The following is a 45,586-nucleotide window of genomic DNA, read 5'->3' as shown; positions in this document are numbered from 1 at the left end:
CTGCGGCCCTCGAGCAGGCAGGGCTCCCGCCGTTATACCAGACACCCATTGTCGCCATGCGCATTGACGAGCTGAGGCGACGAACCGCGCGGGGCGGTAAACGGGAGCCTGCGCGCGATGTCCCGGAGTGGGCCCTGCGCCGCGAGTACCGAGCCACCTATCGAGGAACGCTTTTTCCCACCGAACGTGTTATCGATGGCAGATGGATCGACCGCTGGGATCGGCAGTCTCATCCGCCGGGCGCCGCAGTGCCCATATCGATCGAGCGCAGCATCGCTGACACGCTGGGGCTTCGCCTAGGCGACCAGGTGGTCTGGGATTTACAAGGCGAGCGGATGGTCAGCTTCATCGCGAGCGTCCGCGAGGTCGACTGGCGCAGCATGAAGCCGAATTTTTACATCGTTTTTCCCGAGGGCGCGATCGATCGCTCGCCAAAGACGTGGGCCCTATTCGCGCGCACTACGGATCCTTACGGCGCCGCAAAAGCACAGAAGCTCGCCGCTGAACGGTTTCCGAATGTTTCGGTTATTGATTTGGCGCTCGTGTTGTCCTCGGTGAACGAGGTGCTGGCCGGCTTGGCGGACGCAGTCCGCGGGATCGCATGGTTTGTGGTGGGAGCGGGGTTCCTTGTCATGGCCGGGGCGGTTCGAGCATCCCGTGAACAACGCGCTCGTGAATACGCCCTTTTGCGGGCGCTGGGAGCGCCACTCCGTCACCTGGCTACTTCTTGGGGAATCGAGTACGCCAGCGTCGGCCTATTCGGGGGGCTTGTGGGAACGGGAGTCGGGGCTCTGGGAGGCGCAGCGGCCGCGCAATTTTTGCTCAAGGTCGATCCCGCAGCCGATCCGCTGCCGCTCGTCGCGTTGCCCTTTACTCTCGCAGCCGCGACGGCGCTAGTGGGCTTGCTCGCCGGGCGCGGGAATGGCGCCTCTCCCTTGGAGTGTCTCCGCCGGTCCGACGTCTAAATTGGCATACTCATTCACAAAATGAGATGGCTTCATGTGGATCTTTCAGAAGATTAATTGAGCTGTCGCATTTGCCCTCGCAGTCTTCTTAGTCGGATCCTTGCCATGGCCGGCGCAAACTCCGTTGGTCGAATGGACCTTCAATGAATCAGCGGGCGAAGCCATCGGCAGCAGTCACGGCGCGTTATATTTGCAACTGCTCAACGGCGCCGGTGCGTGGCGCGTCGTGATGGTCCGTTTGCGGGACCGCCTGCGCCATAACCCTATCGCCCTCGATTTCGCGGCCCGCCTCTGCACGGTGCCCGCCTGTCCCGCCGGCGGGCAGAATCGATCGATTTGTCACTGAACGTCTTATTCGCCGAGAAGTGTGTGGGCACAATGGGGATTCACACGCGATCCTCAAAAAAAATTAATCGATTCTGACGAGATGAGATTGCGCGCAAAGGATTAGCTCTCGATACTATTCTCATGAAAACGTGGCGCGAAACCCAGGCGGTTTTCGCCAACGCATCCCGACTTTTGTCCAGCGGCGAAGCCGTCGCCCTCGCAACGCTCGTGCGCATCGAGGGCCACTGCTGCCGGCGGGTTGGCTCGCGCCTTCTGATCCATCGGGACGGATCCATTTCCGGTCCACGAACCGGCGGATGTCTGGAGGCCGACCTTCGCGAACGTGCAGTCCGGATGCTGCAGTCCGGCGCGCCACCGGAACTGATCGAGTACGAAACCGGACCGCAGGACAAACTGTGGGGGTTGGGCATGGAACCCAACGGCCGAGTCGATGTGTTCCTCCAACGGCTCGAGCCGCCGCTGGATCCGGTTTTTGAGGAAATCAATCAACGCTTCACGGGAATTGAATCGTTTGCCATCCGCACGGTGCTGGACGGACTCGATGCGGGACAAATCTTCGTCGGTCCTCCGTTCACGGACGAGCGCTCCGGGATCGTGCTGGACGACGGCGACCGCATCTTCGTGCACCACGTGGATTCGCCGCCGCACCTCGTGGTTGTGGGAGCCGGTGAAGACGCGATTCCCTTAGTGAGGATTGGGGCAGACGTCGGGTTCCGCGTCACGGTGGTTGACCACCGGGATGAAACGCTGTCACCCGCGAATTTTCCGGCCGCGCGGGCGTTGGTGCACGCCCGGCCGGACGCGCCCCTGCCGGACGATATTCCTCGGAATGTGCAGACCTATGCCATCCTGATGTACCACGACGCCGCGATGAACGAGGCCTGGTGTCAGGCGTTCGCGCGGACGGCGACGCCCTACATCGGCGTGGTCCGCCGGGGCTCGAAGCGGGCCCCTTGGATCGATCGATTGCCCAAGGACATTCGGGTGCGTGTCCGCGAGCCCGCCGGGCTGCCGATCGGTGCGGAGGGACCGGAACAGGTAGCCATCAGCATCCTGGTGGAATTTCTCGCGCTGGAGTCGGGACAGTTGTCGGCGCTCCTGCGGGATCCGGCCGCCGCGATCTGAGCTGAGCCTTTCGCGGCGGAGTCGAGTTGCTGTTGTCAGGATTTGGGAGAGGTGCAGATTTGTTTGTAAGCTCATGCGAAGGGCTGCGAATCGCTAATGAAATATCGGAGGTGCTACATGATGAGGCGTACATTCCCACCGTTTGATCTGGCCCGTCTTCTCAAAACTGTCTTCGCACCGGAACCGGGCGAACGTGTAGCCATTTTGATCGATCTCGAAGATCCGCAAGATATGACCGCGTATCGTTTCTTGGAGAATCCAGCGTACTCCATTCAGCGGCATGCCTACGAAATTTTCCACAAGGGAATCCAGTCCGGAATCCTCGGCCTACAAGGCGGTGAAATGTATGCGTACCGGATCACCGGCGGCAGCAATTTGGATCTTCCCGACACGGCCTTCACCGCCGCAGGGACGGAAGTTAGCCTGGAAGCGGATGTTTATCCGCACTACGACATCATTTTGGCGATTACCACTTATTCCGCGACAGCTCCATTGACTGCTTTTGCCAAGCGGTACGGATTTCGCGGCGCCACGATGCACGGGATGAACGACATTATCATCCGCACTGGTCTCGCCGTGGATTATGAAGAGGTCAGCCGCGAAGCCGAGGCGCTGCGCGCGGGAATGACGCGTTCAGACTGGGCAGAGCTCGATTTTACAATATTCGGATCCACCTACACCCTCCGGCTCGATCTGGATCGCCAGGAAGCGCAAAAAAGTCACGGACTCTGCCGCGGCCGGCATCCCGATGTCGCAAACCTGCCCGCCGGCGAGGTCTACTGGGTGCCGACTGGCGGCGAGGGACATTTCCCGCTCAAATATGAAGAAGACGGGACCATTGCCCTGATGACCGTGTCCGGCGGTCGCATCATCAAGGCGGAATTATTGAAGGGAAATCCTGAAACTGTGGCTCGCCACAACGAAAAGCTCGCGGTTGATCCAGTGACGGGTGAAATCGGAGAACTCGGGCTTGGCACGCAGGAACTGCCATGGTCGGGCCGCGATATCCAGGATGAAAAGGTCCTCGGTACTTTCCATATTGCCACCGGCCGTAGTGATCACCTAGGCGGCCATCTCACCCCCGATAAGTTCAACGACGCCAAACACGCTACTCACGACGACATCCTGTTTGCGCCCCATAAGACGCCGGAGGTTGTCGGCTGCGAGATCCGTCTTCACCGGAACGGAGAAACCATCATGGTGGCGAAGGATTACCAGCCGAGCGCGTACACGCGGAGCCTTCTCGAGAGCGTCCGGACGCGCGCGTGACCTCGTACTACGAATCGGAGCGCGCGCTCGCTCAGTATCTCTGGCTGCATTACGGCGAGGATTCGCCCCTTTTGCCGGCTTTTCTTGAGAAATGCCGCTGGGCGCTTGGGTTTCCGAAAACCTGCGCTTCCTGGCTTGCGGAAGACGTTGTCCGATCGCCACGCCGAGCTCTCGATGTCGGCTGTGCCGTAGGCCGAGCCGCTTTCGAGCTTTCGAGGTCATGCGATGAGGTATTGGGCATCGATATCTCGGTCTCCTTCATCAGAACGGCGAATCGACTCCGAGAGGGAAACACCCTCCGATACGAGCTTCCGATCGAAGGGGACCTGTCGGCCGAACTCGAAGCCCGCATGCCCAATGAGGCGCGTCCCGAGTGCGTCCGCTTTGTCGTGGGCGACGCGATGGCGCTAGACGGCTTGGGTGAGTTCGATCTGGTACTCGCGGCCAACCTGCTATGTCGGTTGCCCGAACCGAAACGGTTTCTTGCCCGACTTTCATCCATCGTCAGGCCCGGCGGTCGGCTGTTGTTGACCACGCCCGCCAGTTGGCTGGAACAATACACACCCCGCGAGAACTGGATCGGAGGCTTCCTCGGTGCGCACGGCCCGGTCCAGACCTTTGAGGGGGTCTGCTCCGCTCTTCATGCCGATTTCGAGCTGGTCAAGCGGGGAGATCTACCCCTCCTCATCCCCGAACACGCGCGAAAATATGAATTGATTTTCGCCGAAGCGACCCTTTGGTCTCGACGCGCTTGATTCAAGGTAGCTTGGCGGTTATTGAACGGCGCCCGACTGGCCGGCAAGCAGATGGTCGGCGAGGAGAAACCCGCTCAAAAACGCATTTTCCACTCGGGCGTTCAGGCACCAATCCCCAGCAGCCCCCAATCCCAGATCCTCATCCCACAGGAAACCGATATCCAACGGATTTTCCGGAGCCGCGTAACGCCATCGGTGGGCAAGCGCGATGGATGGCGCTACCGGCTTGGTGCCGAGCGCCTCGTAAAACGCGTCGAGTAGCGCGGCGATCACGCGCTCGGGTTTTTCCTCCAAGTGACTACGTGACCAGCCCGGCGAGGCGTGCAAGACCCACGCTTCATGGGCGGCGCGCCCGGGTTTGCTACCGCCGTTGGCAATCCAAACCAGCGGGCTGTTTTGCACGAATGCGGCCTCGAACGGGGCGTCCATTTCGAAGTCAAACATCGCCATGACGGCCCAGCAGGGCTGCATCCGAACAGATGCAGCCTTCGCCTGGAGACGCGGCGAAGGCGCCAACAGCTCGGCGGCCTGCGCCGACGGCGCAGTAACGATGACCCAGTCGAATGAATCGGGGATCGGCCCGTCGTCTGACTCCAACTGCCAGCCTGCATCTCCTTCTCGAATTGACCGAACCCGTGTGGCCAAGTGGACGGGAATATCGGAGAGCATCCCTTTGATCATGGCATTCATGCCGGGAACGCCCACAAAGCGGACGGTCTCATCCCGAGCCATCGTGATGCTGCCCCGGTCGCAATGCGCGAGCCGATGCCGCCACGGGCTTACCCAGCCCGCGTCCTGCCAAGCTTCGACATAGCTTCGGAATCGATCATCCCGCACAGTAAAGAACTGGCATCCGTGGTCGAAGGCGCAGTCGCCCTCTCGTCGGGTGGACATTCGCCCGCCCACGCCGCGTCCTTTGTCGAAAACCCTGACCTCGTGGCCCCGGTCGGCAAGCCGACGCGCGACGATAGCGCCGGCGATTCCGGCGCCAATGACGGCAACCGAGTTCCGGATGTCGATCAACGAGGTCTCTGAAGGATGGCTCTGCATGGGCTGGCCCAACCGGCCCGCCCACCTTACTGTCCGGCGCGGGATTTTCCAAGCCTCACTGCGGATCGGCTAGAAGAACTCCCCGAAATCCGTCAAAACGCAATCGGGGCAAAAACCGTCCGTGGATTCAAGCTTGCGCGGCCGTTTAGAAACGTTAGCTCAATCAATACATCAACTTCCACAACCCGCGCGCCCGCGCGCTCAATCAGGCGGGCCGCCGCGGCAGCAGTTCCGCCCGTCGCAAGGACATCATCCACCAGTAGCACCTCCTCACCGGCGTCGAATGCGTCCTCATGAACTTCCACGGAATCCGATCCGTATTCGAGCGCGTAGGTCTCGGTGAGGGTCCGATAGGGAAGCTTGCCTTTCTTGCGAATCGGCACGATCCCAGCGCCGAGTTCATGGGCAATGGCAGCCCCCAAGAGGAACCCACGGGATTCAATCGCGGCAATCCGACGAATTTTTCGGCCGCGGTGACGATCGACGAATAATCCCACGGCCGCGTGGAACAATACAGGATCTCTCAGGACGGGCGTGATGTCCTTGAACCGGATTCCGGGCTTGGGGAAATCGGGAATTTCCCGTATCGCAGACCTGATGGCATCGAGGCTCATACTCCGGATTTTTCCGGAACCTTGATTCCGTCCTTCTCGTCAATCATACGTCGCAGCTTCACCACGGCTGCATTCTGGATCTGCCGGACGCGCTCGCGGGTGATTCGGAACCGCTTGCCCACGGTTTCGAGTGTTTCCACCCGCGCGCCCCGAAGTCCAAACCTGTATTTAAGAATATCGCGTTCCCGTCGGTCGAGTCGATTGATCAACTCGTCAATCTCATCCTTGAGCTGGCGCTCGTTGATCTCGTCGACCGGGCTGCGAACCCGCTCATCCCCAATAAGTTCGCCGAACTCCGCACTGTCCTGGTCATTGCCCACGGGGGCATCCAGCGACGCCGGCTTCAACGAAACGGTTTGCCAATGACGAACCACCGACGGTTCCACCCGAAGCTCGGCGGCCAGCTCCTCCTCGGTCGGTTCCCTTCCCAGTTTCTCGCGCAACTGGTGCTCCACCCTGCGCATCCGGGCAATCTTGTCCACCAAGTGCGCGGGGAGCCGGATGGTCTTGCTCTGGTTGGCAAGGGCGCGTCTGATGGCCTGCTTGATCCACCACGCCGCATACGTGCTGAGCTTGCCGCCCTTCTTCGGATCAAACCGTTCAACCGCCTTCATCAGCCCGATATTGCCCTCGGAAATCAGGTCGAGTAGGGGCAGACCATACCGCGCGTAATCCTGGGCAATTTTGACAACAAGCCGGAGGTTGGCGCGGATCATGAGCTGTTTGGCTTCCTCGTCGCCCTTCTTGATCCGCGCCGCCAGTTCCACTTCCTGCTCGGGCGTCAACAGCGGGGTTTGCCCGATCTCCCGCAAGTACACCTTTATGGAACGGTCAGAATCCATCATCATCGTTCCGCCTTCCGGCTATTAGACGGCTACCGGACGATTTTGTTCATTCCGGGGGCCAATGAGGGATTCGCCGCCGGCTGCGGTTCCTTACTCACCCGCAGGCGGAGATTATTGTACGAGATCGCCCCTTTTTTCAGCCTCTTCCCAGTCAACATACACGGCGACCCTTGCCGATCGGCGGGTCTTTCCGTCTGGCGCGACAACGACGGCCACGAGATGCTGGGGGCCCGGGCCGGGTTGGGTCCAGACAGCCTGATATGGGGCTGATGTGGCTGCAGCAACCGGAACGCCGTTGGCAAAAAACAGGACTCTCCGAACTGACGCTCCTGAGGGTTCGATTTCCGCTTTCAGCGGCAGCGGAGCGCCGGCTGACCAGGCGGTGCCGTGGGTCGGCTCCACCAGGCGAACGACGGGCCGTTCCGATGCCGGGCCTGGCAATGGCGTGAGTAAAAACGCGCGCTCCCGGTCGCGCAGGATGCCGTAGCCTACAATCTCGCCCCGGTCGTTGATTCCCCGCGCCTCGACGAGATGCCAAGGCTCCGCGCTGTCGAGCCATTCATTCAGGTCATACATTGTGCCCTCGCGCCAGACGAATGCGCGATCGTCGTCCTCCGGGCTGCTTGAAAACGTCCCCACGATCTCGCCCCGGTTGTTGATGTCGAAGGCGATACTGTAGGTATTTTCAAGCGTGTCGATCAGTCGCACGGACGGTTCTGGTCCGGGGTCAAATCGCGCCGCACGAAGTCCTTCCTCAAATTCCACGTAGCCCACGGCAACCCCTTGCGCATTGATGGCCAGCGCAGCCCCGCCCTGTGCCGTGTCCATGGGCCTGCTGCGCGCCTCTTTTCCGTTGATCAGATCGACCAGAAACGGTGCGCTGCGGATTCCCGACTCCACAGGGAGTGACTGTCGCCCGATGATCCAACCCACATCATTCACGCCATACGCCGCGCTCTCGGTCGCTGTCCTAAGAGGCGCTAACTCGGCAACGCCGTCGATGGTCCACACAAGGGCGCGCGGGCCGTTCCGCGTTTCCGCGCAGCCAACCGCGATTCCGAAGTTGTTCAGGCCATTGATCATGCCGTCCCACATGTTCGGAGGCAGGGGCAGGGATTCCATTCCGGTATCTTCCCTCCACCGGACCGGTCGGATCTCTCCGTCGGGCGCTTCCGATTCGCCGGCTACTTCACCGCGGTCATTGACGGCGTAGGCCCGGCTGAACCCGCCTCCCAGGGTTCCAAGATCCCGCATTCCCCGTTCAGCGCTCCACAGGAAGGCGCGGATCTGGCCGTCGGCTGTTTCCGCCTCGCCCACGACTTCGCCCCGTTCACTCACCGCATGGGCACGGCTCGAAGAGCCGCCGAGCGCTCCGAGATCCCGCACGGCATACAGGACACCGGATGTGGCAGCCAGCGCAAAAGCGGCGTGCGCACATAACCATCCCGCAAAGAATACCGGGCCCGGCTTCATCAGAAGGAGTAACCGAACGACACGCTAAAAACTGTGTCCTGTTTATCTTTGCCCTCTGCGGGATTGTTGTCGTAGTCGGCCTCGAGGCGGACGTGAAGGCTAAGCTGGACGTCCAGGTCTGAACGCAGCTCGACATGCGCCCGCAGGAGATAATCGTTCGGATCCGCATCCAACTCCGGGACGTATTCCACGCCCTGCACCATGCGCGAGACCTTTGTGATGCGCGCTTCGTAGGCTTCAGCGATGCGAATGGCGGGCCGGCTGCTTTCTACCCCCTCTTTGCGCTCAACGACGCCCGCAGGACCGACCTCCAACCTGAACTCCTGCTGGTCGTCCCGAATCGCATACCACCCCAGCGAAAGGCTTCCGATGATCCGATAGTCGAGCTCCGCGATGGCATCATATGTCGCATCGAGGCGGTACGCCATGTAGGCTCGGTCGGTCAGACCCCGGCGGTGGGCTGCCTCCGCCGCGACGCGTTCCCGATTTTGGACCCCGTCGGCACGGCCGATTTCGGCTTTTAGGTTCAGCTCGGTGTCCCACCCCTCGCCGCGGCCTCGCCCGCCGAACTGTGCCCTGGCGAGCGACGAATCGCGGTTGCCCTCGGTGACGTTGACGCCCGCCTGAACCTGCCGTTTCCAACCTTCGCCTCCTCGGCCTTTGGGCGGGCGAGCTTTCCCGTCGGCTCCTTCTGCCGCGGCCCACACGAGGGTCGCCGCCGCGAGCACGCGAAATCCGGTCATCCTCCATTCCCTTCCAGGGCGCGCGCGACGTCGCGAATCCGCCCCATCTGCAGAATGCGGCGGGCCTTTTCTGCCGCCTGCGCCGCGTCCAGCGAGCGGACGATCTGCTGCACGCGGGGAATCTGGCGCGCCTCCACGCTGAGGACGCGGATGCCTATTCCCACCAAAAAAGGGATCATTTTGGGGTCCGCCGCCATTTCGCCGCAGAAGGAAACCGGCCGGCCATGCCGATGAGCCGCCTGCGCCACCCGGTGCAGCGCCCGCAGCACGGCCGGATGATGTGCGACATAGAGATCGGAGATCGCTTCGTTTGTGCGGTCGACCGCCAGCATGTATTGCACGAGGTCGTTTCCGCCAATCGAGAGAAAATCCGCCTCGGCGGCAAGCTCTTCAACAATCTCCACGGCGGAAGGCAACTCGATCATCGCGCCGAGCTTCGGCGCCCGGTTGTACGGGATGCCCTCTTGTTCGAGGCTTTGCATGCAGGCGTGCACGATGTCCCGCGCCTCGGTGAAGTCTTCCACCGAAGCCACGAGCGGAAACATGATGTGCAACTTCGTTTGATGACCCGCGCGGAGCAGCGCTCGAAGTTGCTGCTCGAAGATGTGCCGGTGCCGGAGCGAGAAGCGAATCGCGCGGAGACCGAGGAAGGGATTGCTTTCGTTGACGATGGGAAAGTAGGACAACATCTTGTCCCCGCCAATGTCGAGGGTCCGGAAGATCACGGGGCGGTCGCCCATGCCGTCGATCAATTTTCTGTAGACGCGGTATTGCTCCTCCTCGGAAGGGAAATCGTTGCGGACAATAAACGGAAATTCGCTGCGATAAAGCCCGACGCCCTCCGCCTTGAGCCTTAGCGCGGCAGGAACCTCGCTCAACATGTTGATGTTGCACAGCACATGAACCCGTTGTCCGTCGCGGGTGTAAGTTTCGTCCGCAACGTTTTGGAGGTGTGTCTCCATGACCTGCCGGGTCCGCCGGAGTTCCTCAAAGTTCCGCAGGACATCGGGCGTCGGGTTGATGTAGAGATTGCCCTGTTCCCCATCGATGGCGATCACCGTGTCCTCGTCGACATGAAGCAGCGACCGGTCTTCGACAATCACCATCGGCAACTGTAGTGACCGCGCCAGAATGGCGACATGCGACGTCAGCCCGCCTGCGACCAGGGCCAGGCCTTCCACGCGCTGGGCGGACAATTTGAGAATGTCGGAAGGCATCAGTTCCGATGCCACGATCACACGTCCCGCATAATCCGACTGCGACTCCTCCCCGGAGCGCAGGTTGTTCAGCAGCCTGCGTCCGATGTCCCTGACGTCCTGAACCTTTTCCCGGAGACGCGGATTGTTGCTGTTTCCAAAGAGGTGCACATATTCCTGGACGACGCGCGCGACGGCGTCCGCCACCGGCACCCCTTGGCGAATCAGAGATTCCATCGCGCCGGAAAATTTATCGTCCTTCAAAATCAGCAGGTGTGCGCTGAAAATCATCGAGGCAACGTCAGTCAGTTTTTCCTCCACACTGAGCTGAAGCTGTTCGATCTGGTCTTCGGTCTTGGCGAGCGCGCGCCGAAAATCGTCGAGCGTCCACGAAGGCATGCCGGCTTCGGGCTTCACAACAAAGTGGTCCTCGCTCATTCCGATCGGCAAAGCCCGCCCCACGGCGATCCCTGCCGAGGCTGGAACTCCGCGTATGAATTTCATGCCAAGCTCGGACGGTAGCGCCGTCTGCCTCGTCTCTGCTTGCCCGGCCGCCTGTCTCTCCTGCATTTGATGCAGGGTAATCAGCAGCTTGGCATTCTCGATTGTGGCGGCCAGTTGAGCGGCGATTGCCTGCAGGGCCTTGGTATCATTTTCGTCGAAATAGTTTTCCACCGGATCCTGAAGAACCAGGACCCCGACACGTTCCAGTCCTCGGAGGATCGGAACAGCGAGAAATGCTTGGTATTGCTCCTCGCGAATTCCGGGAATGAACTTGAAATTCGGATTGCGTGACCCTCGCCCTTCACGAATGGGCCGGAGTTCCTTGAGGGCCAGTCCGGTCAACCCCTCTCCCAGCTTTAATCGAACCTTGCCGATGGATTCGGGATTAAGACCTTGGGTCGCGGTCAGAACGAGTTCTCTCGACTGGTCGTCATAAAGGTAAATTGAGCACACGGCGGCGCGCATGTGATAGGCCACCACGCTGACAACCGTTTGAAGAAAGTCGCTCAGGCCCGAACTCTTCTGGAACAAGCCGGCGAGTTCGGCGATGTTGCAAATGAGCTCGACGTTGTCCTTCCGCATCGTGAAATTCCACGCTCCGCATGTAACGCGAACGGAGCCCGCTGTCGAACCAATAGTGAGGCGCTCGGCGACCGGAGGTCACCCGAAGATTCCAGCAGCAGTGAAGTTCTCTGTCCAGGGGCGGGCGGAGCGCTTCACAATCGGGCCGGGTCGATAAGCGCGCGAAGCGTCGCATCGCCGCGCCCAGACCACTCCACCTCGGCAACAGCACCTTTTTTGAATTTCATCCGCAGCTTGCCCCTGCTGGTGAGCGCGGCGATGGCTTTTGAGAAATCGGGCTCATGGCCCACAAGCGCAATCCACTCAAGATCTTTGTATTCTTTGAGAATCTGTCTGATGTCATCCGGGGTTGCACCCGGATTGAGCTCATCTCGAACAACGATGTCCTTCACGCCGACGCCCCGCGCATAGTCATTTGCAGTTTCCCACGCACGGACGGCCTTGGAGGACAAAATGCACTCTGGTTTAGGATAGTTTCTGGCGAGATAGGCCACCACTTTGCCAAATCGTTTTCGACCGGCTGGCGTTAGGGGGCGTTCAAGGTCGTCACCCGCGAATTCCGTCGCATCAACAGCTTCCGCGTGGCGTATGAACAAGATCCGCATAGGGATGGCTCCTTGACGCGCCGACCGCGTTCGACTTATTTATTTCAACGCCCTTAATACTACACCGATTGCCCGATGGTGTAATGGTAGCACAGCAGACTCTGGATCTGTTTGTCTAGGTTCAAATCCTAGTCGGGCAACCAACTGATTATTCTCCCGCTTATCGAGTTGCGGTCGTCGTCGGGCGCATGGGCATCAGCACGTACAGGAACGGTTTGTCCGTCTTGATCACGCATGGGCTGTACGAACCGCTCAATTCAAGAAAGACCTCATCCGAAGACAGGTTCCTCAAGGGGTCCATGAGCCATTCTGCATTCAAAAGGATCGATATGCTCGGGCCCGAGTGCTTGACCGCTATCTTTTCCCGATACTCGCCAGCCTCGTTTTCCGGCGTGCTGATTTCCAGGCAATTGTCCGAAAGGGAAAGCGACACCGAACCTTCATGCCCCGAAAGCAGGATCGAGGCACGGCGCAAGGCGCCGAGGAGCTCATCCCTCGCGACACTGACGCGCACATCGCTTCCGGCAGGTATCGCCTGACGAAAATTCGGAAACTTCTCCATCAGCATTTGCGAGATCAACTTGAAATCAGGCCCTTCAAAGACAAGATTCGTGTCTGAAATTAGAATCCGCAGATCCCCCTCCTCCCCAAGCAACGCCAGCAGCTCCCGCACCGCATCGTTGGGAATCGTCCACTCCCCTTCCTGCTGACGATCAACGTGAAACTCTTCTTCCCACAGCGCGAGCCGCCGCCCGTCGGTGGCCACCCCAAAAATTTTCCCCGATCGAAATCCCAGCAACACCCCCTGTAAATTTTTCCGATTCTCGTCCACCGAGGCCGCATAGTGAACCGAATCCAGGATCGTCTTGAAGAGCGACTGGCTCACCACGAACTTTTGGACCCCGGTCACCTTGGCAGGAGCCGGGAATTCGGATTGTTTGATCCCGAACAATTTGACGATCGACGCTCCGGCGCGAATGACCGTGATGTCCAGGTCGCCCTTATCTTCCGTGTCGAGTTCAATTTCGGACGACGGCAACTCCTTGAGGATGTTGAACAGGCGGCGGGCCGGAATTGTGGTGGCCCCCGAACGAGCGACGCTCGCGGGCAATGTTGTCTGAACTGTTGACTGAATATCGCTCGTCGTCAGGGAAAGACTTTCGCCCTCGGCCTTCAGAAGTACATTCTGGAGGATGGGCAGTGTCGCGCGCGCAGGCACGACGGGAAAAACCTTTTCCATCGCGGTGATAAAGCTCTGTTTGTTGACGGTCAGTTTCATATGGGGATCACGCTTGTCGACAGCTCTGAATAGTAGATATGCGAAGTATCCTTCATTTATACCATCGTATTATGCCTGATGACAACTCCTCGAGAGCGGGCATTCAGGCCGCAAAAGCTGATCGATCGGCTTCTCGAGGGGTGTGAATAAATCGAGGGATAACTGGGCGAGATGGTCGCTGGCTGTTGACAATGCGTCCACCCCTCGGTTTGTCCACAGCTATAAACGTCGTTGTTCACAACTGGCGGCGTCCGTCCGTTCGTCGTTCGAGGCGCTGTTGGAGGACCATCATGTTCTGCCGGAATTCCGGGTCCTCCTTCAGCCGATGCTGAACCAGGCGACATGCGTGAAGCACAGTCGCATGGTTTTTCCCAAATGCGCTTCCGATGACTGGCAGCGAATGGGAGGTGAGTTGGCGGCAAAAGTACATCGCGACCTGACGGGGAAACGCGATCGACTGCGGTCGGCGATTGCTCGTCATATCCGACAGCCGCAGGTCGAAATATTCCGCGACAATCTTTTGGATTTCTTCAATGGTCAGGGTTTCCTGTTTTTCCTGGTCAAATGTGTCGCGCAATAGATGTTCAACCGTCTCAATCGTCAGCGGGCGGCCGGTCAGTGAGGCGTAGGATGCCGCGCGAATCAGCGCCCCTTCGAGACGGCGGATGTTGGAACGAATTTTCTCGGCAATAAAGTTGATGATCTCCTCCGGCAATTTGACGTTGAGCTCTTCCTGTTTGTTGCGAAGGATTGCGATGCGCGTCTCGATATCGGGCGGTTCCAGTTCGGTCACAAGCCCCCATTCGAACCGAGACACCAGCCGGTGTTCGAGGCTCGGAATTTCGCTCGCGGGACGGTCGCAGGTGAGCACGATCTGTTTGTGGCTGTCGAAGAGGGCGTTAAACGTGTGGAAAAACTCTTCCTGCATCCGCTCTTTTCCGCCGAGGAACTGGATATCGTCGATCAGCAACACGTCAACGTTTCGATATTTCTTGCGAAATTGAACCAGCGCCTTCCGCTGCAGGGCATCGATGTACTCGTTCGTGAACGCCTCGCAGGTGACGTAGGCGACGACGCTGCGGCCCGTGCGCAGGACCGAATGGCCGATCGCTTGCATGAGGTGGGTTTTGCCGAGGCCGACGCCGCCGTAGAGGAACAACGGATTGTAGGCCCTGCCGGGCGATTGGGCCACCGCCAGAGAGGCCGCATGCGGAAAACTGTTCGAGGGCCCGACGACAAAAGTTTCAAACGTATATTTTGGGTTCAGCGCCGCAGGCGCGACGGCGCCTGATGAAGACCGCCCCCGGTGCACTGTCGTCCCCTCGGCCGATTGTGGTTTATCAGATTGGGGAGCGGATGGCGCTTTGGAGACTCGAAATACAATGTTTAAACGGCTGCCATACGCCAGCGCCACTGCGTCCTGGATGAGAGGAAGATAGTTTTCCTCCAGCCAGCACTGGTAGAAATCGTTCTGAACACCGAGGTGGAGCGTATCCCCCTCGATCGACAGCGCCTCGATTACGCCGATCCAGCGGTCAAAAACATCTTTCGACAAAGTGCTTCGGAGCTCTTTGCAGGCATTCGACCAGACCGTCTCGACAGATACGTCCATCGCAAATCCTTTCCGCCCTCTGCCGCCCGCGTAGACGAGCGGCGCGAAAGGCCTCTGTAAATAGTCCTAGGTATTGACCGATCTCCTCGCATGGCCAACCATCGGGCGAATGGGTTATCCACAGGTTATTAACAGCCTTGGATGGCCCCGTCCGTCACCCGCGACGGCGGAAACCTAAAAACCGGTCTAGAGAGCTACAAGGTGAAAAAAACGATTTTTGAAAAATAAGAGGCCACGCGCAACTTCTGGTGGATAATTCTCAAACAACCCCAACATATGGTGGGAGGCATTCGAGAACCATTAGTGCCGCGTTTGCAAGGGGTTCCGGAATTTAGGCCGCGAAAACTCTAGAAAATTGGCGAGGGCGGCAGGAGCGCATATGCTCGGCAAAAAGAGGAGTTCTCCGCGTGAAAAAGTCATCAACAGCCCGCATGATCGTGGCCGGATCAAACGACGCTGCGGATCTCAAATACGCCTGCGGATTTTCGCCCGTCGATCCCGTCGTGTTTCTCGACGCCGGCGCGGGCAACCGACATCTCGTTGTGCCACTGCTCGAATTCGCGCGAGCCTGTGCGGAAGCGCCGTCCACAAAGGTTTGGACGCCGATTTCGCTCGGTCTTCCTGTAGACAAGCGGCGATCTCGGGTTTATTGGGCGTTGGAAGCCAGTCGTCGTGCCGGAGTTCAAAGCGTTCGTGTCGGGCCTCAGTTTCCCGTGGATGTCGCGTTTGCGCTCAAGGATGCCGGTATTGACATCGAGGTTGTCAGTGGGCCGCTCTATCCCGAACGCGAGACCAAGTCGCCGCACGAAATCGAGCAGATTGCAAAAGTGCAACGCGCAGCGGTGACCGCCATGCGCGCAGCCATTGCAGCGATTCGCCGGGCAGAAATCGGCCGGAAAAATGTGCTCGTTCTCGACGGCCGCCCACTGACCTCCGAACGCCTCAAGCGGATCATAGCAACCACTCTCCTTGACCACGACTGCAGTGCGCGAGATCCCATAGTGGCATGCGGTCCGCACGCAGCGGACCCTCACCATCGCGGAGAAGGCCCCTTGCGGGCCGGCCAGACCATCGTGCTCGACATCTTCCCGCAACATCAACGCTCGGGCTACTGGGGCGACATCACGCGGACTGTCGTGAAAGGCAAGGCGCCTCCAAAGGTGCGCGCCATGTATCGCGCCGTGAGGGAGGCCCAGGCGTGGGCGGTCCGATCGCTGAAACCCGGCGTCCGTGCTGATCGGATCCATGCGGAAATCCTGCGCCGCTTCGAAGCGGCTGGTTTTCCGCTGAAAGCGGACAGCAATCCCCCCACCGGCTTCATTCACGGCACAGGTCACGGCGTGGGACTCGAGATTCACGAGCCGCCTTCCATTTCGACGGTAAAAACGCATCTTCGCAGCGGCCATGTCGTTACCGTCGAACCCGGACTCTACGATCCGGAACTGGGCGGAGTGCGAATCGAGGACACAGTGGTCATTCAGTCGGATGGCGCCAAAATTCTGGCTTCCTATCCGTACCCATTCGAATTGCCATGACCCTTGTCCTGCTCCGCATAGGATTCTTGGTTGTTGTCGTCTGGCTGGGCCTGCGCTGGTTCGAATGGCGCAACCTCTATGCACCCTCCCGCGTGATCGATTCGACGCCCCAAGATGTCGGACTGGATTTCGAGGACGTCGAATTTGTGGCCGAGGACGGGGTCCGGCTTCACGGCTGGTGGATTCCGCACCCCGCCGCGCGCGGGACCATCCTCTACTGCCATGGCAACGGGCTGAACATCGCCAATCGCGTGGGCATCTGCCGGGATCTGCATGCCCTCGGGGTCAACCTGTTCATTTTCGACTATCGGGGCTACGGCCAAAGCAAAGGCTTCCCGTCGGAAAAGGGAACCTACCGCGACGCCCGGGCCGCGTACGAGGTGGTCCGCGCCCGATATGACGATGCCGAAAATCCCCCGGTCATTGTTTATGGCGTATCGCTCGGCGCGGCCATCGCGGCTCAACTGGCGATGGACAAGCCTGTCCGCGGCGCCATTTTGGAAGCGGGATTCACCAGCGTGGTCGATGTCGGCGAGCGCCTGTTCCCGTGGCTGCCCGTCCGATGGGTGGCGGTCAATCGGTATGATGCCGCCGAGCGAGTCGCCAGGCTCACCGTCCCCAAACTCTTTGCCAGTTCCCGGGATGACCAGCTCATCCCGTTTGACCTGGGCTATGCGCTGTTTACAGCAGCGGCGGAACCCAAACAGTTTTACGAACTACGCGGCAGCCATGATGAGGGCGGCTGGAACCAGACCCCCGGCTATTGGCCCGTCCTGAGCGCATTCATCGACAGTGTCCTTGGCCCTCAAAAATAGAGATCACCAGAGGGCCTTGCCACTCGCCGCCTCGCCAAGGAGACGGAAACCTGATAGAAAAGGTCCGTCATGAAAGGCATTATCCTCGCCGGGGGCGCCGGCACTCGCCTCTACCCAATCACGCGCGCGGTCAGCAAGCAGCTCCTGCCAGTCTACGACAAGCCGATGATCTACTACCCGCTCTCGGTGCTCATGCTGGCGGGCATCCGCGAGATTCTCATCATCTCCACACCCACCGATCTTCCGCGGTTCCGCGACCTCTTCGGCTCCGGCGAACAATTGGGTCTTCGACTCGCCTACGCGGAACAGCCGCGACCGGAAGGCCTTGCGCAGGCCTTTATCATCGGCCGGAATTTCATCGGTCGGGACCCCGTCTGCCTGATTCTCGGGGACAATATTTTCTTCGGCCACGACCTCTCCCGATCTCTCCGCGAGGCGGGCCGGCTGCACGATGGCGCGCTGATCTTCGGCTACCGCGTCAAGGACCCCGAGCGCTATGGCGTCGTTGCGTTCGACGCCCAGGGACGTGTGACCGATATCGAGGAAAAGCCGGCGAGACCCAAGTCCCGCTATGCCGTCCCCGGCCTCTACTTTTATGACAACAGCGTCCTCGACATCGCCGCCGCCCTCAAGCCCTCGGCGCGCGGCGAACTGGAAATCACGGACGTCAACCGGGAATATCTCCAGCGCGGCAAGCTTCGCGTCGAGCTGCTCGGCCGGGGGATCGCCTGGCTCGACACCGGCACGCACGAATCGCTGTTGCAGGCCGGAAACTTTGTGCAGACCATCGAAGAGCGGCAGGGGCTGAAAATCGCCTGCATCGAAGAAATCGCCTATCGCCAACGCTGGATTACATCGGATCAACTGCGGGCGCTGGCAGAACCCCTTGCGAAAAACGAATACGGCCGGTATCTCCTGAGCCTGCTGGAGGAATAGGCGGAGAAATTTCCATGCCTTGGAAAATCGGCCCAAAAAATTTCCATTCGATGGAAAAAACCATCGCGGGCGTTTCCATGCCATGGAAATTTCCATCCTATGGAAATCGCCGCGCTCCGTGATGCGCCGTGAAGGTGACTCCCCTCGAAATTCCCGATGTGCTCCTGGTGGAGCCGGTCGTGTTTGGCGATGCCCGCGGCTTTTTTATGGAGACCTTTCACGCGGCCCGCTACCGCGCCGCGGGCATCGACCGCGACTTCGTGCAGGACAATTTTTCGTTTTCACGGCGGGGAATCGTTCGCGGGCTGCATTATCAGTTGCACAAACCCCAGGCGAAACTGGTGTATGTCACGGACGGCGAGGTCCTGGACGTCGCGGTCGACATCCGCAGGGGGTCGCCCACATTTGGCCGGTGGTGCGCCCGCGTGCTCTCCAGCGGGAACCGGTGCCAGATGTTCATCCCGGAGGGCTTCGCACACGGATTTTGCGTGTTGAGCGAGTGCGCGTCGTTCCAATATAAATGCAGTGCATTCTATGATCCGGCGGACGAGCGGGGCATTGCTTGGAACGATCCCGACATCGGAATTACCTGGCCGGTGGAGGACCCGGTGCTTTCCGAACGCGACCGGCGGTTGCCCCGCCTGCGGGACGTGGACCCGTCGGATTTGCCGATTTATCGATCTCCTGCCGGATAGGCTTTGTTGCTGGCCGAGCGAAGGCCCCCTGGTGCGCAGACCGATGTCTGCGCAGAAGCGGATCCCCGCTTCCGGCCGCGCCGACCAGCGATTTCGTCAACAGAAGCGCCGGTGTCGGGAGGGGCAGTGAACAAGCGCACGCTTCTCATGTTGGCAGGGCTTGCAGCTTTCGCCATGGCGATGGGCGGAGGCTGCCTGTTGTTTGAACCACGACGAGCCATTCGCCCTGCCCATCCCAGCAAATATTCCGACTATATCGTCATTACCACCGGTTACTGCCCCTGCAGCGAATGTTGCGGATGGAAGCGCAACTGGATCGGGATGCCGGTTTACGCATCCGGGCCGAACAAGGGCAAACGAAAGATTATTGGCCAGACGGCGAGCGGTTCCAGGGCGCGACCGGGTACGATCGCAGCCGATACGTCTGTCTTCCCCTTCGGCACCATCATATACGTGCCCGGATATGGATATGGCCGGGTCGAGGACCGCGGCGGCGACATACGCGGCTACCACATCGACCTGTTCTACCGCACGCACACGGAGGCGCAGGCGCATGGCCGGAAGCGGATGAAAGTGCGCGTGTGGTTTCCCGAGGTCTCGGCGGGCAATTAGCTCTTGTCCGACGCAGCCCGCCCCTAGAAGTCGTGCGGAAATGAAAAGGCCCGAGCGAGTGCCCGGGCCTTTTCGGATTTCAAACCTCGCTTGCCGGATTACCGGATGAAGAGCATCTCCTGGTAGGTCGGCAGCGGCCAGAGATCGTCCGCGATGATCACCTCAAGCTGATCAGCGATCTTGCGGACCTCCAGCATAGCCGGGAGGACGTGGTCGCGATAGTGACGCGCGTGATCGAGCGTCGTGCCCTCCGCCTTGTGCGCGATGGCCTTCTCAAGATTTGCGATGGCCTTCTCCAATTTGGACACGAGGTCGCACACTGTCTTGAGCGACGAGGTGTCCACATCCGACACGCCCGCGCTCTTGAGCGCGGCCGCCGTCGATGCCAGTTCGCCCTGGTAACGATAGGCGGCCGGCAGGATCATCGACTTGGCGATGTCGTGGCAGAGGAGCGCCTCGGTGTTGATTTCCTTGCAATACCGCTCGAGGTAAATCTCGTTGCGGGCTTCGAACTCGCGCTTCGTGAGAACGTTGTATTTCTCAAAGAGTTCGATGTACTCCTTGTTACCCGAGACGGCGGCGAGCGCATCGACCGTATTGCGAAGGTTGGGCAGGCCGCGTTTCTCGGCCTCGGCATGCCACTCGGGCGAGTAGTTATCGCCGTTGAAGATCACAGCCTTGTGATTCCTGGCGATCTCCATCAGGACGTCCTGCACCGCCTCCATCAGGGACGAGCCGCCTTTCATCTTGTTTTCGATCTGCGTCGCGATGTAGTCGAGCGACTCGGCGACGATCGTGTTGAGGATGACAAGCGGGCCCGCGATCGACTGGCTGGAACCGACCGCTCGAAACTCAAACTTATTGCCCGTGAAGGCGAACGGGCTGGTCCGGTTCCGGTCGCCGGCATCCTTCGGCAGCGGTGGCAGCGTGTCGACGCCGATTTCGAGGACGCCGCCCTTTTTGGATCCCTTGGGCAGGCCCTTCTCAAGCTGCTCGAAGATGTCCGTCAGCATATCGCCGAGGAAGATCGAGATGATGGCCGGCGGCGCCTCGTTCGCGCCCAGCCGATGGTCGTTTCCGGCATGGGCGACCGCGACACGGAGCAGCGGGCTGAACTTGTGAACCGCGCGGATCACCGCGGCGCAAAAGACGAGGAACTGCGCGTTCTGGTGCGGGCTGTCGCCCGGATCCAGCAGGTTCATCTTCTCCGTCCCGAGCGACCAGTTGAGGTGCTTGCCTGATCCGTTGATGCCGGCAAACGGCTTCTCGTGCAGCAGGCAGGCAAGGCCGTACTTCGCCGCGGTCGTGCGGAGGGTCAGCATGATGAGCTGCTGGTGATCGGCCGCGACGTTGGCGTTTTCATACACTGGGGCGATTTCATACTGACTCGGAGCGACCTCGTTGTGACGGGTCTTGACAGGGACGCCCAGCTTGTAGAGTTGCCGCTCGACGTCGAGCATGCATGCGAGCACGCGCTCGGGAATCGCGCCGAAATACTGGTCCTCGAATTCTTGGCCCTTGGCCGGCTTTGCGCCGAAGAGGGTCCGGCCGCAGATGGTGAGGTCCGGCCGCGAGAAGAAGAAGTTCCGATCGATCAGGAAGTATTCCTGCTCAGGCCCCGCCGTCGCGAACACATAACCGGGGTCAGTGTGCCCGAACAATTTCAGAATGCGCTGGGCCTGTTTGTTTAGCGCCTGCATCGAACGCAGCAACGGCGTCTTCTTGTCCAGCGCCTCCCCTGTCCAGGAGCAATAAGCCGTGGGTATGCACAGCGTTGTGCCGTTCGGGTTTTCCAGAATGTACGCAGGACTGGTGACATCCCAAGCGGTGTAGCCGCGCGCCTCGAATGTGGCGCGAATACCACCGGAGGGGAACGATGAGGCGTCCGGTTCGCCTTGAATGAGCTGCTTGCCCGAAAACTCGGCAATGGCGCCGCCCATCCCGTCCGGCGCGAGGAAGCTGTCATGCTTCTCCGCGGTCTGGCCGGTCAGGGGATAGAAGACGTGCGCATAGTGGGTGGCACCCTTTTCAATCGCCCACTCCTTCATAGCCTGAGCGACGACGTCCGCAACGCTGGCGTCCAGCTTGGCCCCCTGTTTGATGGTTTTCTGAAGGGCGCGGTAAACGGCCTTCGGCAGGCGCTTGCGCATTTCGGCGTCGTTGAAGACGTTCGAGCCGAAAATTTCCTCGGCAGGCGTTTCCATGAAATTCAGGGGCTTCTCGAGCGGCTTGTAGGTCGTCACCGCAGCGATGGCCGCCTGACGGGCGTTCGTGTATTTCATACGATCATGCTCCTCATTGGTTGGCCTTACAATTTCTTTACAAAACAAAGGCGCGCTCACGTGAAGCAGGCTTTGTGCCATAGGCCGCCCCGCCGGCAACCGGTTTGCGCAACCTTCGTTTTTCCATAAACTCGCGAAAGAATCGACATCGCGCAAAGCGTTGTCAATTTGAAAATCGATCGAAACAAAAATGTAGTATAATTCAAAATTTTGTTTCAAAATTGTCGTTTAATAGCAGGTAACGCTCCGCCTCCGAAGGCTTTCGAGCTCGCCGGGTTCACTACGGAAGCGCGGCGCGCCGCTCCGCCGTGGCGCGCGACTCTCTGCGCTTGCCCGACGGGCAGGATGGGGAGACATTTCCCTTTGAGAACCGTGAGCTTTTACTGCCCCCATTTCGATGAGGCGGCGAACCTGTGCCGCAGGGCGATGTGTACCTGCGTGCCTGGCCGGCCAGGCTGCACGCTGCGCGGCAAGGTGACCTTTTTGATTTCGCCCGAAGAGCGCCTTGCCGCCGCCGAACGGAGTGACGGTGGAGCGTCGGCCCATGCGAAAGAATCTCCCACGAGAAAGCCCCGCCCGACTGCAGGCCGCCGGATCTGATCGGCTTGGCCATGGGCAGAGAGCATGGGATGCCGTGTTGTGGTGGGTTTCGTTGGTGCTTTTGGCGGGTTTTGCTGCGGCGCTGGCGTGGGTTGAAATCTTCAGTCCGGATATTGGATTTCACCTGAATACAGGTCGATGGATTATCGAGCACGTACGGGCGCCGGATCGCAAATTGTTCCTCTCACCGTCGACGCGCCATATTTCAACAGCTATTGGCTTTATCAGATCACCGTGTGGACGATTTACCGCGTTTGGGGGACGGCGGGACTTGTCGCCTCTCATTATCTTGCAGCGATCGTGGCGTATGCGCTTGTGGCGAGCCAGGCCGTCAAACGCGCTGGCGGAATCTCGCCGTGGCTGGCGCCCCTGCTGCTGATAGGGCTATTCGGCAATTATTGGGAGGTTCGTCCGCATGTCGTTTCATGGCTTTTCCTGGCGCTGTTGTTGGGGTTGCTGGATCGGCGTGATACCCGCTGGATCTGGATCTCGCCGGTTTTGATGCTGGTGTGGGCGAATGCGCACTCGCTGTTCATTCTGGGCTGGGTCGCGATCGCTGCGCACGCGGTCGAGGTTTTTCGGCTTGGCAAAGCTGGAGCGCATCGACGGTTCTGGTTCGCCGCGGCGCTATCGCTCGCGGCGCCGCTGGCGAATCCATACGGGTGGCAGGGCATCTGTGTCCCATTTCAGCAGTGGCAGAATTTGCAGACGGGAAGCGCGTTCAAATCGGCCGAGTTCGGGATCCATGAGCATCTGTCGCCGTTTTCGCTCTTCCGGTATTTCGCGGCGACCGGAGAATTCCGACTCGTTCAGCCGGTTCTCGCGATGCACCTGTTCACAGCCCTGGCCGCGCTGACGCTGTTGATATCCATTCGACGCGTATGCCTCCGGGAGTGGCTTCTCGTCGGCCTGTTCGGCTATGTGTACAGCTTGGCGGAGAAAAACTTCGGATATTTCCTCATCGCCGCATTTCCAATCGTGGCCGGCCATCTCGACGGGCTGGCTTCGCGGCAGACAGCCGGCAGATCGGCCCAACTCATTCGTGCACTCCCGGCGGCCACGGCGGCCCTCGCGGCAGCCGGGACTTGGTGGGTGTTATCCGGCAACTATTTTGAATATTTGAAATCACCTATGCGAACCGGGCATCGATTCAATCCGGATTTCCTCCCGGTGGGCGCGGCGGCCTTCATCAACGCCGCCGGTTTGCCCTCGGGCGCGCGGATCCTGAACAATCTCGATGCAGGCGGCTATTTGGCGTTCGCGACCCGACGGGATGTTTTTATTGACGGCTCGCTCGAATCGATCCCCGGAATGTTCTATCGCGAATACGCGCGTTCGAAGGACCTGCGAGAGTTGCCCTCATTCCTCGCCCGATGGCGGCCCGACGCAGTGGTCATACCGTATTCGGACATCCCCCCAAATGGCTCGCGTACTTCGATCGGGATCCGAAATGGCGCCTCGCCTATTTCGATGCTCGCGACGCCGTCTATTTAAGGATGGGATTTGCAGACCATGTTCCGGCTTTGGGGGCCTTCCAGCCCGGGAAGGATCATCCGGACTGGTCGGATTCTGAGGCGGGTCAAATCATTGTGGCGCATGGCACGTCACGGGGCCCGATTCTGCATCGGCTGTTCGAAAGGCGGGTCTATCCGATCCGAAACATTCGACTTTCGGCGTTCTGCCTCGCCACGCGCCGATATTCTGCGGCGGCCGGATTTGCCCTTGAAGGGCTGCGACTCGCCTCGTCGCCCAATCCGGACCTGCTACTCAATGCGGGGCACGCATTTTATGCGCTGAAAAAATGGGAACTGGCCCGCCTCTGTTACAGCCGTTTGGAGGAACTGGGCGTTTTACGACGCCACCCGCGGGATCCGGCCTTTCAGCTTGCCCGCGAAAGGCTTCGCCGGCTCGAGGCCCTCTCTCCGTAAGCGGGACGCAATTTGCGGGGGTGGAATCGGGTGCAGCCGAGAATGCGGCTTTGCCAGCCGCCTGATGTCCAAACGAAGCAGATTTCGGAGCGGCGACCGGATAGGCGGCCCCAGCTAGCGCATCGACAGCTCCCGAAAGGCGTAGGGCAATTCCTCAATCAGGTCCCCCGGCGTTAGGCTGACCTGGCACTTCCTCCAAGCGCCCAAATCTCCTGCGTGTCCGTGCACATAGACGGCCACTCGCGCTGCGTCGTAGGGGTCAAACCCTTGTGCGAGGAGCCCTCCCAATAGGCCGCTCAACACGTCTCCGGATCCGCCTTTCGCCATGCCTGGATTTCCGGTCATGTTCACTTGGATCGGACGGTCCTGCCGGGCAACCAGCGTGCCAGCCCCCTTGAGCACAACGACGGCGCCCGTTTCCTCCGCGAGTCTCCGTGCCGCGCCGATGCGGTCCGCTTGGACGGCGTCAGGTGAGGTTTTCAGCAGCGCGGCGGCCTCGCCGGGGTGCGGCGTGACCACCAAGCCGTTCGCGGCGGCTCGCAGGGCGCGAGGTTCGCCCGCCATAACGGCAAGCGCATCCGCATCGAGGAGCAGCGGCCCTGGCGCCTCGTGCAGAAGCGTCTCCACAATTTTGCGGGATGCGAGCGAGCGCGTAAGACCCGGTCCGACGACGAAGGCGCGGGACTTTCCAAAGTAGGATCGGATCACCTCCAACGCCGACTCGGCGAGCCCGCCCTCGGCCGTTTCCATTGCGCCGGCCACCATGGCTTCGGGCACGGCCGACGCAACCGTCGCGCGAAGCGATTGGGGAACAATGGTTGTCACTAGACCCACGCCCGACCGGACGGCCGCCCTGGCTGCCAACGTCACAGCGCCGGTGTATGGGCCGCCACCTCCGATGATGACGACATGGCCGTAGTCTCCTTTGTGCGTGTTCCGCCGGCGTCGGGGATACAAATCGAACAAATCCGTCAGGTAGATCATTTCAAGCTCGTCGGCCTCGGCCTCTGCCACGAGCTCCTTGGGCAATCCAATGTCGACCACTTCGATCGAGCCGACAAAATCAATCGCCGCCGGCGCAACAAGTCCGCGCTTCGGCAGTCCCATCGTCGCTGTAACATCCGCCGTGACTGTATCGCCCTGCGGCTCGCCGGTGTCCGCGTTGAGTCCGGAGGGGATATCGATGGAAACAATCAGCGATTCATCCGCCCGTGCGCGAATGTACTGAATGGCTCCGGCAACAGGTCCGCGCGCAGGACCGTTCATGCCGATGCCGAGGACACCGTCGACGATTAGATCGGCCGTCAAGGGATCGTCGATGGCATATTGCCAATCCTCTAGCGTTGTCAGTTCCTCGACCCGGATTTTGGCGGACTTGCATTTGCTCAAAAAATACGCGGCGTCACCTGTCACCTGGGCGGCCGCGCCGGCGAGCCAGACCTCGACATCGAAGCCCATGTCCTTGAGGTAACGCGCCGCGGCGAAGCCGTCGCCGCCATTGTTGCCCCGTCCCGAGATGACATGCACCAGGCGGCCGGTGAGGCCGGCCGAATCGGCGAGTCGGCGGACGTGGAACGCCACGCCATAACCCGCGTTGTCCATCAGCTCGGTGCCCTTGATTTTGTATTCCTCGATCGCCCGTCGATCGAGTTCCCGCATGACCGCGGAAGAAACGATTTTCATCAATGACGCAGCCTACCAAACCCGCTGAATATGATCGACGCAGAATTCGAGCGGCGCCGGCCGTCAGCGCGCGCGGTCGGCAAGCGGCCGAACGGGAACCGTCGCGGCCTCCTCGTACAGTTTTGCGGGGTGCCCTCGAAGATCCCAAACGATTCCGAGCCACGACAGAACTTTGAGAATGTAATAGGTGATATCGATCTCCCACCAATAGAGTCCCTGACGCGCCGCGACGGGATACCGGTGATGATTGTTATGCCACCCTTCGCCAAACGTGATGAGCGCGAGGATGAAACTGTTGCGACTGTGGTCGCTCGTGTTGAAGCGCCGTTTGCCGACCATGTGCGTCAGTGAATTGATGCAGAATGTCGCGTGATAGACGAAGACCGAACTTAGAAAGAATCCCCAGAAAACGAACTGCCACCCCGTGGTGCCCCATGCCGGGCGAGCTGCGGCAAGCCATTCGCCGATGGCGAACAACGAGCCGGCCAGGACCATCGGCGGAATCGAATGGAAGCGATCAAGGAATCTCAATTCGGGATATTTCGCGAAGTCAGGGATGCGATCCAACTCCGTCTTCGCGTATTTCTTGCACATGATCCAGCCCATGTGGGCGCGAAACACGCCCTTCGTGATCGGGGAATGAATATCATTCTCCGTGTCCGCGTGTTGGTGGTGATAGCGGTGATGGGCGGCCCACCACAGGGGACCCAGTTGCGCCGCCGTGCCGCCGAGAAACGCGAGGATGAACTGGAAAACCCGGCTCGTTTTGAACGAATTATGGGAGAAATACCGGTGATAGCCTGCCGTAAGTGCAAAGACGCGAATCGCATAGGTTGCCGCGCAGGCGGCGACTGCCGCCCAACTGAACGGCACAAAGAATACGCCGAGGGCCATCACGTGCATGAAGAGGAGCGGAGTACTCTGAATCAGCGTGATGTTGTCCTCATCGCCGAAAAGATACAGATGTATGGCGCGACGCAGCCGGCTCGCTATCGATTCTGCAGGCGGTTGGGACATGAACGCGTTTCAACCAAGGGATTGAAGAAAAGCAAGCACTTCTTCCGGATGGGTCTCAGCTTTTTTCACGGCGGGCCAGTGTTTGATGACTTTGCCATCCGGACCGATCACGACCGTCGACCGGATCGTTCCGGTCACAGGCTTCCCGTACATCATTTTTTCACCATAGGCGCCATAGGCCTTCATGGTCTCCGCTTCCGGGTCCGACAGCAGGACGAACGGCAACTTGTACTTTGACGCGAATTTCTCGTGTGAAGAGAGGCTGTCCTTGCTCACGCCCAGAACGACAGCGCGCTTTGAAATCTCCTTGAAATGATCCCGAAAACCGCACGCCTCCTTCGTGCAGCCGGGCGTGTCATCTTTCGGATAAAAATACAGGACGACCGTTTTGCCACTGTAATCCTTCAGGGAATGGGTTTTTCCGTCGGTTCCCTTTAGCGCAAAATCCGGAGCCTTTTTTCCTTCAAGGGACATAATTGCAATCTCCTTCGATGGAATATCGCGTTCTTCGGAATTTCCTTACCGCGCTCGGACGCGAAACGGCCCTCGTATTTTCCACCAGGGCACCGCGGAGCCTTTCTGGGACAGCGTGATCCGCCCGCGGTCCTGCAGGCGGAACAGCAGCGGCCGCAACACGGTGAGCGGTTCCTCCATGCTTGGAAGCACACGCCTCGCGAGCAGGCCGGGACACAGGGTGGATCCGCGGGGCAGACTGCGGAGATATTTTAGAATTTCGTGCTCCAGCCGTGCAGATTCCCGCCGCACGAATTCCGCATCGGCGCGCCGGCCCGCGCATCGGCGGCTGCACACGTCGGACGTCGAGCCGCGGGGCAATGGCAGCGCGCAGACGCTGCATCGGGGGATCGTTTGAAGGTCCGTCACACCCGTTCATTCGGGTGCGATGCGCGGGAATTACGCGCGGGCTCCGACGGCGATTCCGGACCCGATACGCCGTGGGTCAGCCCATCGTTCGGCCCGCGGTCCCTTTGGCTTTCGGCGCGGTCTCACGGGCGGTTTTCGGACGCAGCGCGCGCACCGCGGCGCCGGCGCGCCACATCTCCGAATTGGCCATTTCAGCAAGTTCCTTCGCGAGCAGCTCCTTATAGTTGGGCTTGCTGCAGGCGCGCAGGACGCGGGCGGATTCCTTGCCGGATTTGACCGATTTGTACAGCGCCCGGAATACGGGCAGTGTTGCCCTCTTGAATTTGGGTTTCCAGTCCAATGCGCCGCGCTGCGCCGTGGTCGAGCAATTCGCGTACATCCAGTCCATGCCCTTCTCGTCCACGAGGCGGATGAGGCTCTGCGTTAGCTCCTCGACCGTTTCATTAAACGCCTCACTGGGCGAATGGCCGTTGGCACGGAGCACCTCGTACTGGGCCTCCATGATGCCGGCTAGCGCGCCCATCAGCACACCGCGCTCGCCTGTGAGATCGCTGACCACTTCCTTTTCAAACGTGGTGGGGAACAGGTAGCCGGATCCGATGCCGATCCCTAGGGCGAGGGTTCGCTCCAGCGCCCGGCCTGTCGCGTCCTGATAAATGGCGTAGCTCGAGTTAATCCCCGCGCCGGCGAGGAAGTTGCGCCGAACGTTAAGCCCAGAACCTTTGGGGGCCACCATGATCACATCGATATCCTTGGGCGGAATGACCTTAGTCTGGTGCTTGAAGACGATCGAGAACCCGTGCGAGAAGCCGAGCGCCTTCCCGGGCGTCAGAAATTTCCGGATGGTCGGCCAGAGCGCGCGCTGCCCGGCGTCGGAGACGAGGTAGAGGATCATCGTCCCCTGGTCAGCGGCTTCCTCGATGGTGAAGAGGTCCTTCCCGGGCTTCCAGCCGTCCTCCTTGGCGCGTGTCCAGTCGCGGCAGCCGACGATGACGTTGAATCCGTTATCCTTGAGATTTAGCGCCTGCGCCGGGCCTTGAACGCCGTAACCGATGACAGCGATAACTTCGTCCTTGAGAGCCTTGCGAGCCTTTGCGAGTGGGAATTCGCTGCGGGTCACCACCTCCTCGATCACGCCGCCAAAGTCAATCTTTGCCATGAGGATTCCTCCGAATAAATGTGCGACGATACCTGAACAAGCGCGAACGGATCAAGCGGACAAGACGGCGCGGGCTTCCTCACAATCGCGAGCAATCTGGGTCTTGAGGACGTCAACGGATTCAAACTGCCATTCGTCCCGCAATTTTTTGACAAATTCCACATCGATGTCCCGGCCGTAGAGGTCGAGGGAGACATCGAGCAGGTGCACCTCGACTAGATCCGGAGGGCCTTTGCGCGGATCCGGGCGGGCGGCCAGAAATGCCGCGGACGGATACACCCGGCCATCGACCCTCGTTCGGCACGCGTAGACGCCGGGCGGCGGGCGGACCTCGTTGTGGGGATCCACATTCGCCGTGGGATAGCCGAGTTGGCGCCCGATTTTCGCGCCATGGATGACGGTTCCGAACATGCTGAACGGGCGGCCGAGCATCGCCTCCGCGGCAGCGAGATCGCCCTCCCGGACGGCTTGCCGAATACGTGTGCTGGAAATCGGCGCTCCGTTCCACTGGACGCGGGGAACCGCAACCACGTCGAATCCAAATCGGGCTCCGAGCTTGCGCAACAGCGCGACATCGCCGCTCGCGCGCCGACCGAACGTCCAGTTTTCGCCGACGACGAAGGCGTGGAGGCGCGGCGTTTGCTCGCGCACTGCGAAGATGAAGGATTCCGGCTCCAGCGAGGCCATCGCCTCGTTGAAGGGGATGAGCACTACGCCACGGATGCCCGTTTCCGCAAGCAGGCGTAGTCGGTGAGGCGTGGAGGTGATCAGCGGGGGAGCGCTTTCGGGCCGCAGCACCTTGAGCGGGTGCGGGTCGAAGGAGAGTGCCCACGCTTCGCCATGGCAGCTCGCGGCCAGGTCGATCGCCGCGCGGAACACCGCCTGGTGACCGCGGTGAACGCCGTCGAATGCGCCGGCGGCGAAGACCACGGGGCGATCCACGGTACCCGTGTCGCGGATGCTGGAGACGACGCGGATCATGGAGCCGCACGCAGGGAAATCGATGAAAGCGGACGGATCAGCGGGGCAAGCTGCTCCGGCGACAGGTCCACAAGTGACTCAAAGGGAACGGCCTCGGCCACGTCCAGCGGGCCCGAACGCGTGCGGCGGAGGGTGTTGAGGCAGGCGCCGCATCCGAGCGCTTCACCCACATCATGGCAAAGCGTTCGAACGTAGGTTCCCTTTGAGCAGCGCACTCGAAAACGCGCTAGCGGCGGATGGAATTCCAGCAGCGCGAACTCGTAAATATGGAGCACGCGGGGCTCCCGCTCAACGGATTCGCCGTGACGGGCCAACTTGTAGAGCGCGACTCCCTCTTTTTTGACGGCGGACACCATCGGCGGAACTTGCTCAATGTCGCCGGTCCATTTCCGGAACTCCTCGGCGAGCCGTTCGCGCGTGATGGAGGAGGGATCCCGCCGGCGGACCACTGCACCGTCGGCATCGTGCGTGTCGGTGGTGACGCCGAGCAGCATGGAGCCCTCATATTCCTTGTCCGCCGCCATGACGACCTGCGAAACCTTGGTGGCGCGGCCGATTAGAAGGACGAGCAGTCCGGTTGCGCCGGGATCTAGCGTGCCGCCGTGGCCCACCTTTCGAAAATGAAACAGGCGCCGGACGGCATCGACGATGTCGTGCGAGGTCGGTCCAGCCGGCTTGTCCACGAGGAGCAGGCCGTCCGGATCGGCGCCTCGCCCGGAGCGGCTCTGGAGGCGCGCGCTCATGCGCCGGCCGCATCGCCGGACTTCGGCGGTGGCGCGGACCATTCAGGGTGCTCGGCTTCCATTTCTGCGATGAGCGAAAGGACGTGGTCCCCCTGCGCGATGGAGTGGTCAAGCTCGAAGACGAGATGCGGCGTGTACTTCATTTTGATGTGTCGGTTGATGAGCCCCTGCAGCTCGACGCGGTGCCGTCGGATCAGCGCGAGCGATCTCTGCTGTTCATCCGGCGTTCCGCGGACGGAAACCAGCACGCGCGCCTGACGCAGGTCGGCCGTGGTCAATACGCGGGTGACCGTCACGCGCGCCGGATCGAAGTCCGGCTCGTTCACGAGGCGAAAGAGGTATTCCGCCACTTCCTGGCGAAGCAGTTGGTTGATACGCGTCATCCGCTGCGGGCGCATGGCTTCGCTCCTTATGTGGCGCGCGAACGCGCGCGCTCAGAGTTGTTGGGCGATTTTTTCGACTTCGTAAATTTCGATCACGTCGCCGGGCTCAAAGTCCCCGAAGCCGTCCAGCCGAATGCCGCACTCCTGACCCTCCCGGACTTCGGTCGCATCATTTTGAAAGCGGCGCAGGGAGGCCACGCTTCCCTCGTAGAGCACATCTCCCTTGCGTTTGACGCGAGCGCGGCCGCGAGCCGTGACGCGCCCGTCGGTGACCAGGCACCCGGCGACCTTGCCTTTCTTCCCCAGGTCGAAGATCTGCTTGACCTGCGCGTGACCGAAAATCGTCTCCCGCACGATCGGCTCCAGGAGGCCTTTCATCAGCTCTTTGACGTTATCGAGAAGCTCGTAAATGATGCTGAAGAGGCGAATCTCCACCCCCTCGCGCTTGGCTGCGGCGCCGACATCAGGCTCTTTGCTGACATGAAAGCCGAGAATGACCGCCTTGGACGCACTGGCCAGCATGACGTCATTGACCGTGATGCTGCCGACGCCGGAGAGGATGATCTGCTGCTGGACCTTCTCGCTCTTGATGTTGTTTATCGCGTATTCAAGGGCCTCCAGAGAACCCTGCGTGTCCGCCTTCAACACGATGGAGAGGGTCTTCTTGCCGCTTTCCGCGCCCGCCTGGAGGATGTCCTCCAGCGTAAGCCGGCGCGGCTTTTGTTCGGCCATCTCCGATGCCCGCAGCGCGGCCTGCCGCGCCTCGGCCTCCTCGCGGGCCGCCTTCTCGTCGGGCATTTTCACAAATTCTGAGCCCGGTTCAGGCACCCCCGTCAGGCCAAGGCATTTCACGGCGTCCGACGGGCCGGCCGACTTCACCCGCTCGCCCCGGTCGTTGATCAGCGCGCGCACGCGGCCCCAGTACGGCCCGCAGAGGATCGCGTCGCCGACGCGAAGCGTGCCGTCGCGGAGCAGCAGCGTTGCGGTCGGGCCCATCCCGGTTTCCATGCGGGATTCGACGACGTATCCGCGTGCCGGCAACTTGGGGTTGGCCTTCAGCTCGAGGATTTCGGCCTGCGCGATGATGTTCTCGAGAAAATTCTGGATGCCGTCGCCCGTCAGCGCGCTGACGGGGCAGCAGATCACATCGCCGCCCCAGTCTTCCGGCGTGAGGCCGAGCTGCTGCAACTGCTGTTTCACGCGGTCTGCGTTGAAGCCTCGGAGGTCCTTCTTGTTAATGGCCACCATGATGGCGACCTTGGCCGCCTTCGCATGCTGGATCGCTTCGCGGGTCTGGGGCATCACGCCGTCGACGCCGTCGATGACAATCACCGCGATGTCCGTCAGGTTTGCGCCGCGGGCCCGCATGGCCGTGAAGGCCTCGTGGCCCGGCGTGTCCAGGAACGTGATCTTGTGCTTGTCTTTGTCGTTGAGGGTCACCGTGTAAGCGCCGATGTGCTGGGTGATGCCGCCGTCCTCGCCCGCGGCGACGCGCGTGTTTCGGATCTTGTCGAGCAGCGAGGTCTTCCCGTGGTCGACATGACCCATGAACACGACCACCGGGGGTCGCGTAATGATGTTTTCCGGGGCGTCGATTTTCTCGACGACGGGTTTCGGCTTGGGTTTTGGCGGTGCCGGCGGCGGCTTCGCCTCCTGCTTTTTCTCCAGCTCGACCGTCCAGCCCCACTTCTGGGAAATCTGCTGGGCAATCTTCAGTTCGATCTTTTGGTTGATGGAGGCGAAGATGTTGAGGCTCATCAGCTCGCGAATGAGCTGATTCGGCCTAAGCCCCATGTGCTCCGCCAGGTCGCGAACGATGATCGGCGCGCCCGGTTTCACAAAGATCTGCTTCGACTCCGGGACCGCAACCATCGCCGCATCCGGAGGGATTGCCGACATCGGCTGCCCCTGAGTCGGGGCCGTTGGGGCCGGCGCGTCTGCGCTTGGGGCGGCGGTCTGCGTCGCGGCCGACGGAGCGGTTGACGGAGCGGTTGACGGAGCGGTTGACGCGTTCGGCTTGCCGGCGGCGGCAGCAGGCGCCTGCGTCGGAGCGGGCGCGGCGGCGGGCGGCGGGGCGAAGGCCTTGCGAAGCGCCTCCTCCTGTTCCTTGGTGAGCATGCTCATGTGGTTGCGCACCTCGCCAAGGTTGAGGGCCTGGATCTTGTCCAGGATGTCCTTCGTCGGCCGATCGAGCTGTTTGGCTAACTCAAAAACTCTCATGGCACCTCAGGCGGCGCTGACGCCCGACCCGCGCCCGACGACAGCGATGCGATGGCGGCGTGGACCGCTTTCGCGTCCTCTTCCGTGAAGCCTTCAACGGCCAGCAGATCCTCGAGTTCCGCGGACTGCAATCCTTCCAGCGTGGCAAAACCGGCATGGACGAGTTTTTCGGCCCGCTCGCGGCCGATTCCTTCGATCGCCGCAAGCGCCGAAATGGCGTTGGCCACCTTTTCCTCGAAGCCGATGGCCGACTCGTCGCGCTGGATGTCGATCTTCCAGCCGGTCAGCTTCGAGGTGAGCCGCGCATTTTGGCCCTTCTTGCCGATCGCCAGCGACAACTGGTCCGGCGCGACAACAACGTGGACCGTCCGCGTGGCCTCGTCGACCGTCACCTTGGTCAGTTTTGCGGGTGACAGGGCGTTGGTAACAAAGACCTTGATGTCCTCGTTCCAGCGGACGATATCGATCTTTTCACCGGAAAGCTCCCGCACGATGTTTTTTACGCGGATGCCCCGCATGCCGACGCACGCGCCAACGGGATCGATTTTTTCATCCTTGGAGGCCACGGCGATTTTCGTCCGATACCCCGGCTCGCGCGCGATGGAGCGCATTTCCACCGTCTTGTCGTTGATTTCGGAAACCTCAAGTTCGAACAACCGTTTCACGAAGTCTGGGTGACTTCGCGAGAGGATGATACGGGTTCCCGACGCGTCGGTGGTGACATCGAGAACCAGGGCGCGGATTTTGTCGCCAATCTGATATTCCTCCGTGGGCACGCGCTCCTTGGCCGGCAGCAACCCTTCGGCAAATCCGTCGAGTCCCAGGATCACGTCGCTCCGGTCGAACCTCCGAACGGTTCCGCTGACGATGTCGCCAATGCGCCCCTTGTATTCCTGGTACACCCGGTCCCGCTCCGCCTGGCGGATGCGGTTGAGGATCGCCTGCTTGGCCGTCTGGGCTGCGATGCGGCCAAAATTCCGCGGCGTCACCTCGATTTCGAGGGTTTCGCCGACCTGGACATCCGGTTTGATTCGCTGGGCGTTCGCTAGCGAGATCTCATCGTGAGGCGCCCGAACTGACTCCACCACTTTGACGCGGGCAAAGGCGCGAATGTCACAGGTCTTGCGGTCGATTTCGATGCGGAGGTCCTTGGCCGGGCTGACGCTCTTTTTCGCTGCCGTCATCAGAGCGGACTCCACGGCCTTGATGAGCGTTTCGCGGTCGATGCCGCGCTCGCGCTCCATATATTCCAAAACCGCAATCAATTCACTGTTCATGATATTCGCTCCAAAACGGCGCCCGAGCCACAGATGAAAAAGAGTGGGTTTGTGACCCACTCTTCATCGGCGGCATCCCAAAAGCACTACGACGGTGCCACGCCCGTCAAGCCGGGTCAAGGCGGAAAAAACTAAACCCGACCTTATCGGGCGTCTGTGGGGACGGGACACCGTCCGAATGACGGTCGGCAGTTCACTTCCCTTAGGACCGCTGGCGCGGGCAACGCAAACGGCGTCTGATTGCGATGAGGGAACGGAAAGGGAATGGACTTTTAGCGAAGATCAGCCTGCAGCCCGCTCTCGGGTCCGGCAGGGGGCCGATCTCAGCGCAGCGCAGCTAGACCTGCGCCGCTGTCCTGTCGTCGGACCCCAGCCGGAACCCGGAGCACTTACGGGGCGGCAGGCACGAGAGCCGTTCTAGGGCCTCACGAGAATTTTCCAGTTCCGGCCGCCATTGTTGTCCCACGACCCGTTCTTGTCGGTGAAAACGATATTCAGCTCTGTCGCATGGGGCGGGACGGGAATAGTGATTTCATGCCGCCCAGTGAATCCATTGGGGGTCAATTGTGCCGTCTGATAAACTCCCTGCCAGTTGTTGTATCCGACGTGGGCATAGATCGGCTTGCCGAAGAGAGGGCTTCCGGGATGGCCAACGGCATACGATAGGGTCACTGTGCCGCCCTTGGCGGGATACGCCGGACCCCAGACGAGGCGGACACCCCTCGCGCTTGTGTCCTCCGGCACCCTCGGGTTGGTGCCGTTCAGAAACTCCACAATGTTTGCCATCGGCATGCCCGGCGGACCGTCGCCGTCGGGATTGTCCTCAGGGCCTTGAAGCAAGTGACCGAAGTGTTCCCGCTCCCATGAATCCGCCAGGCCGTCGGCATCGGAATCATATACGTCGGCCGTGCTGCCGATGGTCAACGAGTGGTCTTGCCCGTTGTTGTTGTCCCAATACCAGGTTCCCCCTACCCGATAGAAGATGGCATACTTGACGGTGAGCCGACTGTTCGTCACGACCATGAAATTTGTGGATCCCGCCGGATACCAGCGCGCGAAACCCAGACTTCGGTGGAAGTACGCGTCGCCGATCGGTGTAATGTCTACGCCCCATCGCTCATATCCGCTGGGGAGGTCCGCCTCTTTGACGGCCGTCGCGGAACGCCAATCGGCCCAATTGTTCCATGTCCACACTATCCCAATCGCCTCGGGATCGCCGAGTCGCCTGACGGAGAAATCCAGCCAGAAGTTGAATCGGTGCGTAGTCGTGATGCCATTACCGTTCGACTCTGAAACGTAAAGGCCATCAGCAAGTCGTTGAACGATGGGGGTCGTGGCAGGAACCGTGAACTGGTAATTCTGGCCGTTTCGGCTGTCCCAGATATTCCTGCCACTCCGATCCGTCCCCTGGAAGTAGTACCGCACCGTAGCGCCCGCAGGGAACTGGAAACTAGGCGTGAAAGTCCATAACGAGTTGCCCTGCACATTGCCTGCATATCGCATCGGGTAAACCACCCAGTTCCCGCCATTGACCTGAATGCCGACTCGAGCTTGGAGCCCGGGATAGTCCCGATTCATCAGGATTGTGAATTGCCCGGGGTTTGCCGAATCGTCATGGCGCTGGTAGGAACCGAACACGCCCATCCAAGTCGGGAACGCGCTGGCGGTTTGCATGCCAGTGGCGAAGACCAGTAACAGCAATAAATGTTTCATAGATGTCTCCTTTGGTAAAACGATTTACTTCATACCGAAATGGAGATTTTATGTCAACTGAATCGTTTCACCTTTGTCATGACGCTTTGAAAATGTCCCTCGGAAACTCGATAGAAATGACCACATGGCGGCTGGAGGGGCGCCGCCATGGGAGAACATCGACGGAAATTTCCGGAGCCAACTGCATCAGCTACTGCATCATTCCCGTTCAACCCCGATACTGGTTTTCTGCGATCGAATCCCGATTGCGAATTCGAAGGCCAGCCCTTTGCGACTGGCGAAATTTTGGCTGAAAGGCGCCGCCCATGGAGGAGCGGCTTGCATTGCTTGCCCTCCCCAAATGACCGGCAGAGAGGAACGGCTCATCCCGAGGGGGGCAATGGAGGGCGCCGTTCCACCGGCGCCGTTCCGGATCATATTTTCGTACGACGAGGGAGACGCCCCTTCAAGTGAGTGGATGAAGATCGTCGGGGCGAACGCGTGCTCACGCAAGACTGACGAAGTTGAGCGTGAAGGTGAGCATGGTGAACTCAGCGCAGGCCGTGGGGCGAGGTATGCGGCGATAGTGCTGGCGGCGGCGCGGATGGGCGAGCGGGCTTCGGCGTGCCCTCCCGCCCATCCGGAAAGGGGACATTTCTAGAACAGTTTTGACACTGAATCCTTTCACTTTTCCGTTTTGAACGGCTACCTGCATAAAAAACTCAATTATCTTCCTCCCCAACCACCCAGTCCAAGGCATGGGCAAAATAGGGTCGGTGCAAAGTTGCTAGGGATGCGTCGGACGGCAAGAGAAACCTCCCGACTCCCGGCTCGGAGCACTGAGGAGGTGCCACTTCAACTGAGGCATTACCGCGCAAAGGGGCAGCCGGAATTGCCATAACTCGCTCGGTTTTTGCAGCATCTTGAACGCACCAGAGCGATCCAGAGGTCGCCTGATCGATTCAAACGCAACGGTCGGTGGCGGCCTGCGTGCCGAGAATGCTTGGAGTTGACGCGGAGTTTTGTAAAATAGGCTCAGTTGGCAGGATGAGAAAGCCGGGAACCAAACCAGTTCGTCAGTGCAAAGGGTGTGCGCTAAACCTCGGCGATTCGTGCGCCATTTTCCTCCACCCTTCGCTGAAGTGGAAGGACCGGAAGTGCGAGGGCTATAACAATCCGATGTACATCCGCCATTACGAGCTGAACCTCAAGCCGGAGGGCGCCCGCGCGCGGAAAACGGTCCGCGTCGAAAAGGCGAAAGCGGCGCGCACCCAAACCCACCGCGACGGGGTTCACCCGTTGAAGGGCCCTCGCTGAAATGGCTGCCGAATCCCATTGCCGGATCGGATCGGTCGATCTTTGCTCAGCGCCCGCGGTGGTGGGGGTTGCAACGCGGATCGACACACTCGAGCGGTTGCGGGCGCACCGCCCGCCCTGCGACCTCGTGGAATTGCGGGCCGATTACCTGGAGGCCCCCCGCGCGGTGATCCCGCTGCTTTCCGCGCCGCGTCAAGTCCCGGTGATCCTGACCATCCGCCACGCGCGAGAGGGAGGCCGGTGGGATGGATTGGAAACAGAGCGCATGGAGTTGTACCGCGCCATTTTGCCTTGCGTGGACGCGGTTGACGTCGAAATCGATTCCGAAATCATCGCCCCGATCGCCCGAGAGGCCGCCGAACGGTCGATATGCGTGATTGGGTCCTATCATAATTTCAGCGAAACTCCCGGGGCGGACCTTTTGCGGGCGAAGATGGCGAAAGGGATCGAGCTCGGTGCGCGCGTGGTGAAGGTGGCAACGTGGTCCGCCCGCGAATCGGATGTGGAGACGCTTGAGGCGCTGCTTCGCGGGCCAGCGATGTGTCCGATCGCGGCGATGGGAATGGGTCCTTTGGGTGTTCAGTCCCGGCTGCGACTCGCGCTGGCCGGCTCATGCTTGATCTACGGGTTTTTGGATGAGCCGACCGCACCGGGTCAGCTGCACGCGGGAGAATGGGTGAGGCGCCTCCGCGAGAGCCTGCCCGAATATTGGGAGCAGCGTGCATGAGCGGCGCGGCGACGTGGATCCTCCTGGTGGTCGCGTCCTATCTGCTCGGTGCGATCCCGTTTGGTTTCCTGATTGCGCGGGCGAAGGGGGTCGATATCCGGAAGGTCGGCAGCGGCAACATTGGCGCGACCAACGTATTGCGGTCGGTGGGCAAACCGTGGGGAATCCTGACTTTTGTGCTCGATGCGCTCAAGGGCTTTATACCCGCCATGGTTTTTCCATACCTTGGAAGCCGATGGGGCGCGGATTTCCATAGCATGGAAATTGCCCGGCTCGCCGGTGGCGTGGCGGCAGTCGTCGGGCACAGTTTCCCCGTCTATCTTCGGTTCCGGGGCGGCAAGGGCGTTGCGACCAGCGCGGGGGCGCTGTTGGGCATCGCGCCGTTGGCGGGACTGGCGGGCCTCTGCGTGTGGGGCCTGCTGTTTTTTGCCTTCAAGTACGTGTCCCTGGCGTCGATCGGTGCGGCTGTCGCCGTGCCGGTCGCGGCCTGGCTGCTGTACCGGTCCGAGAGCGCAGTCGTCCCCGCGGCGCTGACGATGCTGGCGATCCTTGTCGTGTATCGCCACCGTGACAACATACGTCGACTCGCGAGCGGAACGGAACACCGTTTCGGTCAGAAAAGAGAAGTTTAGAACTGTGCAGGCATTGAATTCGGCATGAAACACGTTCTATTCCGAATGATTTTGTTGGCATGTTCGCTGGCGGCCTCCTTCGTGTTGCTGGAGTGGGCGATTCGACGATTTTTGCCCTTTTATGATCCGCGTCGGCAGATCGTGTTCCCGACCATGCCGATGTACAACGACGCCGCGATCGGTCCGAAAAACGAGCGCATCCGGCAACGCACGCCCAAGGGCGACTTTGATCTCTGGATTCAGTTTAACCGACATGGCTTTCGGGACACGAAAGATTTGAGCAGCTCGTCGCCGACCGATTGGTTCGCGGTGGGCGATTCGTTCACGTTCGGCTGGGGCATCCCCGAAGGCGGGCGCTACAGTGACCTGCTCGAGAAGAAGCTGGGCTGGCGCATCTTCAATATTGCCGTTCCGAGCGATCTGGACCAGTACATCGGCCTGGTCCGATATGCCCGCGATTGCGGCGCGGTGATCAGCAACGCCATCGTGGGCGTTTGCATGAACAACGACTTGAAAAACTATCGGACGGCGGAGAAACAACAAAAGGCCATCTACGGAGATCGGCAACCCTGGAAGGCGCGTCTCCGCGTCTGGATGCAATCTCATTCCGCAGTGTATCTCTTCTGCAGCTATGAATTGCAGCGCATTCCGGCGTTTCGGGGTCTTTTCGAACGTTTGGGTGTCGCACGCGATATACGCGAGCTGACGCTGCAAAATCTCTATGATGAGGAAATTCTCGAGAGTTCCGCGGAAAAGGCCGTCGAGCTGGCGCGCGTCATCGGGTCCCCTTCAACTTATTTCGTCTTGATTCCCTCCCTTGCGCTCTGGCTTGCCGATGATCCCGCTATGGAACGCCGGGTTCATGAAAGCTTTGCGGACCGCATCCGTCAGCGCGGGCTCAAGGTGATCGATCTCAAGCCGGCGTTTGAAGCCCACCCGAATCCGCGCTCCCTCTATTTCGCGACCGATCCGCACTGGAACGATGCAGGCCACGCCTTCGCGGCTGACGTCATCGCCAGGGCTTTGCAAGAGTCTGGCCCCAACCCCTGATCGCGGACATTACCGCGCGGCCGCCCGGCACAAGAGCCCTCGCTTGTAGAGAAGGCGCATGGCGTAACAATCGAGAAAGTGGCCAGCCCGATAGGACTCAACGCGGCCAACAAATCGCCCCTCTTCCAACAGGGAGAGCGCGGCGAGGAGATCCAGCGCTGCGCGATGCCACACCGCTTCCAGCGATTTTCCATCGTGCATCAGGCGAGGCTCGTTGATGTAGCGCCGTTTGCCCGCGACCAGGACGTTCTCCATATTGTAGCCGAGATTCCTCACGTCCGCGAAGATCTGGCCGATCGTTTTCGCCCAGATCATCTTCGAAAAGGGGGCGTTCGTCCGCGCGGCGGCGCCGAACCGGAACCCCTCGTCGGTTAGCGGAAATTTGATGCGCTGCCGCCCAATCGCATTCGGGAAATCAATTGCGCAGTCGACCCACAGGGTTCGCGAGCCGTCATCTGGCGAAAAGAGAAGGAAGCTACCGTTGGGAAGGCCCACCGTCACGCGTTCCTTTACGGTCCAGTAGGCGACCGGCCGCGCGGTTTCCACGAAGCCCGCGGCGTCGAGCGCCTCAACGAGCGGGAGGCTTCCGAGCTTGAACAGGGGCGGGTCGCCGGAGGAACAGCGGATCAGCACATTGTCGATCCGCATGCCAAGTTTGAGGGCGATGATGTGCTCCACCATCCGAACATAATTCTGCGGCGGACCGCTCCGCAGGACGATGTTGCTGACGATGTCGCCGGTCGTCCACACGTTGCGGATGGAGACGCGGACCGGCAGGCAGTCGTCGAGGTCGGCCCGTTCGAACCACCACCCCTCGAGATCGGTGGGCTCAAACGTCAGCGTGCTAGTCGCCTTGCCCAGAAATGTGCCCGGGCCGGAGACGGAGGTGCTGCGCGCGAGGGTCCGCTGACGTTCATCCGGAGCCGGGGGCGCCGTGTTCGACAAATCCCGGTCTATCGGCTGCGCCTGCATCCGTTCCCATGCGCGGAGCAGCGTGTCTCGATCGCCGGCCAGAATGGTTCCGAGGGGCTCATTCATGGGCGGAATCTTTCCGGAGGTCGCTCACGACAATCCACTCAGGATTGCGGACAATTTCTCGCGTCGGGCGACCAGCTCCTCCCGACGGCTCTTCGTCTGCTGGATGACGTCCAGCTTCGCCTTTTGCAGGAAATCGGGGTTCGCAAGGCGCGCATCGATCTTTTCGATCTCTCGACTAACCGCTGCGAGGTTTTCGGCGAGTCGCGCGCGTTCCGCCTCAAGGTCTACTTCGCCGAGGACGAGATACACCGTGCCCAGATCGTTGAGGGCGCTAGGCAGGGGGCGTCCGGGCGAGAACGACGTGTCAATCGAAAGGTTCCCCGCCTGGATCAGAAGCGCGATGGACTCCGCATCGGCGCGCAGCGCGTTGGCCCGCTCTTCGGAAGCTGGACGAATGGCGAAGTCCGCCTTCGCATGAGGCGGGATGTTGTAATCCGCGCGGAGTTGCCTGGCGAGGCGGATCAGGTCGTGTTTCAGGTCGACGTACTCCACATACGGCTGCGCCATGCCGCGGAGCGTTGAATTTTCGGCCCGCGGCCACGGCGCGAACATAATGAACTCCTCGTCGGAGCCGTATCCCATCGCGTGCCACAGTTCCTCGGTCAAAAACGGCATCAGCGGATGCAAAAGTCGCAACGCGCGCTCGAACACGTGGTGCATGATGGAGAGCACCTCGCGCCGGCGCGGTTCATCGCCGCTTCGGAAAACAGGCTTTGCGTACTCGACATACCAGTCGCAGAACTCGTGCCAAAGGAAGTCGTAGAGGACGTGCGCGTAGTCGTTGAAGCGGTAGCGCTCAAGGCAATCGGTGGCCGCCTTGGCGGCGTCCTCGATTTTGGCCAGGATGTGCCAGTCATCGGCCGTCCAGCGGTCGGGATGCAGCGAAATCGCGCGCACGTTCAATGGCTCGGTGAGCTTCTGCATCTGCATGAAGCGCGCGGCATTCCACAGCTTGGTGCCGAAATTCCGGCCGACCTCGAATTTTTCCTTCGAAATGTAGACATCTTGGCCCGTCGCCGTGAGCATGATGAGGCTGAACCGCAGCGCATCGGCGCTGAATTCCTGAATAATCTCGAGCGGGTCAATCGAATTTCCGAGGCTTTTCGACATTTTGCGGCCGATGTCGTCGCGGACCGTGCCGTGGATGTACACCTCGCGGAACGGCAGATCGCCCATGAACTCGTAACCGGCCATGATCATGCGGGCGACCCAGAAGAAAATGATTTCCGACGCGGTGACGAGCGTGTTCGTCGGATAGTAAAAGGTGAGATCGTCGTTGGAATCCGGCCAGCCGAACACGCTGAACGGCCAGAGCCACGAGGAAAACCACGTGTCTAGGACGTCCTCGTCCTGCCGGACGTTTGCTGAGCCGCATCGGGGGCATACGGAAGGCTTGCCGCGGTCCGCCCATTGGTGGCCGCACGCGTCGCAATAAAAAATCGGGATTTGATGGCCCCACCAGATCTGGCGCGAGATGCACCAATCGCGGATGTTTTCCATCCATTCGAGGTAGACCTTATTCCACCGCTCCGGAATGAACCGGATTTTGCCTTCCCGAACGGCTCGGATGCCGGGCTCTGCCAGCGGCTTCATCCGGACAAACCATTGGGGAGAGACCCGCGGCTCGACAATGGCCGAGCACCGGTAACAATGCCCCACGGCGTGCTCGTGAGGTTCCACCTTCTCCAACAAGCCCCTTGCCGAAAGGTCTTCCGCGATTTTCTTTCTGCAGGCGAAACGTTCGAGGCCGGCATAGGGTCCCGCGTTTTCATTCATGCGGCCGTCCTCGGTCATCACATTGATTTGCGGCAGGTTGTGCCTCTGCCCCATCTGGAAGTCGTTGGGATCGTGAGCCGGCGTGACCTTGACGCAACCGGTCCCGAATTCTTTTGAAACAAAGGAGTCCGCAATGACGGGAATTTCGCGGTTTAGCACCGGGAGAACCAGCGTCTTGCCGACTAGATGCCGGAATCGTTCATCCTCGGGGTTCACCGCCACGGCCGTGTCGCCGAGAAAGGTTTCGGGCCGTGTGGTGGCTACGGTGACAAATCCGCCGGGCGAGTCTTTGATGGGATATTTAATGTAATACAGATGGCCTCGGATGGTGCGATGTTCGCTCTCCTCGTCGGATAGCGCCGTCTGACACCGGGGGCACCAATTAATGATGTAGGTTCCGCGGTAGATCAGCCCTTTCTCATAAAGCCGGATGAAAACCTCCTTGACGGCATTGCTAAGCCCCTCATCCATCGTGAATCGGCATCGGCTCCAATCGCAGGAGGCTCCCAGTTTCTTCAATTGGCTGATGATCGTGTTGCCGTACTTTTCCTTCCACGCCCACACCCGCTGCAAAAAGGCCTGGCGTCCCAGTTGCTGTCGAGTCAGGCCTTCTTTCTTCAGTTCGCGCTCCACGACGTTCTGCGTCGCGATGCCTGCGTGATCCGTCCCCGGCACCCACAGGGCGTTGTAACCCTGCATACGCTTCCATCGGATCAGAACGTCCTGAATGGAGTTGTTCAGCGCATGGCCCATGTGGAGAATGCCGGTCACATTGGGCGGCGGGATCACGATGCAGTATGGCTCGCCCCCCCGAGCGGCGCTCGTTCCGAAACAATTCTTTTCCAACCATCGGGCATACCATTTGTCCTCGATGGCATGTGGGTCGTATGTTTTCGGCAAATCGGCCATGGGCGGCAATAAAGCCGATTTATCCGCCGCCTGAAAATCCAAAAAAACGGCTGCCGGCGGCGCATACGTTCCGGCGACGCCGACGGATTCGCTGGAAAAATCGTTCAGTCCAGAATCTGTCCCATAATCCTGCTGCACGATGAGCGATTGGCACGAGAGCGCGGATCTGCGGGGATCGTCCCTTGGCTGAAGGCGGCCTTTTGGGGCGCGTGGACCGCCCTGCTGCTGGCGCTCTGGGGCTGCCGCGCGCGCCCCCTTGACGCCGCGATACCGAGTCAACCGCTAGCGAGCCGCGCTACTCAACCGCGAACTTCGCGGACTCTATCCGCTCAGCTCGACGAGTGGCTGGAAAACAAGAGGCTGACCACGCGATACCAGTCCAACATGCTTTCGCCGAAAGACTATGGGAAGTTCTCCACCAAGCTGCGCGACCGCGATAGGGTCGGATTCCGCTCTGAGCTGGATGTAATGATGACTAATGCTTTCAAAAAGCCTGACAATAGGGTTCAACGCGGGTCATATCATTCGAAGAGTTGTTACGAAGAGGCCGACCCGCGCCCTGCTGCCAGGCGGAGCGGGAGCACATCCTCGCGCAGGAACTGGTGCGGACCGTGCGCGCAAATGTGACGATTGACTGGACGGTGCGCGAAAACGTGCGCGCGCAACTGCGCGTGCTGGTCAAACGGATCCTCCGCAAGCATGGCTATCCGCCGGACAAGCAGGAAAAGGCGACGCAGACGGTACTGGAGCAGGCGGAACTGCCGTCTGCGGAATGGGCGGCGGCATGAGTGGGGCGCCTGAACAAGCGGCACCCCGATGATGTCGCCGCGCGGAGGGATTGTAGATTTTTAGGGGCGCCTGGTCTGCTTTCCAGTCCTTGCGCGATGCGCGAAAGCGTAGGCGGTCTTTTATGCAACTCGCGCGCCGCTTTCGCGAAACGGCCTTATCGAACAACTGGCCGAATCGTCTTTCTGAGGTGTGAGGCCATATAATCCGATTTCTTATCGATGGTTTCCTAAATTTGACGATTCAGCAGTTCAAAAGCCTCATAGCGTGAACCGAATTTGAAGGTGGCTTCATGCGTGCCTCATGCATGGGTCGTCTCAATGAGATGCTCCCAATCATCGCCGAGAGCGGATTCGAATTTCAGTGCACTATAAGCAATTTCTTCCAATTCGGCGTGCAATGGGGCGGCGCGCGTAGGATCCTTTCGCGCCGTGATTGATCAGAATCATCTCGTCGATGCGGCGGCCCTGGCCTCGTGGATCAAAGCGGCTTTTTTCGCCGCGTTTGCGCTCTTGCTGCTCGCACTCTGGTTCCGTCGCGGGCGCGAGCCGTTGACCCCGAAGCGGCGCATTCATCGCGGATTTTTCGTCTTTCTCGCGCTCGCGTTTCTCGGCGTGTACGCCTACCAGGCCACCTGGCAGCTCGGCGGGTTCGCGCGGCCGCAATTTGTCGATTTCATGCGCAAATACAATCGCCGCCCCGACAATCCAGCGAAACGAATGGTGCGCGGCGAAATTCGCGACCGCAACGGGGAGCAGCTCGCCTATGACGATCCCGACCTGTCCGGCACGCGCGTTTATCCGCTCGGCCCCGCTGCCTGCCACATCGTCGGCTACGTGGACGCGAAGTACGGCATGGAAGGCATCGAGGCCGCGGACCATCCGTATCTTGAAGGCACATCCACCGCCACGCGCGAAGAGCAAAAGCGATTTGGGTTGAATCTGCT

40 protein-coding genes, 1 tRNA gene and 1 pseudogene are annotated in these 45,586 nt (G+C 60.5%); 19 read left to right on the top strand and 23 right to left on the bottom strand.

Translation table 11 applies throughout. From position 1 onward, the window contains the following. The 5 genes from NZ740_02010 to NZ740_01990 form a co-directional block, all read left to right on the top strand. On the top strand, positions 1-965 hold a 965-nt coding region (locus NZ740_02010; GenBank protein ID MCS6770782.1), incomplete at its 5' end, for an FtsX-like permease family protein. 100 nt (positions 966-1,065) lie between these two features. Then, positions 1,066-1,311, top strand: a complete 246-nt coding sequence (locus NZ740_02005) for a hypothetical protein (GenBank protein ID MCS6770781.1) — start codon at positions 1,066-1,068, stop codon at positions 1,309-1,311. A gap of 122 nt (positions 1,312-1,433) precedes the next feature. Beyond that, a complete protein-coding gene (locus NZ740_02000) occupies positions 1,434-2,438 on the top strand; it encodes an XdhC family protein (GenBank protein ID MCS6770780.1) in 1,005 nt (334 codons plus the stop codon). A gap of 117 nt (positions 2,439-2,555) precedes the next feature. After that, positions 2,556-3,707: a hypothetical protein gene (locus tag NZ740_01995; protein ID MCS6770779.1), complete on the top strand. Its 1,152-nt coding sequence runs from the start codon at positions 2,556-2,558 to the stop codon at positions 3,705-3,707. Next, complete coding sequence (locus NZ740_01990) at positions 3,704-4,462, top strand: putative 4-mercaptohistidine N1-methyltransferase (protein ID MCS6770778.1); 759 nt, start codon at positions 3,704-3,706, stop codon at positions 4,460-4,462. The genes NZ740_01995 and NZ740_01990 overlap by 4 nt, the downstream gene beginning before the upstream one ends. An 18-nt stretch (positions 4,463-4,480) precedes the next feature. Here the strand turns inward: NZ740_01990 and NZ740_01985 are convergent, their stop codons facing one another. The 7 genes from NZ740_01985 to NZ740_01955 form a co-directional block, all read right to left on the bottom strand. Beyond that, positions 4,481-5,512 (bottom strand): FAD-dependent oxidoreductase, encoded by a 1,032-nt coding sequence (locus NZ740_01985; GenBank protein MCS6770777.1) that lies wholly within the window; start codon positions 5,510-5,512, stop codon positions 4,481-4,483. Between the two features lie 92 nt (positions 5,513-5,604). Next, entirely contained in the window at positions 5,605-6,126 is a 522-nt protein-coding gene (locus NZ740_01980) for an adenine phosphoribosyltransferase (GenBank protein ID MCS6770776.1), read from the bottom strand. Continuing rightward, positions 6,123-6,974 (bottom strand): sigma-70 family RNA polymerase sigma factor, encoded by an 852-nt coding sequence (locus NZ740_01975; protein MCS6770775.1) that lies wholly within the window; start codon positions 6,972-6,974, stop codon positions 6,123-6,125. Before NZ740_01975 ends, NZ740_01980 begins: the two co-directional genes overlap by 4 nt. Before the next feature lie 108 nt (positions 6,975-7,082). Continuing rightward, positions 7,083-8,444, bottom strand: a complete 1,362-nt coding sequence (locus NZ740_01970) for an Ig-like domain-containing protein (GenBank protein MCS6770774.1) — start codon at positions 8,442-8,444, stop codon at positions 7,083-7,085. After that, positions 8,444-9,187, bottom strand: coding sequence for a DUF481 domain-containing protein (locus tag NZ740_01965; GenBank protein ID MCS6770773.1), 744 nt, complete (start codon positions 9,185-9,187; stop codon positions 8,444-8,446). The genes NZ740_01970 and NZ740_01965 overlap by 1 nt, the downstream gene beginning before the upstream one ends. Beyond that, a complete protein-coding gene (gene ptsP, locus NZ740_01960; protein ID MCS6770772.1) occupies positions 9,184-11,469 on the bottom strand; it encodes a phosphoenolpyruvate--protein phosphotransferase in 2,286 nt (761 codons plus the stop codon). The genes NZ740_01965 and ptsP overlap by 4 nt, the downstream gene beginning before the upstream one ends. A gap of 134 nt (positions 11,470-11,603) precedes the next feature. After that, the gene (locus NZ740_01955) at positions 11,604-12,074 is read right to left on the bottom strand and encodes a histidine phosphatase family protein (protein MCS6770771.1); all 471 of its coding nucleotides are present in this window, start codon (positions 12,072-12,074) and stop codon (positions 11,604-11,606) included. A gap of 69 nt (positions 12,075-12,143) precedes the next feature. On the opposite strand from NZ740_01955, the gene NZ740_01950 reads away from it, so the two are divergent. After that, a tRNA-Gln gene (locus tag NZ740_01950) sits at positions 12,144-12,217 on the top strand. Between the two features lie 17 nt (positions 12,218-12,234). On the opposite strand, the gene dnaN is transcribed toward NZ740_01950, so the two are convergent. Further along, the gene (gene dnaN, locus NZ740_01945) at positions 12,235-13,353 is read right to left on the bottom strand and encodes a DNA polymerase III subunit beta (protein MCS6770770.1); all 1,119 of its coding nucleotides are present in this window, start codon (positions 13,351-13,353) and stop codon (positions 12,235-12,237) included. Positions 13,354-13,588: 235 nt separating this feature from the next. Next, on the bottom strand, positions 13,589-14,965 hold the full coding sequence (gene dnaA / locus NZ740_01940) for a chromosomal replication initiator protein DnaA (GenBank protein ID MCS6770769.1): 1,377 nt from the start codon (positions 14,963-14,965) through the stop codon (positions 13,589-13,591). A 407-nt stretch (positions 14,966-15,372) separates the two neighbouring features. Between dnaA and NZ740_01935 the strand changes: the two genes are divergently transcribed. The 5 genes from NZ740_01935 (at position 15,373) to NZ740_01915 (ending at position 19,558) form a co-directional block, all read left to right on the top strand. After that, positions 15,373-16,500, top strand: coding sequence for a M24 family metallopeptidase (locus NZ740_01935; GenBank protein ID MCS6770768.1), 1,128 nt, complete (start codon positions 15,373-15,375; stop codon positions 16,498-16,500). Continuing rightward, positions 16,497-17,315 (top strand): alpha/beta hydrolase, encoded by an 819-nt coding sequence (locus tag NZ740_01930; GenBank protein ID MCS6770767.1) that lies wholly within the window; start codon positions 16,497-16,499, stop codon positions 17,313-17,315. Before NZ740_01935 ends, NZ740_01930 begins: the two co-directional genes overlap by 4 nt. 69 nt (positions 17,316-17,384) lie before the next feature. After that, a complete protein-coding gene (gene rfbA, locus NZ740_01925) occupies positions 17,385-18,251 on the top strand; it encodes a glucose-1-phosphate thymidylyltransferase RfbA (GenBank protein MCS6770766.1) in 867 nt (288 codons plus the stop codon). 128 nt (positions 18,252-18,379) lie between these two features. Next, positions 18,380-18,946: a dTDP-4-dehydrorhamnose 3,5-epimerase gene (gene rfbC, locus NZ740_01920; protein ID MCS6770765.1), complete on the top strand. Its 567-nt coding sequence runs from the start codon at positions 18,380-18,382 to the stop codon at positions 18,944-18,946. Positions 18,947-19,072: 126 nt separating this feature from the next. Continuing rightward, positions 19,073-19,558: a 3D domain-containing protein gene (locus NZ740_01915; GenBank protein MCS6770764.1), complete on the top strand. Its 486-nt coding sequence runs from the start codon at positions 19,073-19,075 to the stop codon at positions 19,556-19,558. A gap of 98 nt (positions 19,559-19,656) precedes the next feature. Here NZ740_01915 and NZ740_01910 read toward each other — a convergent pair whose 3' ends face one another. Continuing rightward, positions 19,657-21,840, bottom strand: a complete 2,184-nt coding sequence (locus NZ740_01910; GenBank protein MCS6770763.1) for a glutamine synthetase III — start codon at positions 21,838-21,840, stop codon at positions 19,657-19,659. A 738-nt stretch (positions 21,841-22,578) separates the two neighbouring features. Between NZ740_01910 and NZ740_01905 the strand changes: the two genes are divergently transcribed. Next, complete coding sequence (locus NZ740_01905; protein MCS6770762.1) at positions 22,579-23,934, top strand: hypothetical protein; 1,356 nt, start codon at positions 22,579-22,581, stop codon at positions 23,932-23,934. 2 nt (positions 23,935-23,936) lie between these two features. After that, on the top strand, positions 23,937-24,368 hold the full coding sequence (locus NZ740_01900; GenBank protein MCS6770761.1) for a hypothetical protein: 432 nt from the start codon (positions 23,937-23,939) through the stop codon (positions 24,366-24,368). Positions 24,369-24,482: 114 nt separating this feature from the next. On the opposite strand, the gene NZ740_01895 is transcribed toward NZ740_01900, so the two are convergent. From NZ740_01895 to NZ740_01845, 11 genes are all read right to left on the bottom strand, one after another. Further along, on the bottom strand, positions 24,483-26,051 hold the full coding sequence (locus NZ740_01895; protein ID MCS6770760.1) for an NAD(P)H-hydrate dehydratase: 1,569 nt from the start codon (positions 26,049-26,051) through the stop codon (positions 24,483-24,485). A gap of 63 nt (positions 26,052-26,114) precedes the next feature. Next, positions 26,115-27,068, bottom strand: a complete 954-nt coding sequence (locus NZ740_01890; protein MCS6770759.1) for an acyl-CoA desaturase — start codon at positions 27,066-27,068, stop codon at positions 26,115-26,117. Between the two features lie 9 nt (positions 27,069-27,077). After that, on the bottom strand, positions 27,078-27,542 hold the full coding sequence (locus tag NZ740_01885) for a peroxiredoxin (protein ID MCS6770758.1): 465 nt from the start codon (positions 27,540-27,542) through the stop codon (positions 27,078-27,080). 45 nt (positions 27,543-27,587) lie between these two features. Beyond that, positions 27,588-27,950 carry a DUF3253 domain-containing protein gene (locus NZ740_01880; GenBank protein ID MCS6770757.1) on the bottom strand — a complete coding sequence of 121 codons (363 nt, stop codon included), beginning with the start codon at positions 27,948-27,950 and terminating at the stop codon, positions 27,588-27,590. 76 nt (positions 27,951-28,026) lie between these two features. Continuing rightward, entirely contained in the window at positions 28,027-29,109 is a 1,083-nt protein-coding gene (gene ilvC / locus NZ740_01875) for a ketol-acid reductoisomerase (protein ID MCS6770756.1), read from the bottom strand. Between the two features lie 51 nt (positions 29,110-29,160). Next, positions 29,161-30,090 carry a riboflavin biosynthesis protein RibF gene (gene ribF / locus NZ740_01870; GenBank protein ID MCS6770755.1) on the bottom strand — a complete coding sequence of 310 codons (930 nt, stop codon included), beginning with the start codon at positions 30,088-30,090 and terminating at the stop codon, positions 29,161-29,163. After that, positions 30,087-30,833 carry a tRNA pseudouridine(55) synthase TruB gene (truB, locus tag NZ740_01865; GenBank protein ID MCS6770754.1) on the bottom strand — a complete coding sequence of 249 codons (747 nt, stop codon included), beginning with the start codon at positions 30,831-30,833 and terminating at the stop codon, positions 30,087-30,089. Before truB ends, ribF begins: the two co-directional genes overlap by 4 nt. Beyond that, a complete protein-coding gene (locus NZ740_01860) occupies positions 30,830-31,231 on the bottom strand; it encodes a ribosome-binding factor A (protein MCS6770753.1) in 402 nt (133 codons plus the stop codon). The genes truB and NZ740_01860 overlap by 4 nt, the downstream gene beginning before the upstream one ends. 36 nt (positions 31,232-31,267) lie before the next feature. Further along, positions 31,268-33,436, bottom strand: a complete 2,169-nt coding sequence (gene infB, locus NZ740_01855; GenBank protein ID MCS6770752.1) for a translation initiation factor IF-2 — start codon at positions 33,434-33,436, stop codon at positions 31,268-31,270. Continuing rightward, on the bottom strand, positions 33,433-34,713 hold the full coding sequence (gene nusA / locus NZ740_01850; protein MCS6770751.1) for a transcription termination factor NusA: 1,281 nt from the start codon (positions 34,711-34,713) through the stop codon (positions 33,433-33,435). Before nusA ends, infB begins: the two co-directional genes overlap by 4 nt. A gap of 417 nt (positions 34,714-35,130) precedes the next feature. Next, positions 35,131-36,426, bottom strand: coding sequence for a carbohydrate-binding protein (locus NZ740_01845; protein ID MCS6770750.1), 1,296 nt, complete (start codon positions 36,424-36,426; stop codon positions 35,131-35,133). A 1,026-nt stretch (positions 36,427-37,452) separates the two neighbouring features. Between NZ740_01845 and NZ740_01840 the strand changes: the two genes are divergently transcribed. The 4 genes from NZ740_01840 to NZ740_01825 are packed head-to-tail and all read left to right on the top strand — an operon-like array spanning position 37,453 to position 40,131. Next, positions 37,453-37,722, top strand: coding sequence for a hypothetical protein (locus tag NZ740_01840; protein MCS6770749.1), 270 nt, complete (start codon positions 37,453-37,455; stop codon positions 37,720-37,722). A gap of 1 nt (position 37,723) precedes the next feature. Continuing rightward, positions 37,724-38,449, top strand: a complete 726-nt coding sequence (locus tag NZ740_01835) for a type I 3-dehydroquinate dehydratase (protein ID MCS6770748.1) — start codon at positions 37,724-37,726, stop codon at positions 38,447-38,449. After that, the gene (plsY, locus tag NZ740_01830) at positions 38,446-39,081 is read left to right on the top strand and encodes a glycerol-3-phosphate 1-O-acyltransferase PlsY (protein ID MCS6770747.1); all 636 of its coding nucleotides are present in this window, start codon (positions 38,446-38,448) and stop codon (positions 39,079-39,081) included. Before NZ740_01835 ends, plsY begins: the two co-directional genes overlap by 4 nt. Before the next feature lie 24 nt (positions 39,082-39,105). Continuing rightward, positions 39,106-40,131 carry an SGNH/GDSL hydrolase family protein gene (locus NZ740_01825; protein MCS6770746.1) on the top strand — a complete coding sequence of 342 codons (1,026 nt, stop codon included), beginning with the start codon at positions 39,106-39,108 and terminating at the stop codon, positions 40,129-40,131. A gap of 9 nt (positions 40,132-40,140) precedes the next feature. Here NZ740_01825 and NZ740_01820 read toward each other — a convergent pair whose 3' ends face one another. Continuing rightward, on the bottom strand, positions 40,141-41,169 hold the full coding sequence (locus NZ740_01820; protein MCS6770745.1) for a UDP-3-O-acyl-N-acetylglucosamine deacetylase: 1,029 nt from the start codon (positions 41,167-41,169) through the stop codon (positions 40,141-40,143). Between the two features lie 24 nt (positions 41,170-41,193). After that, positions 41,194-43,854: a valine--tRNA ligase gene (locus NZ740_01815; protein ID MCS6770744.1), complete on the bottom strand. Its 2,661-nt coding sequence runs from the start codon at positions 43,852-43,854 to the stop codon at positions 41,194-41,196. A gap of 587 nt (positions 43,855-44,441) precedes the next feature. On the opposite strand from NZ740_01815, the pseudogene NZ740_01810 reads away from it, so the two are divergent. After that, positions 44,442-44,642: pseudogene (locus NZ740_01810) on the top strand (DUF3387 domain-containing protein). Between the two features lie 429 nt (positions 44,643-45,071). Continuing rightward, positions 45,072-45,586: hypothetical protein (locus tag NZ740_01805; protein MCS6770743.1), on the top strand; the 515-nt coding region annotated here is incomplete at its 3' end.

It is taken from the genome of Kiritimatiellia bacterium (assembly GCA_025054615.1).
Lineage (GTDB): Bacteria > Verrucomicrobiota > Kiritimatiellia > CAIVKH01 > CAIVKH01 > JANWZO01.
Note: the sequence above shows the minus strand (reverse complement) of the source record. Positions and strands in the feature narration are given on the sequence as shown.

Excerpts from the sequence above, each read along its gene's own strand:
- NZ740_02000 (MCS6770780.1), top strand. The coding sequence starts at position 1,434 with ATGAAAACGTGGCGCGAAACCCAGGCGGTTTTCGCCAACGCATCCCGA.
- NZ740_01995 (MCS6770779.1), top strand. The coding sequence starts at position 2,556 with ATGATGAGGCGTACATTCCCACCGTTTGATCTGGCCCGTCTTCTCAAA.
- NZ740_01985 (MCS6770777.1), bottom strand. The coding sequence starts at position 5,512 with ATGCAGAGCCATCCTTCAGAGACCTCGTTGATCGACATCCGGAACTCG.
- NZ740_01980 (MCS6770776.1), bottom strand. The coding sequence starts at position 6,126 with ATGAGCCTCGATGCCATCAGGTCTGCGATACGGGAAATTCCCGATTTC.
- NZ740_01975 (MCS6770775.1), bottom strand. The coding sequence starts at position 6,974 with ATGATGATGGATTCTGACCGTTCCATAAAGGTGTACTTGCGGGAGATC.
- NZ740_01970 (MCS6770774.1), bottom strand. The coding sequence starts at position 8,444 with ATGAAGCCGGGCCCGGTATTCTTTGCGGGATGGTTATGTGCGCACGCC.
- NZ740_01965 (MCS6770773.1), bottom strand. The coding sequence starts at position 9,187 with ATGACCGGATTTCGCGTGCTCGCGGCGGCGACCCTCGTGTGGGCCGCG.
- ptsP (MCS6770772.1), bottom strand. The coding sequence starts at position 11,469 with ATGCGGAAGGACAACGTCGAGCTCATTTGCAACATCGCCGAACTCGCC.
- NZ740_01955 (MCS6770771.1), bottom strand. The coding sequence starts at position 12,074 with ATGCGGATCTTGTTCATACGCCACGCGGAAGCTGTTGATGCGACGGAA.
- dnaN (MCS6770770.1), bottom strand. The coding sequence starts at position 13,353 with ATGAAACTGACCGTCAACAAACAGAGCTTTATCACCGCGATGGAAAAG.
- dnaA (MCS6770769.1), bottom strand. The coding sequence starts at position 14,965 with ATGGACGTATCTGTCGAGACGGTCTGGTCGAATGCCTGCAAAGAGCTC.
- NZ740_01930 (MCS6770767.1), top strand. The coding sequence starts at position 16,497 with ATGACCCTTGTCCTGCTCCGCATAGGATTCTTGGTTGTTGTCGTCTGG.
- rfbA (MCS6770766.1), top strand. The coding sequence starts at position 17,385 with ATGAAAGGCATTATCCTCGCCGGGGGCGCCGGCACTCGCCTCTACCCA.
- NZ740_01910 (MCS6770763.1), bottom strand. The coding sequence starts at position 21,840 with ATGAAATACACGAACGCCCGTCAGGCGGCCATCGCTGCGGTGACGACC.
- NZ740_01905 (MCS6770762.1), top strand. The coding sequence starts at position 22,579 with ATGGATTATCGAGCACGTACGGGCGCCGGATCGCAAATTGTTCCTCTC.
- NZ740_01900 (MCS6770761.1), top strand. The coding sequence starts at position 23,937 with ATGGGATTTGCAGACCATGTTCCGGCTTTGGGGGCCTTCCAGCCCGGG.
- NZ740_01895 (MCS6770760.1), bottom strand. The coding sequence starts at position 26,051 with ATGAAAATCGTTTCTTCCGCGGTCATGCGGGAACTCGATCGACGGGCG.
- NZ740_01890 (MCS6770759.1), bottom strand. The coding sequence starts at position 27,068 with ATGTCCCAACCGCCTGCAGAATCGATAGCGAGCCGGCTGCGTCGCGCC.
- NZ740_01885 (MCS6770758.1), bottom strand. The coding sequence starts at position 27,542 with ATGTCCCTTGAAGGAAAAAAGGCTCCGGATTTTGCGCTAAAGGGAACC.
- ilvC (MCS6770756.1), bottom strand. The coding sequence starts at position 29,109 with ATGGCAAAGATTGACTTTGGCGGCGTGATCGAGGAGGTGGTGACCCGC.
- ribF (MCS6770755.1), bottom strand. The coding sequence starts at position 30,090 with ATGATCCGCGTCGTCTCCAGCATCCGCGACACGGGTACCGTGGATCGC.
- truB (MCS6770754.1), bottom strand. The coding sequence starts at position 30,833 with ATGAGCGCGCGCCTCCAGAGCCGCTCCGGGCGAGGCGCCGATCCGGAC.
- NZ740_01860 (MCS6770753.1), bottom strand. The coding sequence starts at position 31,231 with ATGCGCCCGCAGCGGATGACGCGTATCAACCAACTGCTTCGCCAGGAA.
- infB (MCS6770752.1), bottom strand. The coding sequence starts at position 33,436 with ATGAGAGTTTTTGAGTTAGCCAAACAGCTCGATCGGCCGACGAAGGAC.
- nusA (MCS6770751.1), bottom strand. The coding sequence starts at position 34,713 with ATGAACAGTGAATTGATTGCGGTTTTGGAATATATGGAGCGCGAGCGC.
- NZ740_01845 (MCS6770750.1), bottom strand. The coding sequence starts at position 36,426 with ATGAAACATTTATTGCTGTTACTGGTCTTCGCCACTGGCATGCAAACC.
- NZ740_01840 (MCS6770749.1), top strand. The coding sequence starts at position 37,453 with ATGAGAAAGCCGGGAACCAAACCAGTTCGTCAGTGCAAAGGGTGTGCG.
- NZ740_01835 (MCS6770748.1), top strand. The coding sequence starts at position 37,724 with ATGGCTGCCGAATCCCATTGCCGGATCGGATCGGTCGATCTTTGCTCA.
- plsY (MCS6770747.1), top strand. The coding sequence starts at position 38,446 with ATGAGCGGCGCGGCGACGTGGATCCTCCTGGTGGTCGCGTCCTATCTG.
- NZ740_01825 (MCS6770746.1), top strand. The coding sequence starts at position 39,106 with ATGAAACACGTTCTATTCCGAATGATTTTGTTGGCATGTTCGCTGGCG.
- NZ740_01820 (MCS6770745.1), bottom strand. The coding sequence starts at position 41,169 with ATGAATGAGCCCCTCGGAACCATTCTGGCCGGCGATCGAGACACGCTG.
- NZ740_01815 (MCS6770744.1), bottom strand. The coding sequence starts at position 43,854 with ATGGCCGATTTGCCGAAAACATACGACCCACATGCCATCGAGGACAAA.